At 46.6% G+C, this 57,301-nt stretch carries 56 protein-coding genes and 1 tRNA gene (1 of these 57 only partly in view); 30 read left to right on the top strand and 27 right to left on the bottom strand.

Features of this window, described 5'->3' with window-relative positions:
* Positions 1-22, top strand: the 3' portion of a protein-coding gene (gene hemL, locus QZ938_RS10160; RefSeq protein ID WP_293351208.1) for a glutamate-1-semialdehyde 2,1-aminomutase. Its footprint begins 1,277 nt before the window's first position; the window shows 22 of its 1,299 coding nt (coding positions 1,278-1,299); its start codon lies beyond the left edge, outside the window; it ends in the stop codon at positions 20-22.
* Between the two features lie 288 nt (positions 23-310).
* Here the strand turns inward: hemL and QZ938_RS10155 are convergent, their stop codons facing one another.
* The 7 genes from QZ938_RS10155 to QZ938_RS10125 form a co-directional block, all read right to left on the bottom strand.
* On the bottom strand, positions 311-1,366 hold the full coding sequence (locus QZ938_RS10155) for a tetratricopeptide repeat protein (protein ID WP_293150658.1): 1,056 nt from the start codon (positions 1,364-1,366) through the stop codon (positions 311-313).
* 562 nt (positions 1,367-1,928) lie between these two features.
* Positions 1,929-2,705: a BMC domain-containing protein gene (locus tag QZ938_RS10150; RefSeq protein ID WP_293150656.1), complete on the bottom strand. Its 777-nt coding sequence runs from the start codon at positions 2,703-2,705 to the stop codon at positions 1,929-1,931.
* A 342-nt stretch (positions 2,706-3,047) separates the two neighbouring features.
* Positions 3,048-3,719, bottom strand: a complete 672-nt coding sequence (locus QZ938_RS10145; RefSeq protein WP_293351206.1) for a carbon dioxide concentrating mechanism protein — start codon at positions 3,717-3,719, stop codon at positions 3,048-3,050.
* Between the two features lie 367 nt (positions 3,720-4,086).
* Positions 4,087-5,718 (bottom strand): ribulose bisphosphate carboxylase small subunit, encoded by a 1,632-nt coding sequence (locus QZ938_RS10140; RefSeq protein WP_293351204.1) that lies wholly within the window; start codon positions 5,716-5,718, stop codon positions 4,087-4,089.
* A 168-nt stretch (positions 5,719-5,886) separates the two neighbouring features.
* A complete protein-coding gene (locus QZ938_RS10135; RefSeq protein ID WP_293150650.1) occupies positions 5,887-6,192 on the bottom strand; it encodes a EutN/CcmL family microcompartment protein in 306 nt (101 codons plus the stop codon).
* A gap of 285 nt (positions 6,193-6,477) precedes the next feature.
* On the bottom strand, positions 6,478-6,819 hold the full coding sequence (locus QZ938_RS10130) for a carbon dioxide-concentrating mechanism protein CcmK (RefSeq protein WP_006635058.1): 342 nt from the start codon (positions 6,817-6,819) through the stop codon (positions 6,478-6,480).
* A gap of 108 nt (positions 6,820-6,927) precedes the next feature.
* Complete coding sequence (locus QZ938_RS10125; protein ID WP_006635059.1) at positions 6,928-7,239, bottom strand: carbon dioxide-concentrating mechanism protein CcmK; 312 nt, start codon at positions 7,237-7,239, stop codon at positions 6,928-6,930.
* Between the two features lie 1,065 nt (positions 7,240-8,304).
* On the opposite strand from QZ938_RS10125, the gene QZ938_RS10120 reads away from it, so the two are divergent.
* The 7 genes from QZ938_RS10120 (at position 8,305) to QZ938_RS10085 (ending at position 15,760) form a co-directional block, all read left to right on the top strand.
* Positions 8,305-10,179 (top strand): NAD(P)H-quinone oxidoreductase subunit F, encoded by a 1,875-nt coding sequence (locus QZ938_RS10120; protein WP_293150647.1) that lies wholly within the window; start codon positions 8,305-8,307, stop codon positions 10,177-10,179.
* Between the two features lie 447 nt (positions 10,180-10,626).
* A complete protein-coding gene (locus QZ938_RS10110) occupies positions 10,627-12,060 on the top strand; it encodes a transposase (RefSeq protein ID WP_293150645.1) in 1,434 nt (477 codons plus the stop codon).
* 59 nt (positions 12,061-12,119) lie between these two features.
* Positions 12,120-13,634 (top strand): NADH-quinone oxidoreductase subunit M, encoded by a 1,515-nt coding sequence (locus QZ938_RS10105; protein WP_293150643.1) that lies wholly within the window; start codon positions 12,120-12,122, stop codon positions 13,632-13,634.
* Positions 13,635-13,806: 172 nt separating this feature from the next.
* Entirely contained in the window at positions 13,807-14,973 is a 1,167-nt protein-coding gene (locus QZ938_RS10100) for a CO2 hydration protein (protein WP_293351202.1), read from the top strand.
* A 10-nt stretch (positions 14,974-14,983) separates the two neighbouring features.
* Entirely contained in the window at positions 14,984-15,112 is a 129-nt protein-coding gene (locus QZ938_RS10095) for a hypothetical protein (RefSeq protein WP_293365479.1), read from the top strand.
* A 56-nt stretch (positions 15,113-15,168) separates the two neighbouring features.
* Positions 15,169-15,393, top strand: a complete 225-nt coding sequence (locus QZ938_RS10090) for a hypothetical protein (RefSeq protein ID WP_293150638.1) — start codon at positions 15,169-15,171, stop codon at positions 15,391-15,393.
* Positions 15,386-15,760, top strand: a complete 375-nt coding sequence (locus tag QZ938_RS10085; protein ID WP_293351200.1) for a type II toxin-antitoxin system PemK/MazF family toxin — start codon at positions 15,386-15,388, stop codon at positions 15,758-15,760. The genes QZ938_RS10090 and QZ938_RS10085 overlap by 8 nt, the downstream gene beginning before the upstream one ends.
* A 393-nt stretch (positions 15,761-16,153) precedes the next feature.
* Here QZ938_RS10085 and QZ938_RS10080 read toward each other — a convergent pair whose 3' ends face one another.
* From QZ938_RS10080 to QZ938_RS10050, 7 genes are all read right to left on the bottom strand, one after another.
* A complete protein-coding gene (locus QZ938_RS10080; protein ID WP_293351198.1) occupies positions 16,154-16,873 on the bottom strand; it encodes a PHP domain-containing protein in 720 nt (239 codons plus the stop codon).
* Between the two features lie 226 nt (positions 16,874-17,099).
* Complete coding sequence (locus QZ938_RS10075) at positions 17,100-19,613, bottom strand: bifunctional serine/threonine-protein kinase/ABC transporter substrate-binding protein (protein ID WP_293351196.1); 2,514 nt, start codon at positions 19,611-19,613, stop codon at positions 17,100-17,102.
* A 541-nt stretch (positions 19,614-20,154) separates the two neighbouring features.
* Positions 20,155-20,325, bottom strand: a complete 171-nt coding sequence (locus QZ938_RS10070; RefSeq protein WP_293150623.1) for a hypothetical protein — start codon at positions 20,323-20,325, stop codon at positions 20,155-20,157.
* A gap of 13 nt (positions 20,326-20,338) precedes the next feature.
* A complete protein-coding gene (locus QZ938_RS10065) occupies positions 20,339-21,577 on the bottom strand; it encodes a HetZ-related protein (protein ID WP_293351194.1) in 1,239 nt (412 codons plus the stop codon).
* A 532-nt stretch (positions 21,578-22,109) separates the two neighbouring features.
* Positions 22,110-22,565, bottom strand: a complete 456-nt coding sequence (gene dtd, locus QZ938_RS10060; protein WP_293351192.1) for a D-aminoacyl-tRNA deacylase — start codon at positions 22,563-22,565, stop codon at positions 22,110-22,112.
* A gap of 176 nt (positions 22,566-22,741) precedes the next feature.
* Positions 22,742-23,887 (bottom strand): GTP-binding protein, encoded by a 1,146-nt coding sequence (locus QZ938_RS10055; RefSeq protein WP_293150614.1) that lies wholly within the window; start codon positions 23,885-23,887, stop codon positions 22,742-22,744.
* A 505-nt stretch (positions 23,888-24,392) separates the two neighbouring features.
* Complete coding sequence (locus QZ938_RS10050; RefSeq protein ID WP_293351190.1) at positions 24,393-24,794, bottom strand: fasciclin domain-containing protein; 402 nt, start codon at positions 24,792-24,794, stop codon at positions 24,393-24,395.
* Positions 24,795-25,202: 408 nt separating this feature from the next.
* Between QZ938_RS10050 and QZ938_RS10045 the strand changes: the two genes are divergently transcribed.
* Together QZ938_RS10045 and QZ938_RS10040 are read left to right on the top strand one after the other, a co-directional pair.
* The gene (locus QZ938_RS10045; RefSeq protein WP_293338416.1) at positions 25,203-26,108 is read left to right on the top strand and encodes a ferritin-like domain-containing protein; all 906 of its coding nucleotides are present in this window, start codon (positions 25,203-25,205) and stop codon (positions 26,106-26,108) included.
* Between the two features lie 197 nt (positions 26,109-26,305).
* The gene (locus tag QZ938_RS10040; RefSeq protein ID WP_293145206.1) at positions 26,306-26,809 is read left to right on the top strand and encodes a YbjN domain-containing protein; all 504 of its coding nucleotides are present in this window, start codon (positions 26,306-26,308) and stop codon (positions 26,807-26,809) included.
* 378 nt (positions 26,810-27,187) lie between these two features.
* On the opposite strand, the gene QZ938_RS10035 is transcribed toward QZ938_RS10040, so the two are convergent.
* A complete protein-coding gene (locus QZ938_RS10035; protein ID WP_293145209.1) occupies positions 27,188-27,646 on the bottom strand; it encodes a divergent PAP2 family protein in 459 nt (152 codons plus the stop codon).
* 14 nt (positions 27,647-27,660) lie between these two features.
* Positions 27,661-28,590: a geranylgeranyl diphosphate synthase CrtE gene (gene crtE / locus QZ938_RS10030; protein ID WP_293365476.1), complete on the bottom strand. Its 930-nt coding sequence runs from the start codon at positions 28,588-28,590 to the stop codon at positions 27,661-27,663.
* A gap of 185 nt (positions 28,591-28,775) precedes the next feature.
* Between crtE and QZ938_RS10025 the strand changes: the two genes are divergently transcribed.
* From QZ938_RS10025 to QZ938_RS10005, 5 genes are all read left to right on the top strand, one after another.
* Positions 28,776-30,194: a family 2B encapsulin nanocompartment shell protein gene (locus tag QZ938_RS10025; RefSeq protein ID WP_293351188.1), complete on the top strand. Its 1,419-nt coding sequence runs from the start codon at positions 28,776-28,778 to the stop codon at positions 30,192-30,194.
* A gap of 88 nt (positions 30,195-30,282) precedes the next feature.
* On the top strand, positions 30,283-31,152 hold the full coding sequence (locus tag QZ938_RS10020) for a geranyl diphosphate 2-C-methyltransferase (protein ID WP_293338410.1): 870 nt from the start codon (positions 30,283-30,285) through the stop codon (positions 31,150-31,152).
* Positions 31,153-31,456: 304 nt separating this feature from the next.
* Positions 31,457-32,473 carry an RRXRR domain-containing protein gene (locus tag QZ938_RS10015; RefSeq protein WP_293351186.1) on the top strand — a complete coding sequence of 339 codons (1,017 nt, stop codon included), beginning with the start codon at positions 31,457-31,459 and terminating at the stop codon, positions 32,471-32,473.
* A gap of 75 nt (positions 32,474-32,548) precedes the next feature.
* Complete coding sequence (locus QZ938_RS10010; protein ID WP_293351184.1) at positions 32,549-33,742, top strand: family 2 encapsulin nanocompartment cargo protein terpene cyclase; 1,194 nt, start codon at positions 32,549-32,551, stop codon at positions 33,740-33,742.
* Positions 33,743-33,823: 81 nt separating this feature from the next.
* Positions 33,824-35,227 carry a family 2B encapsulin nanocompartment shell protein gene (locus QZ938_RS10005; protein WP_293351182.1) on the top strand — a complete coding sequence of 468 codons (1,404 nt, stop codon included), beginning with the start codon at positions 33,824-33,826 and terminating at the stop codon, positions 35,225-35,227.
* A gap of 212 nt (positions 35,228-35,439) precedes the next feature.
* Here the strand turns inward: QZ938_RS10005 and QZ938_RS10000 are convergent, their stop codons facing one another.
* On the bottom strand, positions 35,440-36,327 hold the full coding sequence (locus tag QZ938_RS10000; RefSeq protein WP_293351180.1) for a LysR family transcriptional regulator: 888 nt from the start codon (positions 36,325-36,327) through the stop codon (positions 35,440-35,442).
* Between the two features lie 111 nt (positions 36,328-36,438).
* Here QZ938_RS10000 and QZ938_RS09995 point away from each other — a divergent pair, with 111 nt between their 5' ends.
* Entirely contained in the window at positions 36,439-36,927 is a 489-nt protein-coding gene (locus QZ938_RS09995) for a GNAT family N-acetyltransferase (RefSeq protein WP_293351178.1), read from the top strand.
* A 126-nt stretch (positions 36,928-37,053) separates the two neighbouring features.
* On the top strand, positions 37,054-37,890 hold the full coding sequence (locus tag QZ938_RS09990; RefSeq protein WP_293351176.1) for a methyltransferase domain-containing protein: 837 nt from the start codon (positions 37,054-37,056) through the stop codon (positions 37,888-37,890).
* A gap of 68 nt (positions 37,891-37,958) precedes the next feature.
* Here the strand turns inward: QZ938_RS09990 and folD are convergent, their stop codons facing one another.
* A complete protein-coding gene (gene folD / locus QZ938_RS09985) occupies positions 37,959-38,828 on the bottom strand; it encodes a bifunctional methylenetetrahydrofolate dehydrogenase/methenyltetrahydrofolate cyclohydrolase FolD (RefSeq protein WP_293351174.1) in 870 nt (289 codons plus the stop codon).
* 249 nt (positions 38,829-39,077) lie between these two features.
* Between folD and QZ938_RS09980 the strand changes: the two genes are divergently transcribed.
* Complete coding sequence (locus tag QZ938_RS09980; RefSeq protein WP_293351172.1) at positions 39,078-39,410, top strand: DNA-binding protein; 333 nt, start codon at positions 39,078-39,080, stop codon at positions 39,408-39,410.
* Between the two features lie 350 nt (positions 39,411-39,760).
* Complete coding sequence (locus QZ938_RS09975) at positions 39,761-40,183, top strand: NUDIX hydrolase (protein WP_293351170.1); 423 nt, start codon at positions 39,761-39,763, stop codon at positions 40,181-40,183.
* A 141-nt stretch (positions 40,184-40,324) separates the two neighbouring features.
* Here QZ938_RS09975 and QZ938_RS09970 read toward each other — a convergent pair whose 3' ends face one another.
* Entirely contained in the window at positions 40,325-40,873 is a 549-nt protein-coding gene (locus QZ938_RS09970) for a 3-isopropylmalate dehydratase (protein WP_293351168.1), read from the bottom strand.
* A gap of 180 nt (positions 40,874-41,053) precedes the next feature.
* On the opposite strand from QZ938_RS09970, the gene QZ938_RS09965 reads away from it, so the two are divergent.
* From QZ938_RS09965 to QZ938_RS09950, 4 genes are all read left to right on the top strand, one after another.
* Positions 41,054-41,923 (top strand): hypothetical protein, encoded by an 870-nt coding sequence (locus QZ938_RS09965; RefSeq protein WP_293351166.1) that lies wholly within the window; start codon positions 41,054-41,056, stop codon positions 41,921-41,923.
* Between the two features lie 512 nt (positions 41,924-42,435).
* Complete coding sequence (locus tag QZ938_RS09960; protein ID WP_293351164.1) at positions 42,436-43,329, top strand: RNA-guided endonuclease TnpB family protein; 894 nt, start codon at positions 42,436-42,438, stop codon at positions 43,327-43,329.
* Between the two features lie 10 nt (positions 43,330-43,339).
* Complete coding sequence (locus QZ938_RS09955; protein WP_363318810.1) at positions 43,340-43,522, top strand: zinc ribbon domain-containing protein; 183 nt, start codon at positions 43,340-43,342, stop codon at positions 43,520-43,522.
* Positions 43,523-43,826: 304 nt separating this feature from the next.
* Positions 43,827-46,040: a GAF domain-containing protein gene (locus QZ938_RS09950; RefSeq protein ID WP_293351163.1), complete on the top strand. Its 2,214-nt coding sequence runs from the start codon at positions 43,827-43,829 to the stop codon at positions 46,038-46,040.
* Between the two features lie 334 nt (positions 46,041-46,374).
* On the opposite strand, the gene QZ938_RS09945 is transcribed toward QZ938_RS09950, so the two are convergent.
* Complete coding sequence (locus QZ938_RS09945) at positions 46,375-46,503, bottom strand: hypothetical protein (RefSeq protein ID WP_293145259.1); 129 nt, start codon at positions 46,501-46,503, stop codon at positions 46,375-46,377.
* Positions 46,504-46,514: 11 nt separating this feature from the next.
* Here QZ938_RS09945 and QZ938_RS09940 point away from each other — a divergent pair, with 11 nt between their 5' ends.
* The 6 genes from QZ938_RS09940 (at position 46,515) to QZ938_RS09915 (ending at position 50,281) form a co-directional block, all read left to right on the top strand.
* A complete protein-coding gene (locus QZ938_RS09940; protein WP_293145262.1) occupies positions 46,515-46,742 on the top strand; it encodes a hypothetical protein in 228 nt (75 codons plus the stop codon).
* 165 nt (positions 46,743-46,907) lie between these two features.
* Positions 46,908-48,587, top strand: a complete 1,680-nt coding sequence (locus QZ938_RS09935; protein ID WP_293351161.1) for an AarF/ABC1/UbiB kinase family protein — start codon at positions 46,908-46,910, stop codon at positions 48,585-48,587.
* A 207-nt stretch (positions 48,588-48,794) separates the two neighbouring features.
* Entirely contained in the window at positions 48,795-49,154 is a 360-nt protein-coding gene (locus tag QZ938_RS09930) for a hypothetical protein (RefSeq protein ID WP_293351159.1), read from the top strand.
* On the top strand, positions 49,154-49,555 hold the full coding sequence (locus QZ938_RS09925) for an HNH endonuclease (RefSeq protein ID WP_293351157.1): 402 nt from the start codon (positions 49,154-49,156) through the stop codon (positions 49,553-49,555). The genes QZ938_RS09930 and QZ938_RS09925 overlap by 1 nt, the downstream gene beginning before the upstream one ends.
* Positions 49,556-49,724: 169 nt before the next feature.
* Complete coding sequence (locus QZ938_RS09920) at positions 49,725-49,943, top strand: hypothetical protein (RefSeq protein WP_293351155.1); 219 nt, start codon at positions 49,725-49,727, stop codon at positions 49,941-49,943.
* A gap of 2 nt (positions 49,944-49,945) precedes the next feature.
* Positions 49,946-50,281, top strand: a complete 336-nt coding sequence (locus QZ938_RS09915) for a type II toxin-antitoxin system PemK/MazF family toxin (protein WP_293351153.1) — start codon at positions 49,946-49,948, stop codon at positions 50,279-50,281.
* Positions 50,282-50,383: 102 nt separating this feature from the next.
* Here QZ938_RS09915 and QZ938_RS09910 read toward each other — a convergent pair whose 3' ends face one another.
* From QZ938_RS09910 to QZ938_RS09885, 6 genes are all read right to left on the bottom strand, one after another.
* Positions 50,384-50,596 carry a type II toxin-antitoxin system HicB family antitoxin gene (locus QZ938_RS09910; RefSeq protein WP_363318807.1) on the bottom strand — a complete coding sequence of 71 codons (213 nt, stop codon included), beginning with the start codon at positions 50,594-50,596 and terminating at the stop codon, positions 50,384-50,386.
* 284 nt (positions 50,597-50,880) lie between these two features.
* Entirely contained in the window at positions 50,881-52,215 is a 1,335-nt protein-coding gene (locus QZ938_RS09905) for a serine/threonine-protein kinase (protein WP_293351151.1), read from the bottom strand.
* 349 nt (positions 52,216-52,564) lie between these two features.
* A complete protein-coding gene (locus tag QZ938_RS09900) occupies positions 52,565-52,954 on the bottom strand; it encodes a hypothetical protein (protein WP_293351149.1) in 390 nt (129 codons plus the stop codon).
* Complete coding sequence (locus tag QZ938_RS09895) at positions 52,933-53,343, bottom strand: HEPN domain-containing protein (RefSeq protein ID WP_293351147.1); 411 nt, start codon at positions 53,341-53,343, stop codon at positions 52,933-52,935. The genes QZ938_RS09900 and QZ938_RS09895 overlap by 22 nt, the downstream gene beginning before the upstream one ends.
* A gap of 188 nt (positions 53,344-53,531) precedes the next feature.
* Positions 53,532-53,604: transfer RNA gene (locus QZ938_RS09890), tRNA-Glu, on the bottom strand.
* 91 nt (positions 53,605-53,695) lie between these two features.
* Positions 53,696-54,742 (bottom strand): M42 family peptidase, encoded by a 1,047-nt coding sequence (locus QZ938_RS09885; protein WP_293351145.1) that lies wholly within the window; start codon positions 54,740-54,742, stop codon positions 53,696-53,698.
* A gap of 165 nt (positions 54,743-54,907) precedes the next feature.
* Here QZ938_RS09885 and QZ938_RS09880 point away from each other — a divergent pair, with 165 nt between their 5' ends.
* Positions 54,908-55,654: an FkbM family methyltransferase gene (locus tag QZ938_RS09880; RefSeq protein WP_293145289.1), complete on the top strand. Its 747-nt coding sequence runs from the start codon at positions 54,908-54,910 to the stop codon at positions 55,652-55,654.
* A gap of 81 nt (positions 55,655-55,735) precedes the next feature.
* Here QZ938_RS09880 and QZ938_RS09875 read toward each other — a convergent pair whose 3' ends face one another.
* Complete coding sequence (locus QZ938_RS09875) at positions 55,736-56,770, bottom strand: histidine kinase (RefSeq protein ID WP_293351144.1); 1,035 nt, start codon at positions 56,768-56,770, stop codon at positions 55,736-55,738.
* Between the last annotated feature and the right edge of the window lie 531 nt (positions 56,771-57,301).

Here is a 57,301-nt window from a genome sequence, read left to right as displayed (position 1 = left end):
CGAAGTAATGGCAAGTATTTAAGGCTTTGCAGTCAAGAATGCAAGTTCTTAAAACTCAGAGATAAAAAATTAAAGTCCTGACTATTTTTTGCAGTCAGGACTTTGATTTTCAAAGGCTACCCAATCGGCGTTAAAAGCCTCTCGGGGCTGAAACAATAGGCGAGAAATCCGGTTTCTTCGTATATTTCTCGTGACTCGTCACAAAATCTCGTAGAAACCGGGTTTCTGAGGATTTTTTATTTTTTCGATAACCTATTTAATGACAACTGTCAACTGTCAACTGTCAACTGTCAACTGTCAACTGACTAATTTACTCATTAAGAAATTCACCTTCACAGATAATCGAGTCTCTGTTCTCCAAATCCTCTTGATTCCAAATCGCATTTAATGCTGCCGAACTTAAGGAACTTGAGATCGTATTTAATGTGGTGTTGTAGTATTCTACAGCATTATTAAGTTCCATCTGTGGGGCTTCTTTGAAATAGGAATTAATATCAGGCGTGCAGCGCTGGGCCTGATAGTACAAATAAGCTTCAGCATTAATACACATTACGTGGTAAAAATCCCTATTTGCTGTTGCAATATCTCCCAATTTGTACAGCGCTAAACCCCGATTGAGATAAGCTTTAACATAGTTGGGGTCGAGTTCCACTGCTTTGTTAAAGTCTTCAATCGCCATCTCCATTTGTTTTAATTTATAGCGAACGCATCCTCTGTTATAATAGGCATAAACATTGTTGTGGTCGATGCCGAGTGCTGTGTTATAATCGGCGATCGCCTGGGTGTTATCCCCTAATTGGTGATAACAGAGTCCGCGATTTATGTAAGCTTTGATATATCTGGGATTCAACCTTAGCGTTTCGTTAAAGTTCTCCGTTGCTGCTTGTTTTTCTCCCAAAAGGTAGTAAGCACGCCCTCGGTTGTAATAGGTTTTATAATTTTGCGAATTGATAGAGAGAGCTCGATCGTAGTCTTCTATTGCTTCTTCGTAATGTCCTAAATTAGCAAGTACGAGTCCCCGATTGTTGTAGATAGCGTGGCTGTCAGGCTTGTTTACTAAAGCACAGTTGAGATCGTCAATGGCTTTTTCGTTTTCTCCCAGATGGCGCCAAGCATTGCCGCGATTTAAATAGGCCTCGAACAAATGAGGATTGATATCTAGTGCTTGGCTGAGGTCTGCGATCGCCTTTTGGTAGTCTTTCATATAATAGTAAACCAAGCCCCGATTGTTGTAAGCTTTGGCATCGGCGGGATTGACTTGCAGTATCTGATCGAAGTCCTCAAGCGCCGCTTCGTAGTTGCCTTGCTTGGCGCTGTGCAACCCGCGCTTATAAAAATGGTTGAGGTTCGATTCTTTGATGTTCATAGGTCAACTTTCATTCCTTGCTGGATTCTGGATTGATTCCTTTGCACTCAGTGTTGAGTTCGACAGGGGTTAATCTGTTGAAAGAGCCTCCACACAGCACGCAGATTAACTTCTAACTGATTCCAGGAAATATACCCAAAACAGGATTTTAGGTTTATCTTAACACGGTGGTTTTTTGTTGATTACATACTACCAATGTCTACCGCTATCTTCAAGGAATTTACAAGAAATCGTTTACTATACGAAAGCAGCAATTAAATCCTGTTAAAAGAGCCTGTACCTCGGCTGCATTTACTTTGTAAGTTCGATTTTTTACCGGATAGACTTCAATCTAAAATCGAGTTTTCGTTGGCAATCTCTGTCTTTCGATGGCGGTGCAATAAGCCGATCGCAAAATTCAGCTTGACGCGGCTGCGATCTTACAGATCGCTGCACGTACTTCATCAAGAGTAAAATTTATATCTTGATTGTCAAACTTTGTCTCAGTATTTCCCGCACCCAGTCTCTACAAACTTTGGTTGGGTAATTACCAATTCTCGATTACCAATTACCAATTCTCGATTTAACGATTGATTTCCTCTTCCACATAAACTCTCAATTTCTCCAAATCTGGAAGTTCGACCAATTCTTTTTCCTTTTCCTGAACAGAGATAGGCACCCTGACAGGTGTGCGCTGTTCTATCCAACAACTCGCCAGCGGCAAAGTTTGTTCCAAATCTTCCAAAGGCCTGGGAATTACCATCACGGCGTTCAACTCGCCAATGCGCTCAGCTTCGTACATCCCGGCTTCTACGGCTACTGCGACATCTGCGACTGCACCGCGAATAATTGCCGTGCACAAACCGGCACCAATTTTCTCGTAGGCGGCCAAGTGTACGTCGGCGGATTTGAGCATAGCATCGCAAGCGCCGACCATTGCCGGAAATCCCCGCGTTTCTAGCAAACCGATCGCCTGATTGCTCAGTCGAGAAAAACTGCCGCTTTCCGACAGTTCAGTCAGGCGAAAGCCGATCGGCAAAACCACTTCCAAATTAGCCAAAGGCCTAGCAATCACCAGCTTAGAAACAAACTGTCCGAACTGTTCGGCTGTCTGAGCTCCTGCTTCCACAGCCAAACGCACGTCGGAAATTCTGCCCCGGACGATCGCCGTACAGTGACCGGAACCTATTTTCTCGTATCCTACTAAAATGACCCCTGCGGACTTCAGCATCATGTCAGCAGTCCCGACAATTGCCGGAAAACTCTTGGTAGATACCAAACCCAAAGCGGTGTCTTTGAAATATTCCTGGCGCTGCGATCGCTCGGAGTGACTGCTGTTACGATCTATTTGTCCGTCCATCTTTGATTACCCTTAGAAACTTCCAAACATAAAATTTTGTTGATAGTTTTAGTGTCTCAGAGGAGAAGACAAACTGCACGAGCTGCAAGATACATATTTATGCTGCAAAACGTTAAAAATTGCTGAGCTACCAATAATATGAGCTTACCTATTTATATTTTTTGATTCTGCTTTCAGCATAGCTGCATTTTGCACAAATGACCACGCCCCAAAATTAATAGCAGCCCGACGCCATTCGTGGAAAGCAAAAAAATTTAATACCTCTGTTCAACCTCCCAGATGCACGGCGCTGCAACTAAATCTAAAATTATTCAATTCTTCAATTCTTCAATCGACCGATCGCTATCCGGTACCGCCCGAGAGAGTTTGACCGTTTTCCTGCGATCGATTAAAAGCTTGTCGGTGCGGAAACAGCGTCCCCAGCAACTGATTGATGTGAGCTTGACCGTACAGAATAGTTGGAACTTCTCCTGGTTGGGGCGGCGGATTTGCCGCAGTTTCTGGTGATGGATCTGGGGCTGTCTCCGGCGGTGTTTGAGGCTGTGTTTGGGGGGGTTCTGGCGGGTCGATCGCGCGATCGACGGTTGGTTCAACTGGTGGCGTAGTGGCTGTGGTGGTTTCCGGTGCAGCAGTTTGGGCTTCTGCGGTTTCTGCGGCGACTTGGCGGCTGGTATCTCCGATCAGAGAACCTGCTGGCAAAATTTGCATTTGGTCGATCGCAGGATTAATCAGCGTTGTTCCCGCGCCTATACAGGCATTTGCGCCGATCGTCCCCGCACCTACCACCAACACTCCTGCACCCAGCATTGCGCCCGCCTCGATTTCGAGAGTACCTTCACGGGCGTGAAGAATGACTCCCATACCGATACAGGCACCGGCGGCGATCGAGATCCGGCTACCCGGATCTGCTTGGAGGATGACTCCTGGGGCGATCGCCACACCTTCATTCACAACTACATCGCCACTCATGAAAATCTGAGAGTTGCTACTTAATTGCAGTGGCGATAAATACATCGAACTTTACCTTGAAATGAGCTATTTTTTTAGATAAAACGACTTTAAGTTATCGCTTTTTAGAATGATTATTTTAACTCTATCAATCTAATCAACGATTATTTACTAATATTGAAAATCTCGATTTGGACTTGCAAATTACCAGAAAGAATTGGTTAAAAGCCGGAACCTTTTTAACGACCAATTAAAATCAGACAATTCATTACTCCAATCCCCTTCCTTCTTTTGTCAACTGTCAACTGGTTTCGGAGTCAACTGTCAACTGCCAACTGTCAACTGTCAACTGTCAACTGTCCACTGTTAACTGATTCTCCCGCTAGCCCAACGCGAGCACTTAACGGGAGAAAGCAGCTAATTACCTGACAAATTATGGGCGTTGGATAATTTCTTCGAGTACCCGGCGCTTGGCCTTGGAGTCGATACCGAGCAAGCGGACGTAATCGCCACTGTGTTCTGTCATACAGCTTTCGAGAGCCGAAATTACTTCGGATTCGCGGTTGGTGGCGATCGGCGCGCAACTGCTCCAAGAACCGGTGCGGAAACGGCGCGCGTCGGCGTGTTCCGTGCCAATTTTGTAGCCTTGGGAGAGCAGGTTGCGGATTTGGTCGATCGTCTTGCCGGTCAACTTTCCACTTCCAGCCGAACCAGTCGTCGTGGCTTTGAATCCTGATGTTGCACCCGGTTTAGCCGATTGAGCCACAGGGCCGTCGGGACGCTGAATCAGTTCTTCAACTACGCGGCGCTTAGCTTTCGGGTCAATCCCGATCAAGCGCACGTATTCGCCCGGATATTGGTTCATCACAGATTCTAAAGCGGCGATCGCCTCAGATTCGTTTCTGACTTGCAGCGAAGCCCCGCTTTGCCAAGAACTGGTACGGAAGCGGCGCGCGTCGGCGTGTTCTGTGCCCACCTTGAAGCCTTGAGCTAGCAAGCTGCGAACTTGAGCCACTGTTTCCGCGCTCAATTTGCCGTTGGATACAGAACCGCCATTTTGATAAGCAGTTTGTGCAACTTTACCGTTAGATTTGTGAGTTGTGGCGCCGTTACCGTTAGAGCCGTTTTCTCCCGGTCTTTGGACGATTTCTTCGAGTACGCGACGCTTAGCTTTGGTGTCAATCCCGATCAAGCGGACGTATTCTCCTTGGTGATCGGCCATACACGCCGACAAAGCTGCGATTACTTCAGAGTCGCGAGTTGAGGAAATTGGGCCGCAAGTGCGCCAAGAACCGGTACGGAACCGACGGGCGTCGGCGTATTCCGCTCCCACGCTGTATCCTTGGGCTAGCAAATTGCGGATGCTATCGGCTAGAGAGGAACTCAATTGGGTGCCGGCATAGGTAGAATAATTCATTTGAGTGATATTTGAGTTTTTAGCTTGCTCGTTGCGAATTGGTGCTAGACAAGCGATGTTGTCAGCGCAGCGATAACCCGTTCTCAGAGCGTCATTGATGCCGATGACGTGGGTCGCAAATTTAACATCTGAATCTTGAACGTCAGGCAGGCGATCGGCTTGCTGCTGATTAGTGATGATGGCTCCCGAAGGTATGTACTTACCGGGGGGAATCTCCACATCTTGAATTAATACGTGCATCATGACAATGCAGCCGTTGCCCACTCTGGCATTGAACACCGTAGAGCGAAAGCCGATAAAGCAATCGTCGCCCACGTATGCCGGGCCGTGAATTAAAGCCATGTGGGTGAGGGAAGTATTTTCCCCCACCCAAACGGAATAGGATTTGTCGTCATCTCCTGTGACTCGACCTTGTTCTAGGCCGTGAATCACTACTCCGTCTTGAATGTTGCTTCCCGATCCGATATTAAACGGAGTGCCTTCATCAGCGCGGATAGATGTCCCGGGGGCAATCATCACATTTGAACCGATATGTACATCCCCAATAATGTTAGAAAAGGAATGTACGTAGGCGGTGTCATGAATTTTGGGCTCAGCCAAGTTTTTCGACCAAGGCGTCGGGGGAGCCGCAACGCTGCGGACTGCCATAAATTAAGTTCTCCTAAACTGAAAAAATTTTTGTTAGTTGTTAGTTGTTAGTTGTTAGTTGTTAGTTGTTAGTTGTTAGTTGTTTACTGTCAACTGCTTTCCCTGTCAACTGTCAACTGTCAACTGTCAACTGCTTTTCGAGTCAACTGTCAACTGTCAACTGCCAAACTAGCGGTACGGGTCGTCTTTTTTACTGTAAATGAGGCGATTTTCTACATTGACAGTATCTATAATGCCTACTACTAGAGCATCGATCGGACGGTCTTCGCTCCCGGGCGCGATCCGGGCCCCGCTGCCGCGGGTGACTAAAACCCATTCATCTATACCAGCGCCCACACAGTCAGCCGCTACTTCATAGCCGGGAACTGGCGAACCTTCCTCATTGATGAATTGCAGCAGTAGAAATTTCGATCCTCTCAGCGTCGGCTCTTTTTGGGTACTGACAACTGTGCCGAGAACTTTGGCCATTTGCATTTTAGGTAATTGGTAATTGGTAATTGGTAATTGTCATTTTTTTTTCCGTCACTTGTCTTTTTTTAGTTAGCTTTATTCAGTCCCATGTCTTCATTTTAGATTTTTTCGTCTAGTAACTAATGACTAATGACTCGTGACTAATGACTCATGACTTATGACTAATAACCAATATCCCACGCTTACCTCAATTAAAAATTAAAAATGCTAAATCAAAAACATCGCGATTTTTAATTTTTGATTTTTAATTTTTAATTACCAAACGCCCCAAACAGCCTTGAGCCTATCTTAAGATCTGTTGAGAGGACGAATGCCGCTCACGCCTTCGCGGAACTGTTCTACAGCTTCGGTGTAGCGAATTGGTAGGACGTACTCCAAGTTTTCGTGAGGGCGGGCGATAATGTGGGTGGACATCACTTGTCCGCCGTTAACGCGCTTCACTGACTCTACTCCAGCGGCTACGGAAGCTTGCACTTCCGAGACATCTCCTCTTACAATGACAGTAACGCGAGCGCTACCGATTTTTTCGTATCCTACCAAGGTGACGCGGGCTGCTTTGACCATCGCGTCAGCGGCTTCTACTACTGCGGGGAAGCCTAAGGTTTCGATCATGCCAACTGCAATTGCCATTGGTTTTACTCCTAATTGAATATTTGGGGAACTAAACTGTTAATTTTTGACGATCGCGCTGCTTTTCGTCAAACGTTTCGTCTAACTAATTTTCAGCGCACTAAGAACTTAGTAGCCTCGGAACTGCTCTACTGCTTCTGTATAACGAATTGGTAGAACGTATTCTAGGTTTTCGTGGGGGCGAGCGATGATGTGGGTAGAGACGACTTCTCCGCCGTTCACCCGCTTGACGGATTCCACTCCTGCTGCAACTGAGGCTTGGACTTCCGACACGTTGCCGCGCACAATTACGGTGACGCGAGCGCTGCCGATTTTTTCATAGCCCACGAGGGTAACGCGAGCAGCTTTAACCATAGCGTCGGCAGCTTCCACAACAGCGGGAAAACCTTTTGTCTCAATCATTCCCACGGCAATTGACATTTTTGAATCTCCAAGTTGAGGATTAGCGGAATTACCGTAACAAATCTTTGAGAAATCTAAAAATTTGGACGGGGAGGCCCACATTATTTAGGAATGCAGTGTAAAGCTTCCTATCCTTATAGAATAGGGGAAGCTGTCCACCTTGACAATATAAACTAACATCATAATGTTTAATAACAAAAATTAAATTTTTTTATGTTACTTATAATTATTTAATATTTATTTAATAATCTTAATATAAACTGGAGCAGATGCGAAGGGCGAGCTAGCAGTGAAGTAAGTATAAATACCTGTAAACTAGAGTTCGGTGGGTAGGGGCTGGGGATCTCGGTGTCGGTCAACTTCGGGATTTCCCAGGGGGGATCGCGGGTAAACAGACAAAAAAGACAGTCTTGACCGAGATGCGGGCTTTTTTTTTTGAGTGCCGACCCCCAGCAGCCTGTAATTTGGTATTCAGAGAATACTAAGTTTTGATGCTTTAATGTATAGTTAATTTTGGGTGCAAATTATTTTGCTAAAGCTATACGATCGGGTTTAGTCAAAGTTTTACGTTGTGGCGCGATCGCCCGGAACTGCCTTTGTATAAAGGTAGCCGGTAATTTGAAGTTTAACGGATAAATTAAGTCAGTAACTCAGCCCTAAAGGGACTGAGCTTGTAAGAGAAATCGACCAAGCTGTGCTGACGGGCCTAAGATCTTAGAGGTCTACGTTATTGGAGTCACGACACCGGCGAATGCGACGCTAGTTTTGGGCTCTGTCATCTGCAATTAAACAGTATTAAAGTCACTGATACAGTGTTGCAGGTCTAAAAAGCTCTTATAACATTGACCGACAAGCGAACATTACCCCGAAAGGGAGGCTCTTACCGGAGCAAACATTATGCGTACAGGGTTGCGAGATTTGAGGTGGTAACTGTCCCGCCGAAAGTACATTACAAAAGTACACCAAGTCAAGCAACTCCAAGGCGGTAATGGAGAAAAAAAGATTCAGGGCGGTTGAAACCACCGGGGCGTTTCCCTCTCAGGTCTGAAAACACTGAGTTTCCCACTTACCGACTTTATTTTTATGACAGAATTTCTCCTCCAAACCTGTTGGTGGATACCTTTATATGGCTTAATAGGCGCGATTCTAACTTTGCCGTGGTCTACGGGAACCGTTCGCACAACAGGGCCAAGACCTGCGGCTTACTTCAATTTACTGATGAGCGTGCTGGCTTTCATCCACGGGTCAGTGATTTTTACAGCAACTTGGGATCGAGCGCCCCAACACTTGCTCCTCCACTGGGTGCAAGCAGCAGATTTAGATTTGTCTTTTGCCATAGAAATCTCCACGACCAGCGTCGGAGCAATGGAACTGGTGACAGTTCTGAGTTTGCTAGCACAAATTTACGCACTGGGCTACATGGAAAAAGACTGGGCGCTAGCTCGATTTTTTGGGCTGCTCGGTTTTTTTGAAGCGGCAATTAGCGGGATTGCGATTAGCGACTCGCTGCTGCTAACCTACGGTTTGCTGGAAGTGCTGACGCTCTCAACTTATTTGCTAGTCGGATTTTGGTACGCTCAACCGCTGGTAGTGACGGCGGCTAGAGATGCGTTTTTAACCAAGCGTGTAGGAGACGTACCGCTGCTGATGGGAGTAGTAACGCTTTCAACTTTAGCCGGAAGTTTAAATTTTTCCGATTTAGAAGAATGGGCGGAAACTGCAACTTTATCTCCTTTAGTAGCAACTCTTTTAGGCTTGGCTTTAATTGCCGCACCTACAGCTAAGTGCGCTCAATTTCCGTTTCACCTGTGGCTCGACGAGGCGATGGAAGGGCCCAACCCGGCTTCGATTATGCGGAATACGGTAGTTGTGGGTGGTGGGGCTTATGTTTTGATTAAACTTCAGCCTGTTTTAGCGCTATCGCCGATAACTGGTTTGGTGCTGGTGGTTTTGGGTGCGGTGACGGCGGTTGGGGCTTCCTTAGTGGCGATCGCCCAAATCGATATCAAAAGAGCACTATCGCATTCTACCAGTGCTTCTATGGGTTTAGTGTTTATCGCGGTGGGGCAGAATCACGTTGACATTGCATTGCTGCTGCTGTTCGCACACTCGATCGCCAAAGGACTATTATTCATGAGCATAGGCTCAGTAATTGTCACAACCAACACTCAAGATTTAACAGAAATGGGTGGGTTGTGGTCAAAGATGCCCGCCACAACAATGGCTTATTTAGTCGGCGCTGCGGGGATGGTAGCCCTATTACCGATGGGCAACTTCTGGGTAATGCGACGGTGGCTGAACGGTTTTTGGACAGTGCCATTGTGGTTGGTAGTTGTGCTGCTGTTAGTTAACGGTTTAACTGCGCTCAATTTAACTCGCGTATTCGCCTTAGTATTTGTCGGAAAACCGCAGCCCAAAACTCGCAGAGCTCCGGAAGTCGGTTGGCCGATGGCTTTGCCGATGGTAATTTTGACGGTGATTGGGCTGTTGGTGCCTTGGATGTTGCAGCAGTGGCAACTTTTAATTAGTTGGACTGGGCCTTGGGCAGAAACTGGGGATTTTGATACTTTAAATTTGCTGCTGAAGACTCTAGATATTCCGCTGTTGGTGTTATCTGGCTTGATTGGGGTTGGCGTTGGCGTGGCGATTTATTGGTACAACGTTTTACCTCGACCGGTACGACTGCCGGTGCCAGCGGTGCAGGATTTGTTTGCTTACGACTTTTATATCGATCGAGTTTACCGCTTGACTGTGGTTTGGGCCGTCGCTTCTATTGCGAAAATCAGCGCTTGGACTGATAAGTATGTAGTAGACGGGGTGGTGAATTTGTTTGGTTTTGCCACAATTTTCAGCGGTGAAGGTTTGAAGTACAGCGGCACGGGTCAATCGCAGTTTTATGTGTTGACTATTGCTGCGGGAGTTGCTGGGTTGCTGGCGCTGATTATTTGGCAATTCTAAACCGCAGATGTTGGTGGATAAACGCGGATCAACGCAGATAAATTGTTTTTGGTTTGTCTGCTTTGTCCCTAGTTTTATTCAAAGTCGATCGGCCACAATTCTCCAACCGGAACTTCCCAACCGGGTAAAAGTTCTGGTATTGAAATCGTGTCGCCGTCTGTCAATACAACTGGCTCGGCTTGGGGAGTGTAAATCGTTACTGTATGTTTGTCGGGGTCGATTAACTACCAGCCGGGAAGTCTAAGGGTATATTTAGAGGGGATTAATCTCAATTGCTGCGCGAAGTACCCCGAATAAATTACCGTAGGGATGTCCAGAAGCGTCGGGTGTCGCGGACGGAAACCGACAATTAGACATTTCGAGTACCTTTAACTTTGATGTACTTTTTCTTACATTAAATCCAAAGAAATGGTACATTAAGGCAGGTCGAAAAAAGGAAGTTTAAAAATGCAACTCACGTACAAATACCGCCTCAAACCTACAAAAGCCCAACTAACAACTATTGTGGCTCATTTAGAACTCTGCCGTCGGCAGTACAACTACCGACTCGGCGAAAGATTTAGGTGGTGGGAAGCCACGAGAACACCTATCAACGCCTGCCCATTGATTGTTTCGATAGTCCCGATTGAGGAAATTTATCAAAATATTCCCTTAACTAGGGTGCAAACTAGGAACGGCAGAAAAAAGGATGAGTCAGGCAATTCTTTGACCAATAAAGGTGATGTTTTCTCGAACATTGAAAGCGGATATGTACAGTGGCAAACGATACAACTTGCCGACCTGAAAAACACCAAAAAACTATTTCCTGACTACAAAGCGTTGGATTCTCAGGTTTTGCAAGATGTCGTCAACAGAGTTGAAACTTCCTTTTCAAATTTCACCACGCCAGATAAAAACGGCAATCGTAGAGGGAAGCCCAGATTCAAAGGGCTTAACTACTACAAATCCTTCACTTATCCTCAACTAGATAACTTAGATATTGTCAAGGACGAGCAAGATAGGATTTGTATTAGTCTCGTCAAAATAGGTCAAGTGCCTATGGTTTTCCACCGTCCAATACCAACAAAGTTCAAAGTTAAGACGGGTACAGTTATCAGAGAAGCGGATGGGTGGTATATTTCCCTAACGCTAGAAGATAAAACGGTTCCCGTAACGGTTGCAGAAATTCAACCGACGGTCGAAAATTCTGTTGGTATTGATTTGGGAATAACCAATTACGTTTACCTATCCAATGGGGAAAGGGTTGAGAATCCTAGGTTTTTAAGGAAGTCGGCTGAGAAATTAGCAAGACTTCAAGCGAAGTTAGCTAATAGAGTTAAGGGTTCTAAGCCTTGGAAAGTTATCAAGGACAAGATTTCCAAACTCCATCAGTTCGTAGCTAGAGCTAGATTAGATTTTCAATTCAAAACTGCACATGAGTTACTTAGCAAGTGTGAAGTTTTAGTTGTTGAAGACTTGAGTGTTAAAAATCTAACTAGACGCGCCCAGCCTAAAACTGACATTGAGAATGGCAATTTGGTTTATTTGCCGAACGGCCAGTCAGCAAAAAGTGGCTTGAACAAATCGATGCTTGATGCTGCTCACGGAAAATTCGCCAGCGTTCTCAAATATGTTGCTGGGAAGTTAGGTAAAACTGTTCTATTTGTTGACCCCAAAGGAACTTCTCAACATTGCTGGGATTGCCTCAACAAAGTTCCGAAAGAATTATCAGATCGGTGGCATTCTTGTCAGTGTGGAGAATCCTTGGATCGAGATGAAAATTCAGCCAAACTTATAAAGAAGATTGGATTGAGTTACGAAAGTGGCGGGGGAACTCCGTCACTCAAAAAAGCCTTTGAAAAAAAGGAAAAAGAAGCCTGCGGTCTAACTGTACTCAGTTGACCGTCAGGTTAGTTCACATATAGTTCTAAATATTGTGTAATAAGGGAAAGTTTTAATTAATGCTCAGTGCTTTAATCTGGATACCAATGTTGGTCGCCGCCCTGATTGGGTTTTGGCCCGGTGCGATCGCCTCTAAAATAGTTCGGAATGCCGCGATCGCCATTGCGGGTGTAACTTTTATTCTATCGGTGTTTGTGGCAGCTCAGTTTGATGCCAACAGCAGCCAATTACAGTTTTCGGAATTTATTCCTTGGATCGATGATTTGGGATTTAATTACAATCTCGGCGTTGATGGTTTGTCTCTGCCCTTGGTAATTTTAAATACCCTACTGACAGGAGTAGCGATTTACGCTACGGATGAGGCGATCCGCAGACCTCGACTTTATTATTCTTTGATGCTGTTAATTAGTGGTGGCGTCACGGGAGCTTTTTTATCTCAAAACTTGTTGCTATTTTTCCTGTTTTTCGAGGTAGAACTAATTCCGCTTTACCTGTTAATTGCAATTTGGGGAGGCGAGCGCCGAGGCTATGCAGCGACTAAGTTTTTAATCTATACGGCATTTTCGGGAATAGTATTGCTGGCTGCTTTCTTGGGTGTAGTTTGGCTGAGCGGTGCTTCTAGTTTTGATATGGTTGGTGCAGCCGGTGCATCGCATTTGGAAGGAGGCTCGCCCTTGCCTTTGGTCAGACAAATTGTATTGCTGGCTGGGATATTGCTGGCCTTTGGAATTAAGATTCCCTTGGTGCCTTTTCATACTTGGCTTCCGGATGCTCACGTAGAAGCTTCGACTCCGGTTTCAGTGCTGCTGGCGGGGGTGCTGTTGAAGCTGGGAACCTACGGGATGCTCCGCTTTGGTATGGGTTTGTTCCCGGATGCGTGGGCGGTGGCTGCACCTTGGTTGGCGAGTTGGGCGGTGGTGAGTGTGCTTTACGGGGCTAGTTGCGCGATCGCCCAAAAAGACATGAAAAAAATTGTAGCGTACAGTTCGATCGCGCACATGGGCTACATTTTGCTAGCTAGCGCCGCAGCTACTGAGATTAGTATGATAGGAACTGTGTTGCAAATGGTTAGCCACGGTTTAATTTCAGGGTTGCTATTTTTGAGTGTCGGGATTGTTTACAAAAAATCCGGCAGTCGCAACATAGATGTGCTCAAAGGTTTGTTCAATCCCGATCGCGGTTTGCCGGTAATTGGCAGTTTAATGATTGTCGGCGTGATGGCGAGTGCCGGCATTCCCGGGTTGTCGGGATTTATTGCTGAATTTTTGATATTTAGGGGCAGTTTACCAGTGTTTCCCATCCAAACTTTGCTCTGCATGATCGGGACTGGTTTGACTTCAGTTTACTTTTTAATTATGGTCAACCGTGCCTTTTTCGGGCGCCTTTCCGATTTGGTAGTAAATTTACCGCAAGTCCGCTGGGGCGATCGCATTCCTTCGCTAGTTTTAGCAGTAATCATCGCCATCATGGGAATACAGCCCGGAGTTTTAGTCGCTTTGAGTGAGAAAACTGCGATCGGCTTAGTATCGACAGTACCCGCACAAGTTAAACAAGTTGCTCAAAACTTAGAGTGATATCTTTCATAGGTATGTAGTTGCGCTTCAGCGCCGGCCGGCGCTAAAGCGCAACTACATACCTAAAACATAGTTATTCAATGTAGTTGTGCGTTGACTCGCTCTCATGAACCCTCAAGCGCAACTACGAACCAAAGCTAAAACATAGTTATTCAATTAAGGTTCAAATCAAATGACAAGTACAGTATTAAAACCATCTTCCCATCCTCTAGCAGCCTACATTGACATCTTGGAATCAGGCAAAGCTTTGCTTCCAGAATCTACCGAAAATGTAGTAGAAGTTGTCGGCGTACTCAAAAGTTACGGTGTAGTTCTAGATGCCTATTCCCGCAATTTAAACTACATCGCCGAAGAACAATTTTTAGTGCTTTTCCCATTTTTCAAATATTTCAACGGAGAAGTGACTGCGCCGAAATTAATGCGCTATTTGTGGCACGATCGCATAAATTTTGAGTATGCCGAATATTGCATGAGAACCATGATGTGGCACGGCGGCGGCGGTTTGGACAGTTATTTGGATACTCCAGAATTTAGCAATTTGGCCGAAAAGGCGATCGCAGCTAAACTCAAAGGCAACTTTTTGATGCAGGGACTGCACAAAGCATTCCCGGAGTTTTTGCCGGAACAAGTGCGGATGTTGGCTTATTACACGGGTTTGGGGCAGTTTTGGCGAGTAATGAGCGATTTGTTTATCGATTTGTCCGATCGCTACGAAGCCGGTACAATTAAGTCGATCGCAGAGATAGTAGATTTCGTCTTAGCCGGTTTAGTAAGCGCCGCAGCGTTACCAATCACCTACAGCGTCAAGATTCGCGGCGAAGTCTACGATATTCTGCCCCCATCTGCCAACTTGACCTTTTTAGCAGATGTAGCAGTACCTTATGTAGAAGCAGTTTTCTTTAGAGGAACAGCTTTTTTTGGCACAGTTTCCTACAACGCCCAAGCACATCAAATCCCAGAAGAACAAAAAGAATTTAGCTACGGGGCTTTGTTTGCAGATCCTCTGCCCATAGGAGGTGCAGGAATTCCGCCAACTCAATTGATGCAAGATATGCGGCATTTTCTGCCAGATTATTTGCACGAAATTTACCGCACTAGCTGTCGCGGCGAAGACGATTTGCGCGTGCAAATTTGCCAAAGTTTTCAGAAGTCGATGTTTTGCGTAACGACAGCCACTATTTTCGGTTTAGCGCCTCATCCCATGAACACCTCCGATCCTGAGGAAAAAAAGGCTAATCGGGCTTATTTAGAAGGTTGGATGGATCGATTTGGCACTTCTCGCTTGGATTGGGCAAATCAGCCAACTATCAGGGCTTGTCAGTTGTTCCCCGAAAGATGAAAGAGGCTGGGTGTCTGTTGTTACGATCGGGAGTGGAACCAATCTCGATCGCACTTCAGCACGCCACATCTATGAAAAGCTGGGCTTCGGGCTGTTAGCTCTTCTTGAACCTCTAGATTCACATTGCCAAAGGTTGTAGCATTGGTTAGTATGATAATACAGTCATACTCGTCAGTCGCATGAACTTAGTAAGTTATGAGCAAAAAAGTCAGTATTACTTTGGATGACCAAATTCTAGATTTTGTCGATCGGCTAGCAAGTAATCGTAGTAGTTTCATAAATGAAATTCTCTGGAAAGAAAAAAGGAGGATTATGATGGAAGAGCTGGAAAATGCTTATAAAGAGCAGGCTAACGATCCTGATTTTCAAGAAGAGATTTCTGTTTGGGATGTTGCGGTAGGCGATGGTTTAAATGCCTAACGGGACATTAACTTATCAACGAGGAGAAATATGGTGGATCGATCTAGAACCCACGACCGGTCATGAAACCGGTAAGCAGCGTCCTTGTCTAATTTTGCAGAATGATGTTGGCAATCAAAATGGGACAACTACAATAGTTGCCCCTTTATTGCCTGGGAAAAAAACTTTTCCATTCGTTGTGAATGTTGTTCCAACCCCGCAAAATGGACTAAACGGAGAACGGCACATAAACTTAAGTCAAATGAGAGCTGTAGATGCTCTGAGAATTAAAAACAAACAGGGAGTTTTAGAAGATTTTTATTGGGAAGAAATTGAGAAGGCTGTCGGTATTGAGCTGGGTTTTAGTTGGGTATTTAAAGAGGGATGATTGAGGTTTCGTTTTCTCGCTCGTTTAGGAATGAGAATTAAATAACTTACCATTTGATGATTATTGTGGGATGGGCGTCCCGCCCGTCCTCATCTGGACGGGCGGGACGCCCATCCCACTTTCAAAAGTATAAATTATTTAATTTGCGATTCTAAGTAGTCAAGTTATTAATTTTTTTTCCTAACCAAGGTTTGTAGTGCGGACTTCAGTCCGCTTTATGCTGCGGACTGAAGTCCGCAATACAAACGACTGCTTCTCCGCAGTGAGGGCAGTCATAAAATAGATACCAAACAAGTCGTTTGTCAAAGACAGACTGACCGAAAAACATCTGTATGTCTTTGCCGCAATTCCCGCACAGTCCGTATAAATCGCAATTTATAATTTCCAAATTACCTAGATTCGGACAAGAAGACTCAGGCCGTGAGAATCAGTTCCACAAGTTCCCAGCAAACCATGGGTTTCAGCTAAATCTTTGACTAAAGCAGTTTGTTTGGGACTCGGTTTCCAAGGATTAGGATTACCGTAAGCATAGTAAACTTCTACGCCGTCAATGCCAAGACGGGCGGCTTCTGGGATTAGTTGATCTGCGATCGATCGATACCGGCAAGGATGCGCTAAAACTGCTAAACCTCCTGCTTCGTGAATCGCTTCAATTACCTTGGCTGCGGAATAAGAAGCGTGGCCTTCAGTGCCTTTACCTCGCAAGTAAGGTGTGAGACTGGGATGTTCAGGATCGAAGGCGTAAGCGAGAATGTGTACGTCGTTTTTGAGCAATTCAGCGTTAATTTCAGCGCCCGTCCAAAGAGTCGGCGCTGCGGTACTCCTGTCGGGATGCTTTAATTTCCAGTTATCCAGCCAAATTTGAGCTTGAACGTAGCCTTTGGTGCTGTGGTGATCGGTGATAGCGAAGCCTTTGAGGCCGCCTGCTATGGCTAGTTCCATCAACTTCTCTGGCTGCAATCGACCGTCGGAGTAGACTGTGTGCATATGGAAGTTATAGGAACCCGGACAGCTACCGGCATCAATTGTCTGCCAGACTTGTTTGAGTGCCGAGATATTCTGGGATTCTGGTTTGAGGCTAGAACTTGTTGAGGGAGCGAGATTGACCGTCATAAGCATTATTATAAAAAAAACTAGCTTTGTTAACTATATCTAATTTTTTCTTTAAATGTTGGGGGCGAATCCCCGCAGGTACTTTCAACAGTTGACAGTTGAGAGTTGACCTGTGACAGTTTGAGAGAAACCTCTACCCTTAAGTCTGAGGATTGAAGTAATGAACAGTCTGAGTTTAATTTTTCCCGGGCGGGCGGGCTTTCAACCAATTCTTTCTGGTAAAGCATTAGTCGCACTTTAAACCTGCGGCGGCGGCTGTCGGAAATTCGATCGGCACAAACGTCACACCAAATTGTTCTCTAGCACACGGAACAATGTGTGCTAAAGCTTTAGGAGGGTTTTTCCGATTTCCAGTTGTCAAGTCAAACTCAATTATACCCGTGGCACCATCAGCTTTAAAGTCTGGAGATGCTAGGGTTTTTTGCATTCCTTCACGGCTGGGTTCTGGCTGTAATTCTAGGGATTTAATCAGCGTTTTAGCTGCATCGTAGGTTAAAGCCGATCGAGTATTGACTGGGCCTCCCCACAATTTTTCAGCATTAACTGGAAACTTTTTATCAAAACTGATTAACGGATGCCAAAACACGGATACGGCGAGTTTTTTTACAGACTTTAGCTGTTTTGCTGCTTCTAAAGTTCGCGGATCGTACAGAGTCCAAGGGCCAACAATCCACTTGAGATCGTCGTTGATTTTGATCGTATCGAGGGCGTGTTCGAGAGAATTAGTGACTTGACCGTCGGGAAAGAGAGCTATGGCTGTTATTTTGGCTTTTTCAACTTCTTTGATTGCTGCTTCGGCGTTAAAATCATTTTTAGATAAATCGAAATTACTGGATCTAAAAGTCGAACCTCCTTCGGCTTCAAATTGCTTTTTAAATTCTTCCCACAAGGAAGCGCTAAACGGACTATTGGGATTGTAAAAAACCGCAACTCTTTTTTGACCGACTTTAATCAGTTGATTTGCTAAGCCTTCAGCTTCTTTGCTAGTTGTTGGGGCTGTCCGAAAGAAAAATTTCCGAGGTTTGCGCGTTAGTTCTTCTGTTGTGCTTCCCGGAGAAATGGCGACCAGTTTATTTCGATCGTAAATATCTACTGTTTCTACCGTCATGTCACTGGTGTAGTGTCCGATGACTGCTAGAATATTTGGTTGAGTGACTAGGTAATTTGCCCTTTGAACTGCGTAGGATTTGATATTGGCGTCATCAGCAATGATTACTTTGAGACCTTTTCCTTTAATCGATTTTGGTTCGAGAAATCCTTGACCGGGAAAATCTCGCTCGCTGTTATTTCCAGACAGGAGACCTAAATTAACTTCGGTTTGAGCTTGACCAATACCGCGCAGCAGTTCTTCGGCTAAACTTGCATTGACTATAGTTCCCGTCCCGTCCCGATCTCGGCGAATGGGAACAACAATTGCGATCGTATAATACTCTGCACCTATCGCCTCCAGCAGAGCATTGTTGGTGTAAATTAAAGTTTCTGGATCTCTGCGGTCTTCCCGCCAGGACTGTTTGAACAATTTTAAAGCTTCAGGATAATTTCCGCTGGCAAATTCATTTATTGCCCTTTGTTTTGACCAAAGGGCGGAGGTTTCTACTAGGAGTCTTTCGCCGGAACTTACACGTGGGGAGGGTGTAGGTGAGGATGTAGGTAGGGTTGGTTGCGGCGAATTTGTCTGGATTATGGGAAATTTTTTGATGTTTGAAATTACGATCGCCCCTGCCGCCATTACCGCAACACCCAACAGCAGCCAGCGAAAGCGCGATCGCCCCTGCGGCGGAGTTTTGCCTGACTCGGGTTTTTGGCTGGGTGGTAAATTCGGGTTTGGCGAAACTTCAGTAGCATCAGACGAGATCGAATTCGGCTGAGGTTCGGGTAATAGAGGCGATCGCATATCGTCTAAGTCTTGCAAAACCTCCGTTACAGATTGATATCGATTTATATAGTGGAAGCGAACCATGCGATCGAGAATATTTTTAAAATTATCGCTCACTGGTAGCGGAGTGCGATCGCACGTCGAGTCATGCCAGATTATTTCACCAGCACCATCGTAGTTTTTGAACTCTGTGGGATGCTTTCCGGTGAGAGCTTGAATCACGATCATCCCTACAGAGTAAATATCATTACAAGCATGGGCAGTACGTCCATTTGATTGTTCGGGAGACATATAACCGCTGGTGCCGATCGCCTGCGATGTGAATATTTTACCTGTAGAGTCAGCAGTAAAAGTGCTGATTTCTTTGACAGCCCCAAAATCAATTAAAACAATTTTGTTATCTGTTGTGCGCCGAATTAAGTTAGAAGGTGTAATATCGCGATGAATAATATTTTGTTTATGAACGAACTTTAAAATTTCCAGAATTTCCAGCAACAAGGCGATCGCCCGATCCTCTTCCCAGTGTGTATCTGGAGTGAGTTCTTCCTTGAGCTGATGTCCTTCAATGTATTCTTGAACCAAGTAAAAATGGTCATTTTCTTCAAAGTAAGCGAATAATTTGGGAATGCACGGGTGATTGCCGAGACAACCCAAAGCACTAGCTTCCTTGTTAAATTGCGTCCTTGCCTTCTCCAAGACGTGCAGAGCGTTCGATGAAGGAAAAGAAATTTCCTTAACAACGCACTCGGGATTTCCGGGTTTGGCTAGATCCTTAGCCTTGTAAGTAATCCCAAACCCTCCCAGTCCCAATTGCTGGATAATTTGGTACCTTTCGTGAAGGATATACCCTGGCTCTAGACACATATATTTTTCAGCACCTGTTGACTGGCTCCGGTCTTTGATGTTGATTATACGCTTTTTTGTTCCTAGATACACTGTGGCAACATACCAAGTTCGTCTCTGCCCATATCAAAAACATGATAACTTTCAGCAATTTATCATTTCCAGTTGTCACTGACCAATCAATAATGATGATTGATAACTAATGACTAATAACTAATGACTAATAAGGATCTATTCGATACAACTTCATAGAAAAATGGTATCAGTCATACCTCATCTTTTGGAGAAAAGCTATATATCAAATCCAGTATCTATAGCCTTTCTCAAAAAGATGAGGTACGTCAGAGAGCTGGTATAACCGCTTAGACGTATAGGGCTCGCATCCCAACAACATACCTCATCTTTCTGATAACCGCTATATATTCTCTCTGTGTCCTCTGTGCTCTCTGCGGTTAAATTATTTTCATATGGCCGCAAACTATATTACCTGTTCGATGGTATAAATATGATAATAATTAATCGCAAAAACAAATTCCCAGGCATGACCTGGGAAGGTAAAAATTTAATAAAAATAATGTTGTTTTAATAAATTGAATTTGCCAGAAAGCGGCGATAATTTGGGTAATAATTGAGCAGCGCTGGTAGATTTGAGAGCGGACTGCGGGGCGGGCATTCCGGTTCCGGTGCCGCACCCGATCGCATTTTCCAATCTCAATAAAACACTTGCGTTCATGTTTGATCACCCGTTATGCTTGGCTGCTGTTGCGAGTCTGGCTTGCCAGATCCAACAGTTGTGCCCAACGTTTTTGGACTTGTTTGGGGGTACAGTTGAGTGCAGTGGCGATCGCCTTGTCGCATTCTTGATTCCGTTTCATTGCTAGCAGTTCTTGTTGTTCGGGCGACAGTTGAGCGCGAAATGTTTCCCATTTGTCGGAAGTCATGCCCAGTTTTTGATCGACATCAGCACCCAGCCATTCGTGAACGAGTTTCCAGTTTTGAGTGCGGGCGAATTTTTCGACGTGGTACTTAAACCGTTGTTGCAAGTAGTCGCGCTGGCGGGAGGACAAACCGAGAACGCGATCGATTTCCGAAGCCGAAAGATCTTGCAATTTCAAAGTCAAGTAGCTCACACATTCGGGCTGATTTTGGGATTCCAGATAGGCGATCAATTCGGTGACTACTCGATCGCGCAACACAGCATCAGCCGGATCGACAGTTTCCGAAACCATTTGTTCGCGCACTTGTTGCAGCGCCGGAGAGCGGCTGTACATTTCTGCATCTTCTCCCTTGCCGGATTCTACAGCCATTTCAATGTCGATCGCAGTTTCGGGAGGTTGGCCCTTAGCAAATCCTTGAGCGCGAAGCACGATCAGGCGTTGGCGGTTGCGGCCCGGCAAACCGATTTGGCGCTTGGCGTATTGTTCGGTAAAAGCCATGTACTCAGCCAATTCAATCTGAGTGCGGGGCTGGTAGGTGGCGTCGAGTTGGTGTTCGCGGCGGAAGGCGCGCAGAGATTCGATGTAAAAGCCTTGCAAAAAGTCTTCAATCATGTTGTAGCGAGCTTGGAAGTTCAAGTTCGATCGGAAAGAAGCAACATGACGGTAAATCATTGATGCGAGGTGAGAGTGCAGTTGAACGCGGCCTTGTTTGGAACCGAGGCGATAGAATTCGAGAGTTTTTTGCAACCGGTGTTCGGCCAAGGTGATTTGCCAAGCTTCAACTTCGCCGGAAACTTGGATGCGATCGCTTTTTTGGCAAATCCGTTCGACTTCCTTAGCAATTCGCATCGCCACTGCTTGAGCGCTGCGGCTGGCAGTTTTCATTTCTGCTTCCAACTCTTTGAGGGCGAATTCAGCCAAAGCCAGGACATCGATGCTGGAAACTGTATTGATTTCGGCGGTTTGTTCGGTGGAGGTAGCCGGAATGAAGTTGAGGTTAGAAACAGTGTTGCAGTTGACGGGGTTGGTGGCAGTTGTGACAGTCATGGCGTTTATCGGGTGGTAGCGCACAGCGTGCGAGGACATTTTTCAGGGAGCGAGGCGGCAGTTGCTGGCGGTTTCGCTTGGCACGGCTGATTCAACTCTCTATGTATTGAATATAGGGAAATACAGATAGGCACAGTGATGTCAGTGTTCCACTCTCTCATGCAACATTTTTTGGCTGCCGAATCTGATTTTAAGCGGTGGCTGTTGAGGATAGATTTTATTGCCTTCAAAGCCTGACTGTACAAGCATTCTGAGCTGTTATGCGGGTGTGGCGATCGCGACAAAGATTGACGGTGTTCCGGGGCCGCTGAGTGGACAATTTAGCAACTGGCCTTTTGAGGGGGTTTTCGGCGTCGGAGATTGCGGAATTGAGACTCGGCAGAATGTAGCGAACTGCACTATCTTCAGAACCTACGCTACAGCAGTTGGGAAACCCGGTCAATTTAGAAATTTTCTTTTAAAAGGGGCAACGGCTTTTTTTGAACGAACCGCGAAGACGCAAAGGACGCAAAGGAAGACAAGAGAAGAGTATTCACCCTGCTTCTCTCTCCAACACCAAAGTCACCGGGCCGTCATTATCTATAGATACTTGCATCATGGCTCCAAACAAGCCTGTTTCGACTTTTAACCCGCTCTGGCGCAACTTTTCGACAAATTTTGCATAAAGTTTTTCGGCGGTTTCTGGGGTCGCAGAGCGATCGAACGAAGGGCGCCGACCTTTGCGACAGTCGCCGTAGAGCGTAAACTGACTGACAACGAGCAACTCGCCGCCGATGTCTTGTACGGATTTGTCCCAGCGGCCGCCGTCCCTGGCTGAGTCGGGAAACAAACGCAATTCTAGGCATTTTCGGGCCATCCAGTCGAGTTCTGCTTCGGTGTCGGTGTCTGCAATACCTACAAGCAAGTTGAGTCCGCAGCCGATTTTGCCGATAATTCGATCGTTCACTTGGACTTGAGACGATTTGACTCGCTGGATTATGACTCGCATGGGAAATTTAAAACAGTCCTGGACATATATAAGAATGAATTCTTAGGTACGTAGTTGCGCTTAAGCGCTCTTTCCGATATCCCGGAAAGAGCGCTTAAGCGCAACTACATACCTGATTTCAAAAGCGAAGACAGCGCAACTACGTACCTGGATTTAATGTGACAGTTGCGTCCAGGTTAGTTTTTCCCGAATCCTTTGCCGCGATTGGGTGCAGGCGTGCAGAGACAATTTTCGATTTGCGATCGCAAAGTCTCGATATCCAAACCCTGACCGATGAGAACAAGCTGATTTTTTGGCTCACCTTTCCACTCGTCGTCATCTATTGAAAATCGCTTGCCACTCAAGTGGAAAATATGCCGTTTCGGACTTTCTTCAAACCACATAATCCCTTTCGCACGAAACACGTTTGTTGGCATTTGGTGGTCTAAGAAATATTGAAATTTCCTCAGAGAAAACGGCTTGTCACTCTGGAAAGAAATTGAGGTAAATCCGTCATTGTCTAAATGGCCGGAGTGATCGTGATGATCGTGTTCGCTATGATCGTGATGACCGTGATCGTGATGATCGTGATGACCGTGATCGTGATGACCGTGATCGTGATGACCGTGATCGTGATGGTCGTGATCGTGATGATCGTGACTGCTAGCAGTTTCCTCAGATTGGAAATATTTGTCAGATTCAAACAATCCGACGCTAAGGACTAGGGGTAGGGGAACTTGCGATTTTACTGTTCGCAAAATTCGAGCACCTTCTTTGACATCGCGAATCTTAACTTCCAGCAAATCTAAATCTGCTTCTTCAACCAAATCTGTTTTGTTGAGAATAATAATATCGCCGTAAGCTATTTGACTGTAGGCTGCTTCTGAGTTGAACAAATCTAAGCTGTAGTTGGCTGCGTCTACTACTGTAACTATTGAATCTAGACGGGTCATGTCGCGCAGTTCTGTGCCTAAAAAAGTCATCGCTACTGGCAGCGGGTCGGCGAGTCCGGTGGTCTCGACTACTAGATAGTCGAGCTTTTCTTGACGTTCTAAAACTTTGTAAACTGCATTAACCAAATCTTCGTTAATTGTGCAGCAGATGCAGCCGTTGTTCAGCTCGACCATGTTGTCGTCTGTAGTAACAATCAGTTCGTTGTCGATGCCGATTTCACCAAATTCATTGACTAAAACTGCTGTTTTCAAACCTTGCTGGTTGGTCAGGATGTGGTTGAGCAGGGTTGTTTTGCCACTGCCGAGAAATCCTGTAATGATTGTAACGGGCAATCCGTGTTTGGGAGCTTCCATCGCCGTTTCTGTCTCGGACTGAGTTGTAGATTGCATAGCTTGACTGTCAAATAATGTCGATCGCACTTTCCTTGTGGTTCTTATTGTATCTTATTTAAGCTCAGCCCCCATCAACCCGGTTTCTGGGAGAAATTTTGGGTTTGGCGGCATGGCATCTACGCATCAACCGCAAATAAGCTTCAGAGTACGAATGCTATTGGCTTACAGCCTGTTTTTCCGGTAAATCCAGCGGCGACAAATTTGGGGCAGACAATCGCTTCGTGCGATCGACCAATTCCCCCTGCTCTATGATGGTTTTTGCGATCGCGCTACTTAATTCAGTTGACAGTTGACAGTTGACAGTTGACAGCGACCTCTACCTAAAAAGAAGAGGATTGGAGCAATGAATAGTCTGATTTTAATTTCTCCCTACAAGGGTTCAGGCTTTCAACCAATTCTTTATAGTAAAATATTTAGTTTTTAACTATCAATTAAAATCGGGCGGTGGCTAACAACAGCCACCGCCCTCAAGATAGTATTATTGCACTATCTAAATCTGTGCTTAGGCAGGAAGCAAGACTGTATCGATGATGTGGATGACGCCATTATCAGCAGCAACATCGGCTGTGGTAACGGTAGAATCATTGATTTTGACGCCATTGGAAGCATCAATTTTCACTTCTGAACCTTCAACTGTCTTGGCAGATTTCAGCTTGACTACATCAGCAGCCATAACTTTGCCAGCAACGACATGATAAGTCAAGATTTTTTTGAGCTTAGGAATGTCCTTAAGCAATGCGTCTACAGTACCTGCGGGAAGCTTAGCAAAAGCTTCGTCTGTGGGTGCGAACACTGTGAAGGGCCCGGTGCCTTTGAGAGTATCGACTAAACCAGCAGCTTTGACGGCAGCAACTAGGGTTGTAAAAGAGCCTGCCGAAACGGCGGTATCAACGATGTCAGCCAAGTGAGTCACCTAGGTTTTGTATTCTCTAAATCAATATAACGCTAAAAAGTTAATTTGGCTACCTAAATTTTCCTTTTCTTTAGTCAGTTATTTTGATATAAAAAACCAATATTTCTTATATCAAAATACCTGTCTAAAGGTAGATAAAAATCTCGATATTTTATTGTATTTTAAGGCAAAGCAACCTGTTCCTAAATATATTGGCAAGCCGATCGCGAATTGTGCGCTCGCCCAGGCGCAGTATGAAATGTAAACGCAGAGCGATCGACATGAATGGCTGAGTTGGCAACACCTTCAAGATCGATCTTTGCCAAAAGCGCACAACAACTTTCTGCGTGCTGAGGGCATTGGTTGTCATAAAAATTGCGTTACACTTATATAGGTATCTTTACAAAACAACATACAAACATGACAGTTGCCTATCCCCGCAAGCTTCGCAACGGCATGGGAGCGCGCGAGATTTTAAGTCAAGTGGTGCGCGATCGCGAAATCCACTTGATTACCCTCAACCGCTACCGCTACAGCGAACAGCGCAGTTGCAAAGACCTCACCGACTTGATCGAGCAGCTAGACGGCGAACCGGCCGAACTGGTGCGGGATCTTTCCCGGCATATCTCGGACGAAGCGCGACACGCCATGTGGCTTACGGACTTGCTTGTAGACATCGGTGAGAAGGTGGGAACGCCGCCAGGAGTTTCCTACATTGACGAATTTGAAAGGTTGCTCGACAGCGACCAAAAAGACCCTACCAAAGACCGCGAAGATTTTGTAATTTCTTCCCTAGCGGCGATTAACGTCACCGAGAAGCGGGGATGCGAGTATTTCTCAGCGCACATCCACGCCCTGAAAAATGCTCCTCAAACCGACGAAAACGTCAAAATCCGCGAAACCATCGAAAAGATTTTTCCCGAAGAAGCTGGTCACGTCCGCTGGGGCAACCGCTGGCTGGGTAAAATTGCTGCGAAGAGTCCGGGACACCGCGAGAAGGTGGAACAGGCGAAACGCAAGTATGCGGCGATCGAACAAGCAGCATTTGCATCGGGAATGGATATCATGCTGGGAGCAGAACTGCGTCGCGTCACCCGTCTGGTGGACATTGCCAACACGATGCCGATGTGGGAACGCCCGCAATATCTGATGGAACGCTTGCCGGCCACCCTGCTCGCCCCCGATTTGCAAATGACCAGAGTCGATGTGGCTCAACGGGCCTGGAACCGAGATCCGCAAGCATTTGTGGAGAAATTTGTGCCGATGTTCCTCAATGGATTAAAACCGATTGAGAAGAAGTCGGCAGCCGCTAAGCCCAAGGCTTAGATACAGGCGAGGGAGAGCCTCAGGATATGGGTTCTCAGGCACAGCCTGGGAACCAGTGATTATTTAAGTCATAGCCAATTCTTTAATCTAAAATCCAAAATCTAAAATCCAATCAGTCGTATTTTGGTAAGTCCTAAATACGAAGTAAACTGTATTGGTAAAGATTATTGGAACACTTTTCCGTTTAAATATTAATCATGACTAACAGCGAGCCAAACCCACAAACAGCTTCGGCAGAAAGCCTATCTAGCGAAAGCGCGATCGCCTCCGAGCAGGTCGAACAAGCCACAGCAGTGAGCTATGCCGAAGAAATTGAAACTGTGATTGCCAGCATGGCCGTAGACCAAAAAGTGATGGTCGGTCAAAATGAAGCTGGCGGACATCTTTGGAAATTCAAGTACGGCAGCGTTGAAGTGTTCGTGCAACTCACGGGCGAAACCGAAAATGATACTTTGACTGTTTGGGCCTTTGTGCTTCAGTTGCCGGCAAAGAATGAAGCTAAATTAATGCGGAAACTGCTAGAAATGAATTGGCTGGCTACTTTAGAATCTCATTTTGCGATCGTTGACAACCAAGTTGCCGTAATATCAACTCGGACGATCGCCGAAATCTCTGCTGGGGAAATGTCACGCGCTATTACTATTGTAGCCACCATCGCCGATGACAACGATGACTTGCTGCAAGCAGAATTTGGTAATTAGGGCTTGCTGAATAAAAGTAGAAAGCTTACCAGACAAGGGGTTTAAGCTTTTTTTGCTTGAATGAGTGCAAGTTATAGGATTATAGAGGCTCAAAACCCTTGCAATGAAAGTTGTTAATTTCTGGCGAAATTTGGGAATGCCAGCAATAAACCTACTATTTTTTAAGCTGTGTAGTCTCGTTTTTCCACTACGTACACTTTTTCAGCAAGCCCTAATTAGTCATTAGTCATTAGTCATTAGTCATTAGCGCGAGCGTCCCCGCTCGCGAACGTTATCAGTCATTAGTCATTAGTCATCACTGCGAGCGTCCCTGCTCGCGAACGTTATTAGTCATTGGTAATTTGAACCAACTGTCAACTGTCAACTGTCAACTGTCAACTAATATGCAGGCCCTGCGATCCAAGAAATCGCGATTCCCAGCCCCAAACCGACGAACACTTGAAAAGGAGTGTGTCCCAGCAACTCTTTCAGGCGAGCCTCATTAAAGTTGTGGTCTTCCTCAAAAAACTCGTCGATAATTTGGTTGAGGATTTGAGCTTGTTTCCCTGCTGCTTGGCGGACTCCAGCAGCGTCGTACATGACAATAATTGCAAAGATGGCTGCGATCGCAAATTCTGGACTTTCCCATCCCATCGTTTGTCCGACTCCCGCAGCCAAAGCGCCCACAAAAGATGAGTGAGAGCTGGGCATTCCGCCCGTTGTTACCAAATACCGCAGATTAAACTTGCGATTTTTGATTAATTCGATCGGCAATTTAATGACTTGAGCCGACAGACAAGCGATCAAAGCAACTATCAGTACATGATTGTTTAAGATGCCGCTGCAAATTTCCTGCATATTCTTTAGTATTTCTAGTTACTGCGGCTGGTTATAAAATCGGCGATCGCCAATAGCGGTTGGGCTTTACTTCCAAACACTGCCAATTGAGCCTTAGCATCAGCAACAAGCTCTTTGGCTTGGCGCCGAGACTCCTCAATTCCGCACAAACTCGGATAAGTTACCTTTCCGGCTTGAACATCTTTGCCAGCGGTTTTGCCCAATTCTTCTTGAGTAGCAGTAATATCCAGAATGTCATCAATTATCTGGAAAGCCAGCCCAATATTCTTGGCAAAACGAGACAAACGTTGCAAATCCGCAGCAGCAACCCCACCCAGAATTGCCCCACAAACCACACACGCTTCTAACACTGCGCCAGTTTTGTGAGCATGAATGTAATTCAAAGTTTCTAGAGAAACATTTTTTAATCCTTCTGATTCTAAGTCAACCACCTGACCGCCTACAATTCCACAAGCGCCCGATGCCCGGGCTAAATGACCTATTGTCTGCAACACTTGCTGGGGTGGTACATTCTCAGTTTTAGTGGCAATAAATTCAAAGGCATAGCTCAACAAACCATCGCCAGCCAAAATTGCGATATCTTCGCCGTAGACTTTGTGGTTAGTCAGTTTACCGCGCCGATAGTCGTCATTGTCCATTGCTGGCAAATCATCGTGAATCAGCGACATGGTGTGAATCATTTCCACAGCGCAAGCCGTGGGCATTGCCATTTCGGCAGTACCACCAGCCAATTCGCAACTAGCCAAACAGAGGATGGGGCGCAGCCTCTTGCCACCTGCTAGCAGCGAGTAGCGCATCGCTTCGTAAATTTTCTCTGGGTAGATGACGGGTAGGGCATTATCGAGAGCTACCTCGATCGCCTTTTTTTGTTTGATTAGGTAAGTAGATAAGTCGAAAGTGGATTCTGGTTGGGACGAATCCATTTCTGTTGCTGCAAATATCATCCCTTGCTCTCTTATACTTGGTATTACTTGGGATACTTTGATTTATTCGGGTCGATCAAACCAACTTGGACAGTAGCGATCGCCAGAAATCTAAATTTAATTTAATCATTGTCTGGGTGCGATCGCACAGAAACTTATAATATTGGATTATTTGTTGCATAACTAACAAAGTGGAGGACTAACTCGTGACCTATTCTAGTGATTCCAGAGAAGATGTGAATTCTAATGGGCAGACACTAGCGGAACAGTCGAGCCTGAGTACTCGGGCAGCGAAGCAGTTGGCCACAACCGCCAAGACCGCTCCGCAGATGCAGGGCATCACCTCACGCTGGATCAGCAACCTGCTGCCTTGGGTGCAGCTGCGCGGCGGCTCTTATCGCGTCAACCGCCGCTTGACCTATGCGCTGGGTGATGGTCGCGTCACCTTTACGAACGTCGGGTCAACGATTCGGGTAATTCCCCAGGAGCTGCGCGAGCTGGCCTTTCTGCGCGACTTTGAAGACGAAACCGTCTTGAACGCGTTGGCCGACCGCTTTGTGCAGCAGGAGTTTCAACCCGGTGATGTGCTGGTAGAGAAGGGAACCCCCGCCGACCAGATTGTGCTGATTGCTCACGGCAAAGTGAGCAAGATCGGTACGGGCAAGTATGGCGATGAGGTGGAATTGGGTGTGTTGATCGATGGCGACCACTTTACCTATCAGGCCATTCTCGAATCCGAAGACGTATGGAACTTCACCATCAAGGCGATCACGCGCTGTACGGTCTTGGCGCTGAGACAAAGCTCTTTTGAAGAACTGGTCAACTCCTCAGCATCACTTCAGGCGCACATCGAGGCGTTTGAAGCCCAACCCCCCAAGCCTCACGATCGGCACGGTCAGGCCGCCATCGAGCTGGCCGCTGGCCACAGCGGCGAACCCGTGCTGCCCACGACCTTTGTCGATTACGAAACCTCTCCGCGTGAATATGAGTTGAGCCTGGTACAGACGGTGCTGCGTGTTCACACCCGCGTTGCCGATCTCTACAACGATCCGATGAACCAGATTGCGGAACAACTCAAGCTAACGGTGCACGAGTTGCGCGAGCGCCAGGAGTACGAGTTGGTCAACAACCAAGAGTTCGGTCTGTTGCACAACGCCGACCTGGGCCAGCGCTTCCCCACCCGCAATGGCCCGCCCACGCCAGATGATTTTGATGAGCTGATCACCCGCCGCCGCAATGCGCAGTACATTTTTGCCCACCCGCGTGCCATTGCCGCCTTTGGCCGCGAGTGCAGCAAGCTGGGTCTCTACCCCGACAGCCATGATATGGGGGGCGAACGAGTCATGGCGTGGCGCAACATCCCGATTTTGCCCTGCAACAAGATTCCCATCAGCAACACCCAGACCAGTTCCGTGATCGTTGTCCGTACCGGTGAGGACAATCAGGGCGTGGTGGGTCTTCGACCCGCAGAGTTGCCCGATCAGCACGAGCCGGGGTTGAACGTGCGCTTTATGGGCATCAACGAGAAAGCCATCATCTCCTACCTCGTCAGCAACTACTTCTCTGCTGCCATCCTCGTACCCGATGCCGTCGGCGTACTCGAAGATGTCGAGCTAGGACGCTAGTAAATTCCGGCGGAGATACCTGAACAGTCAACTGTCAGCATCTTCAGCATACACTCATTGAAACACCTATTGACGAGTAACGCATTCTATGACCATGCCTCAAACTATCACTGCCGACAATGTTTTGCGCAGTGAATATCAGAAGTCAGTTGCCAACTATTGGAACCAAGAAAAGAATCCCGTTAATCTGCTGCTCGGCCACGTTGACGGCTATTACCACCACCACTACGGGATCGGCGATGTCGATTGGTCGGTGTTGGAAGCCCCCGAAGGTGAGCGCGACGATCGGATTATTCGCGAGTTGCACCGGCTCGAGCACGCCCAGGGGGCGTTCCTGCTCGACCATCTGGGCGACATCAAGCCTGATGACCGCGTGATGGATGGCGGTTCCGGTCGCGGCGGCACCAGCTTCATGGTCAATGAACGCTTTGGTTGTCAGGTCGACGGAGTGTCAATCTCAGAATCTCAGGTCGAGTTTGCCAACGACCAGGCTGCGCAGCGCGGCGTGGCCGACAAGGTCAAGTTCCACTTTCGCAACATGCTCGATACTGGCTTCGAGACGGGAGCCATGCGCAGCATTTGGACGAATGAGACCACCATGTATGTAGATCTGTTCAAGCTGTTCGCCGAGTTTGCACGCCTATTGCAGGATGGTGGTCGCTACGCATGCATCACGGGTTGCTACAACGACGTTACGGGGGGGCGCTCGCGGGCGGTCAGCCAGATCGATGCGCATTACATCTGTAACATCCATCCGCGCAGTCAATATTTCAAGGCACTGGCGGCGAACAACCTCGTCCCGATTACCGTCACCGACCTGACTCCCCTAACGATTCCCTACTGGGAACTGCGAGCCAAGTCTTCGCTCGTCACCGGGGTCGAGGATTACTTCCTTACGGCATACAAAGAGGGCAGCTTCCACTACCTGCTCATCGTCGCCGATCGTATCATTCGGTAAGGCTTATCCAAAACACAAACCGCACCATGGTGTGGTGCGTAGCGCGCATACCGCACACGCACCACACACCACCACTCTGATACAGGGATAAGACTGTCACGTACCCCCGGCTAAAGCACGGGGGCTTGAATAAGCTCAAGCCATAGGGCGAACTTCAAGACTAAACACGAGACTAGCTAGGTTCTTCGGAACAACTGAAGGTTAAGAGCGCGTGGCAGCGCACCCGACGTTAGAGACACCTCCCTAATCCCTAACCTCTCGGAACCTCAGTAGCGAAGGGAAGTACACATTCAGGCTTACCGCCATGCAATCCGTCCCAGTCATCGATAACAATCAACATCCTTTGATGCCGACCACTGCGGCACGTGCCAAGCGCTGGATTCATTCTGGGAAGGCTACCCCATTCTGGAAGCGCGGTGTCTTCTGCGTTCGCTTGAACGTAGAACCATCATCGCGATTCACTCAACCCATTGCGGTTGGGATCCATCCGGGTTCCAAGCGTGAAGCATTCACGGTCAAGTCTGGGACTTGCACTTATCTCAATATGCAAACTCATGCCGTTGATTGGGTGAAAGATGCAGAAGAAACAAGTACCAATATGCGACGGGCAAGACGATTCCGTAAGACTCCATGTCGCAAACCTCGTCTCAATCGCCAACGAGGCGGACTCCCTCCTAGCACGAAAGCGCGGTGGCAGTGGAAGTTGCGCGTCTGCTCCTGGTTGTCGAAGCTGTTTCCCATCACCGCTTTTGTGGTGGAAGACATCAAAGCGAGAACCTTTAAGAACGGACGCAAGTGGAACGTCATGTTTTCCCCGCTCGAAGTAGGCAAGAAATGGTTCTACTCTGAGCTAGAACGAATTGCTCCCGTTCACCTCCAACAAGGATTTGAGACAAAAGAACTTCGAGATCGACACGGACTGAAGAAATCAAAGCAGAAGCTATCAGACAAATTTGAGGCCCATTGCGTTGATTCTTGGGTGCTAGCGAATTGGTTCACTGAGGGACACGACAAACCGGATAGCACTCGGTTGATTGTGGTCATTCCACTTCGGTTCCATCGCCGTCAGTTGCACCGATTTCAACCGAGTAAGGGCGGGATTCGCTCTCCTTACGGTGGAACGATGTCCGAAGGGTTCAAGCGCGGCGGCATTGCCAAACATCCAAAGTACGGCGTTGTCTATATCGGCGGTGCGTCGAAGGGAAAGGTGAGCCTTCATTCTGTGGCAACAGGCAAGCGGTTAACGCAACACGCGAAGCCTTCAGATCTCAAATTTTTATCCTTTAACTCATGGAGAACTGTAAATGCTGCAAATCGGTAGGCCGATAAATCCGCTCGCGTCGCTTTTCCTCCCAGGTCTGAAGACGCTGGGTTTCCAAGCTCCCGGAGGTTCCACATGAAAGATACCAACCTGGATGATACGAGTACCGCATTTTTATTCGGTCCGACTGGCCTCGGTACATCCGCCGCTCGCTTTGTGAGCGAGCTGGCAAAGGCTGCTCGTGCCGCTAACCTGGAGCCACGGCTGCTCCAGGCAGACCTCGCCCCGGCGGGGGACCTCGATCCGGCCTATGCAGAGAGAGCCTGGGGCGATGGGACTGCCTCGCCGCTCTACTGCCCCATTACCGAGCGATTCAACGAGCCGCTGGCGGACGAGGTCGACGATCGGCTGGCGGCCTGGGCACGGTCGTGCGGGTTCGATGAGGACGAGGTGGAGAAGATTCGCAAGGTACGGTTCGGACGGCTGGTTATGCTGGCCCACCCGGACTGCGACGACCCAGATCGGCTGTTGATCGGTGCCAAGCTGAACATGGCCTGGTGGGCCGCAGACGACTACTACGCTGACGACAGCGAGCTCGGTGCGGATCCAATGTTGCTCCCCCCACGTCTCCTCTTGGCGATGACCGCCATGGACCCGCCACCCCCGGCGGGGGAATTTACCCCACCGCTGGAGGAAGCGATAGCCGAAGAGCGCGTGCTGGTGGCCCTCGGTAGGGGCATCGACTATTTGGGTCAGTACGCCACGCCGGAGCAAGTCCAGCGTACCTGTTACGCCACCTTCTCCATGTTCGTCTCTTGGGGGGCCTACGCGGCGTGGCGCTACACTGGCGAGTACCCGCCAGCTTGGAAGTATCTGGCCGCACGCCAGCACGACAGCTTCTACACCTCCATGACGCTAATCGACCCCATCGGAGGGTACGTCCTCCCAGCGGATCTTTTCTTCGAGCCGCGCGTCCGTCACGCAGCGTTCCTAGCCGGGACGGCTGTCGTCCTTGTCAACGATCTTCTTTCGGTCGCCAAAGATCTGGCAGATAAGCAGCCACCAGTCAACATGGTGCTACAGATTGTGGCGGATCGGGGCTGCTCTATCGAAGAGGCGACGGAGATCACCGTCAAGTTTCACAACGACCTGGTTCATGACTTTCGGGAACGCCACCAGAAGCTCCAGGCAGTGCCCAACGTGGAGCTTCAGCGGTTCCTGCGCGGATTGCGGGGGTGGATGGGCGGCGCGTTCGAATGGCACAACAGCAACCCGCGCTACAAGAACAGCAACAGTACCCCGCAGCTAGATTCACAATCATCAACCTAACCATAGAAGCATAAATGGTTCAACGGGATTTCATATGGTTGAATAAACCAGATCGTGTGTACATAGAAATCGAGGTGAAAGATGACCGAAGACTTTAACCCCAATGGGCAGATGCTAGCAGAGCAGTCGAGCTTGAGTACAGATGCGGCGCGCAAGTTAGCCACAACCGCCAAGACTGCTCCGCAGATGCAGGGCATCAGCTCGCGCTGGATCAGCCGCCTGTTGCCCTGGGTGGATCTGCGCGGCGGCTCCTACCGGGTCAACCAGCGTTTGACCTATGCGCTGGGCGATGGCCGAGTGACATTTACCAATGTGGGGTCCACCATACGAGCGATCCCGCAAGAGTTGCGCGAAATGGCCCTGTTGCGCGAGTTTGACGAGGAAATGGTGTTGAACACGTTGGCAGATCGCTTTGTGCAGCAGGAGTTTCAACCCGGTGATGTGCTGGTGGAAAAGGGAACCCCCGCCGACCAGATTGTGCTGATTGCCCACGGCAAGGTCAGCAAGATCGGTACGGGCAAGTATGGCGATGAGGTGGAGCTTGCGGTGTTGGCCGATGGCGACCACTTCACCTACCAGGCTATCATGGAATCCGGCGATCTCTGGGACTTCACCATGAAGGCGGTTACGCGCTGCACGGTGTTGGTGCTGACGCAGCGGGCGTTTGAAGAGGTGGTGGCTTCCTCTGAATCGCTGCAAGCCCACATCGAAGAATTCAAAGCCCGCCCGCCAAAAGCCCAAGATGCACACGGTCAGGCCGCCATTGCGTTAGCTGCCGGTCATACAGGCGAACCCGTGCTGCCCACGACCTTTGTCGATTACGAGACCTCTCCGCGCGAATACGAGTTGAGCCTGGTGCAGACGGTGCTGCGTGTCCATACCCGCGTTGCCGATCTCTACAACGAGCCAATGAACCAGATCGAACAACAGCTCAAATTGACTGTGCATGAGTTGCGCGAGCGCCAGGAGTACGAATTGGTCAATAATCAAGAGTTCGGCCTGCTGCACAACGCCGACCTCAGCCAACGCTTCCCCACCCGCAACGGCCCGCCTCACCCGGATGACATAGACGAGCTGATCGCCCGGCGGCGCAATTCACAGTACATTTTTGCCCACCCGCGTGCCATCGCCGCCTTTGCGCGTCAGTGCAACAGAATGGGTCTCTACCTGGAAAGTATCGATGTCGGTGGAAACCGCATTCCGGCCTGGCGCGGCATCCCCATCTATCCCTGTGGCAAAATCCCCATCGACAGAACGACCCAGACCACGTCGATCATCGTCATGCGTACCGGTGAGGACAATCAGGGCGTGGTGGGTCTTCAGCCTGCGGAGTTGCCCGATCAATATGAGCCAGGGTTGAACGTGCGCTTTATGGGCATCAACGAAAAGGCCATCATCTCCTATCTGGTCAGCAACTACTTCTCCGCCGCTATCCTTGTCCCCGACGCTGTCGGCATTCTCGAGGATGTCGAGATCGGGCGGTAGGAGGTCGGTAGGACAGAACGATAGAGAAGCAGTAATGACGGCTAAAAAATTAGTTGGCATTGCTTAATCAGGGTATGAAAATGGATAACTTGAAAATTCAGAAGATTGACTGACTGGCTTGTTTCATTTTTTCACGTTGAGTCGTTCATACCGTAAATCAGCAACGCCAGAAATATTATACTATGGCTAAAGTGATGAAACAGCGCTAATCCCTAATATTGAAGACTTGACAAGTCTCTGGCTGTCTGCAAAAACCGCTGCACCGCTGGCGTGGGAGTGTTGCGCCAAATTAGGGCGATCGCCACTATGCAGGTTGATTCTGGCAAAGATTTGTAAACAACCCCAGTGCGCTGGAAGTTTTGCATTGATGCGGGGACGATCGCCACCCCCATCTCGGCGGCTACCAAGCTGATAATTGTCTGCATTTGAATCGCTTCTTGACCGGCGATCGGGCTAAAACCGGCTTGCTGACACAGACTGACGATCGGATCGTACAATCCTGGAGCTAGGGAACGGGGAAATAGTATGAAAGGTTCGGCAGAAAGTTCGTGCAATTCTACAACAGCGCGATCGGCTAAATAATGCGTTTCTGGCAGCGCCACGATCAAAGGTTCTCGAAAAACGATTTCGGAATTTATGCCATCTTCCTCGATCGGAGGGCGCACGAAGCCGATATCAATGCGCCCTTCCCGCAGTCGCTGCAATTGTTCGTTAGTTGTAAGTTCGTGCAGTTCGAGCTTGACGGCGGGACACCGAGTGCGAAACGCCTGCAAGATGGCTGGAACTACATTGTGCGCGGCGGAGCTCACAAAGCCTACAGTGAGTTGGCCGAGTTCGCCCCGACTTGTCTGTTTGCCGAGTTGAATTGCGCGATCGACTTGTAGCAGAATTTTCTGTGATTCCTCAAAAAAAACCTGTCCCGCTTCCGTTAGCATAACAGTCCGCTTGGTGCGACGAAAAAGTTGAAAGCCCAACTCTGCCTCCAAATGCTGAATTTGTTGGCTTAGCGGAGGTTGAGCCATGTGCAGTCTTTCCGCTGCGCGAGTGAAATTCAGTTCCTCCGCAACGGCAATAAAGTAACGCAAATGTCGCAGTTCCATAGCTTCTCAATCATTAATATTTTAAAAGTATAAGTTGTCATTCAAAAAGATATTGGACATTAATGATGGCATTTAATACAGTGATTAATAGTCGAAGTTGAGATTTAAACAATGGCTAATTTGGATATAAAAATTAGAGAAGCCGAACTTGCAGACTTGGAACTAATTCTGACTTTTATCGCGCAAAAAAGCGAATTCGATGGATCGAAAACTTTTTTTGCAGCAACCACCGATCGATTGCAGCAAGCTTTATTTAGTCAACCTCCGCTAGTGCGGGTAGTATTTGCTGAAGTTGCAGGCACTGCGGTAGGATTTGCGATGTTTTATGCTACCTATTCAAGTTTGTTGACTCAGCCTTGTCTGTGGCTTGATGATTTATTTGTGCAAGCTCCCATGCGCGGTATGGGAGTGGGTACAGCTTTGTTGAAACATTTGGCACAAGTTGCTGAATCGAATAATTGCGGGCGAATTGAATGGACTGTTAATGCGAAGAATGCAGCGGGAGTTGCTTTTTATGAAAAGCAGGGAGCGCGGATTTTGGAAAATATTAGGGTTTGCAGGATTGATGAAAATGCGATCGCGGAACTCGCTAGCAAATAATTCGCTCGCTTTTGGGAAGGAAGATTTTTTTTACCGCAGAGAACACAGAGAACACAGAGAGAGAAGAAAGGTTTGGAGTAGTTATGATACAAGATTCTTGGAATACGGCTCTCTACGAACAGCTCTGTGAAGGAGGTTTTTTTTACCGCAGAGAACACAGAGAACACAGAGAGAGAAGAAAGGTTTGGAGTAGTTATGATGACACAAGATTCTTGGAATACGGATCTATACGAACAGCAACACGCTTTTGTTTGGCAGTACGGCGAATCGCTTTTGGAGTTACTCGCTCCGCAGGCGGGAGAAAGAATTCTGGATTTGGGCTGCGGGACGGGACAGTTAACTGCAAAGATTGCTGAAAGTGGTGCTTTTGTGCGAGGTATTGATTCTTCTTTGGCGATGATTTCTACGGCTCAATCTAATTATCCTCACATTGATTTTGCGGCTGCGGATGCGAGAAATTTTCAAGTGGAAGAGCCGTTAGATGCTGTGTTTTCTAATGCGGTTTTGCACTGGATTAAGCAGCCGGATGCTGCGATCGCTTGTGTGGAAAAAGCGCTGAAGCCGGGAGGGCGTTTTGTGGCTGAGTTTGGCGGTAAGGGGAATGTGGGGACGATCGCCCGCGCGCTTTTGAATGTTTTGTCGGAAATTGGCTGCGAGGAGCCTGAATCGCTTAATCCTTGGTATTTTCCGAGTATCGGCGAGTATGCTCTGCTTCTGGAAAACCACGGTTTTGATGTCAGTTATGCGGTTTTGTTCGATCGCCCGACTCCCCTAGAATGTGGCACCGCTGGTATGGTAAATTGGATTGAGATGTTTGCTGGCGGGTTTTTGTCGGGTTTGTCGCCGGAAGTGCGATCGCACGTAATTCGTACAGTTGAAGAACATTTGCTGCCTGTCCTTTACCGCGATGGTAATTGGAGTGCAGATTATCGCCGAATTCGCGTTGTTGCTGTCAAGAAATAGCCGTAGGGTGCGTCGCGATCGACAATCTTCAACTACGATATAAAATCTCACGGCGACGCACCCTACTTCTACTTGATGCTATAACTAGAAACCGTATTTTCCAACAACATAGCAACAGTCATCGGCCCGATTCCTCCGGGTACTGGTGTTATAAATTCGGCTACTGTTTTAACCGCATCAAAATCTACATCTCCAGCCAAACGGCTAGTACCGTCTGGATTGACGACGCGGTTAATACCAACATCAATTACTACTGCTCCCGGTTTAACCATATTAGCTGCAATCATTTCGGTGCGGCCGACAGCAGCAATTAAAATATCGGCTTGGCTGGTAATTGATTCTAGGTTTTGCGATCGCGAATGAGCTACAGTAACAGTGCAATCGGCTTCTAACAGCATCAGCGCCATCGGTTTACCCACCAAAATACTGCGTCCCAAAACAACAGCATTTTTTCCTTTCAAATCAATCTGGTATTCTTGCAACAGTCGCATCACTCCTGCGGGAGTACAACTGCGTAAACCTTGCTCGCCCCGCACCAAGCGGCCTAAATTTACAGGATGAAGTCCGTCAGCATCTTTGTCGGGGGCAATTTGGTACAGCAGCGAAATTGCATCTAGGTTTTCTGGTAGCGGAAGTTGTACTAAAATGCCGTCTACTCGATCGTCCTCGTTGAGCGCATGAATTGCAAGTTCGAGTTCCGCTTGAGTCGCGTTTGCTGGATAATGCTGGCCAAAGGAAGCTATGCCAACTTTAGCGCAGGCTCGCTCTTTGTTGCGGACGTAAGCCGCGCTGGCTGGGTTGTCTCCCACCATTAGCACCGCAAGTCCCGGAGGACGCCCAATCTGGGGCTGTAGGGCGCGGACTCGATCGCTCAGCTCGCTTTGAATCTTTGTTGCTAAAGCTTTGCCATCTAGTATTTGAGCAGTTTTGGCATCCATTGTAGACTAAGGGTTAGGGGCTGACGAGTTTAAATTTTAGCTTAACTGCCGTCAAGGACTACACTAGAGAAATTTCTGACTTGCGATCGATTCTAAGGATTCTGTTAGAGTAAGTCGTATCACAATCTCAAATCTCTAATCATTTGACAAATGACTACTATAATTCAGCAAGTTTGGATTCAAAGATACTCCATAGGTTCTTTATTGCTAATACTGACTAGCGGTTTGCTCAGTTGTGGCAATGTACCTATGTCTCAACTCCATCTCGGTTTGAATGTTGCTAGCATTGGCGACATTCAACAAAAGCGGCAAGTTGATGGTGAAGTTTATCTCCGAGGAAAGGTGGAAAATCGCGCTCCGTTTGTGGGGAATGCGGCTTATCAAATTCAAGACGGTACTGGTAAGATTTGGATTTTAACTAAGCAAGCTTTGCCTAAGCTTGGCGATGAAGTGTTGCTCAAGGGAGAAGTCCGCTTTAAGAGTATCACCGTGAAGGAATTGGCAGGCAAGGATTTAGGTGAAGTTTATATTGAGGAAATGGAACAATTAAATCGCACTCCAGCGGCTGATAAAGCAAAATAACTACACGCTAATTTTTTTTCAATAATTAAGTACCTGTATTTCATGAAAATCCAAGGTTTGTAGTTGCGCTTGAGCGCTTTTGCTTTGGTTATTTGTGCTGAAACGCGATCGAGTTTATGAGCTTTTTCCTTTATTTTACAGTTTAGGATGAAACAAAGTTTCGACCGGGGCGAGTTTAGAAGCTTCTTCGTTTTTATTATTATAGATTTGGGTGAACCTCTCTCTAGTCAAACTTCTTCCCTTGACTAATGAGTGATGCTGTGCGCGAGTTCTTAAGCTCGCAAAACATGACTTCTTCCCTCTTCCCTCTTCCCTCTTCCCTCTTCCCTCTTCCCTCTTCCTTCTTCCTTATGACTCAAATTCACGTGGCGATCGCAATTTTACACAAAGACGGCAAGTTTCTCTGCCAGTTACGGGACGATATTCCGAATATCAGGTATCCCGGACATTGGGCTTTGTTTGGCGGACACTTGGAACCGGGAGAAACTGCCCAAGTGGCTCTGCTGCGGGAATTAGTAGAGGAAATTGGCTATGCTCCTGCAACTGTTTCTTTTTTCTGTCGCGATGTCGAAGGAGATATTGTGCGCCACGTATTTCACTCACAACTTACTGCGGATGTCAACGATTTAGTTTTGCAAGAGGGTTGGGATATGCAGTTGTTGACAGTGGACGATATTCGGGCTGGTAAATGCTATTCTGAAAAGTCTGGAGATGTGCGACCTTTTGGCATTCCTCACCAACGGATTTTATTGAATTTTATCGAGTCGATTTGAGACTCTACTTATAAGTTGTCCCTGATTTTTGAAATTCTTGTGGGGCGGGCTAGAAGCTCACCCCAAAGGTAAAAACTAAATGCACAATAGCTTAGTCGTAAGGGGCGCAGTACGCACCCTAGATTTCAGGTTTTTTAACAGCTAAGAACGAGCCGCAATCATTCCCGTCTGCCGTGCGTAGGCAAATAGCCCTCCGGCATCAATTACCGGCCCGACATCTCCTAAAGGCTTGAGGGAGTAAGTCAGGTTTTGAGTGTGGTTGATAATTCGATCGCCCTCAAAGTCGATCGTCACTTCTTGCCCTGTTACAAATGAGTCGCAAAGTCGATCGACCGATTCGATCGGATACAATTCGCCAGTCGCCGAGCAATTGCGAAAGAAAATCCGCGCGTAAGACAAGGCTACCACTGCTGTGACGCCCGCAGCCCCCAGAGCGATCGGAGCGTGCTCCCGCGAAGAACCGCAACCAAAATTTTCGCCCGCAATGATAATCGGATACCGGGTTTTGGTTTCGCCGGCTTCCATAAACTTGCCGTAGCGATCGGGCAACCCAATCATCGCATAACTGCCTAGTTTCTCGTACTCGTCCGGCTTCGAGGGAACCAAGGTCAGGTATTCGGCTGGGATAATTTGATCTGTATCGATGTTGTCATCTAAAACAAAAATTTGACCGCTAATTACTTTACCCATAGTTTATTTCCTGTTGTCTCGCTCAATTCTGTGGCGATCGTGTTAAGTGGGATCCGGTATGCAAGATTTGCATCTGTTAATTTTAACCTGGCACTGTCAGTGATAACGTGTATAGGTAAAAATTAGATCCGAGACTTTGGATTAACAATTAACAGATTGCGAAGCGTCAATTATAGTGTTATGGCGAATCAAATAGATGACATTGCTCGGCAAGCTCGCGAGGGCTCCGTTGCATCGATTATTCAAATCCTTAACGACCAACTGGCACACGTAGGTGTCAGAGCTAGAGCCGTGTTTGCTTCTGGCATACTGCAACTGCTGTGCGAAGCTGCAACACCCCAACTGCTCGAACAGTCTAGTTTGGTCGATCGCATCCGAGAAATTTTGGAGAATCTCTCGCCCCGCAATATTCGCCGAGTCAACATCAACAGCCGGCTGGTGCGAGAACACCAACTGCTGTGGCTCGAAGAAATTAGCCGCGATCCAGAAAATCAATTGCTGTGGTCTCAAGAAATTAAACTCAGAAAGCCGAACTTGTTCAAGCGTTTGGCCGCCGCCCATCACGAACGCCAAGCTGAAGAGCGGGCTTTGCCGAGAATCGCTGCTCCTCGATCGATGCAGCAACCGCGACAATTTAAGCGCGGTATCGTCGGCGGCGTCAGCTTGAGCGTGTTGTTGCTGGTTGCGGTGGCCGCCATCTACAAAGGACTCAATTCCCCAGTGCCAAACAGCACAGCCGCCACCACCCAAGCAGTTGCCAGTCCCAGTTCCTCAGAAGCAACACCTGCTGTCAAAACTTCTAAGGAAAATGCTAATTCTGCTGCTGACTCTTTTTCCCAAGCAGTGCGGGTGGCAGAGCAAGCAGCCACCCAGGGCAAAACCGCTCAATCTCGCGAAAATTGGTTAGTAGTGGCTGCTAAGTGGCAGCAAGCTTCGGATTTGATGGCCGCCGTACCTTCAAATCATCCCCGCTATGCAACGGCTGTTAACCGGACGGTACTTTATCGCCAAAATAGCGATCGAGCCCAACAGGAAGCACAAAATAAGTAAGCAGGGAAGTCCCATAAATTTAACAATAGAACTAGCCCAGCGTTTCTAGAACTTGCGATCGATGAGTAGTCGAGCAAAAACTTCGTAACTCTCAGATCGATCCTGAGGGAGGATTTTTTAATTTTTCATTTTTGCGATCGGCGTCACTCGATCGCATGATTTATATCACAATAAAATTTTATCAGGATCACAAACTTAAATAAGAAACATCAGAGAGTTAGGAGAGAGGTGTCACGAAGCGGTCTCAAGAAAAGCTTCATAACTCAGAACAGTCAAAATTAGTGGAAATGGAATTTATCCTCATCTGCTCAAGGGTGCTAAAGTTCATCCCGCACAGATCCAAGGGCTAGAAACTGTAACTAGATTGTTAGACAAAGCTGCCCATATGCGCCCGATCGTGGGTAGCTTTTGTCTTCTGTTAGGTTTTCCATACTTGCTGCGGTGTCTGATATTGGTCACAATAAGACAGTGCAAGCAAGAAATATATGCCGTGCTCCAAATAAAGGAATGCCATGCTACTCGGATTTAAAACCGAATTAAAACTCAATGCCCGACAGCGAATACTGCTAGCCAAACATTGCGGGGTAGCGCGTCACGCTTGGAATTGGGGACTGTGGTTGACTAAAAACATTCTCGACCACAATCAAGCAAACCCCAAGGAAAAACTCAAATTTCCCACAGCTATTGACCTGCACAAACTGTTAGTAGCTATGGTTAAATCAGAGAATGCTTGGTATTACGGGTGCAGCAAATCTACACCGCAGAGCGCATTAATAGCATTGCGAGAAGCATGGAAGCGGTGTTTTAAAAAGACTGCTGGGGTACCGAAGTTTAAGAGAAAAGGACGGCGAGATTCTTTCACGTTGGAAGGGACAGTTAAAATAAGCGGGAGTAACAAAATCCAAGTTCCTGTAATTGGCGTCCTCAAGACTTATGAAAGGCTACCACAAGTATCAACCAAGTCTTGCGCGATATCCCGTATTGCCGACAGGTGGTTTATCAGTTTCAGATTTGATGTAGAACAGGAAGAGTCATGCCAAACAGATATTGTAGGAGTTGACCTCGGTATTAAAGCATTGGCTACTCTATCGACAGGTGAAGTAGTTATCGGTGCTAAATCCTACAAAAAATATGCAGCAAAACTCTCAAGGATGCAATGGTTGAGTCGTCATAAAGTCATCGGTTCGAGCAATGGTCAAAAAGCACAAGTCAAGATAGCTAGACTGCATAGAAAGATAGCTAACATCCGTAAAGATACGTTGCACAAACTAACGACATTACTTGCCAAAAACCACGGTGTAATAGTCATAGAGGATTTGAATGTATCTGGGATGATGGCTAATCATAAACTAGCTGCATCGGTTGCTGATATGGGTTTCTTTGAGTTCCGCCGCCAGTTAACCTAGAGCGTGCAAGTTGTACGGTTCAAAGTTGGTAATAGTTGACCGTTGGTTCCCAAGCTCAAAAACCTGTTCTAATTGTGGAACCAAAAAAGACACACTTTTTCTTTCGGAACGGGTGTTTGAGTGCAGCCATTGCGGCAAAGTCATTGACCGTGACTTGAACGCAGCAATTAATTTGTCAAAAACCGTCAGTTAGGCGGAGTTAGCCTGCGGACTGGACCAGTGCCGACACTACCAGGATGAAACAGGAAGTAAGCTTTAAAGTCCAGCTTTGTATAAAGTTGGGTAGCTTTGGGTAAGTCTTATGTAGCGGTAGAAAACAGCAAAATAGAACTCGGTCGGATCTGAGTAAGTCTTTTACAGATTTAGTTACCCGCCGACGGGCTGCGCCAACGCAGAAAGCAGGCTCATAACAGTCCAACCGACTGTTATATATAGGTTCTATATATGCAGCACGAATCTGCTTAAACATCATTAAAAAAAAGAAAGACTTCGTTGCCATGATCGATTACCAGGGAAATCAAGACTTTACTCCGATCGACCAATCGCCTTCAGAGTCTCGCACTTTGCATCTACCACAAATGGCAGAACCAGTATCAGTCCAAAAATTTCTGGATCGTCTTATGCAGTACCAGGTCGATCCTGCCCTTGTCGGGCGGCAAATTTACCAAATTCTCGCGACCAAAATCGATCGAGAAATCCTGCTGCTACAAATAGCAAAAACTTTGGGGGTTGCTTGTGGGGTAGATTTCTGTTTGGTTGCTGCTGTAGCTGACCAGAAAGTAGTAATTCCGAATGCTTGCTGGCTTCAGAAGAGCGATCTGCCAAACGCTGCGGATGCAAGTAAGATACCCGAAGACTCCCAAAGCACAAAATTAGAATCGCCTAGCATATCGCTCGAACATCCTGTTTTCGCAAACCTGCTAGCAGACGGCGAGATAGTAGGGATCTCCGACTATCTTGATACTCCTTTGACAGCTTCATCGCCCAATTCCCCTGTGACACCGCTGCCTTGTCGGGCAATTTTGGCAGCGCCTGCGCGATTTGGAGGGGCTGTAAATGGGACGATCGTTCTTGGTAAGTTGCAACCTCACGAGTGGTCAGCAACGGATCGCCAGCGCTTAGAAGCAGCATCAGAGGCGATCGGTATCGCGATTGCTCACCTTCAAAAAACTCAAGAAATTGCCAGTTTAAACGAACAGTTACAGCAACAAGCTAAATACAAAAATCTACTCAGGTCAGTTGCTATTGCGATCGACACCTGTTCAGAAGTCGATCGAATTTTGCAGCAAGTTATTGAAAATACCGTCAATACCTTGCAAGTAGATAGAGGTCAAATACTGCTGTTCAAAGATACAGACTCCCCCGCAACAAAAGCCTCCGTCAATCAAACTCCCAAAGCCAAAATAGTATTAATTGGTGAATCTGCACCGACCAAAAATGAAAGTAAACCAGCAATAGAACCAAAAGATTCTGGGAAACAAAGCTCGAAAGCCAAATCCAAAACCCAGGCAAAAAGTGCTAATTCCAAATCCAAAAGTTCTAACTCCAAACAAAATAACTCTCCCACTTTTTGGCTGTCGGAATCTAATTTGTGCGATCGAGCATTCCAGAGCGCACCCCAACCTCTCGCCCTTGCTGACGCCAGCGAATTAATCGACAAGGAACAAGAGGGAGCCGCAGAAATCTTGAAACTCCAAGGTATTCGGGGGTTGCTGGTAATTCCCATCATGCACGCAAGCAGACAGGAAATTGTCTTAGGGTTCTTGGTTTTGCAGCACTCCGAGCCGCGCCCTTGGAACCCTGAAGAATTAGAAATTCTGGAATCAGTCTGCGCTCAAGCGAGCAGGGCGATTATTCAAACTCAGATATTCAAGGAAGTGCAAACCCAAGTCCAAAAAAGAGATGCTGAGTTGGAAGAAAGTATCAACGTGCAGGAGAAACTGCACGAACAATCTGCCAATCAACTAGAGCAACTACGCAAATTGAAGCTGATTAAAGACGAGTTTATCGACAATGTTAGTCACGAGTTGCGTACCCCTTTAACAATCATGAATCTGGCAATTCTGATGCTCAAACAGGCCGAACAGCCATCAGCAAGTCGGGCTAATTATCTCGACATTCTAGAGCAGCATTGTGCTAAGGAAGCCGCCCTGGTTCAGGATTTGCTAACCTTCAAGCAATTTGAGCGTCAGCCACTTCCTCTTTATCCAGTCAACATCGATCTCAACCTTTTAATTAAAGATTTAGTTGTGGATTTTGAGAAAAAGTGGGCGGATAAGGGATTGACTCTGAAGGTGGATGTGCCGAAGTTTACCCCTTCCTTGGAAAGCGACCCGGACAGTCTTAAGCGGGTGCTACTGGAACTGCTGACGAATGCTGGAAAATACTCGGCTTCTGAAACAACGGTAGTTTTTCAGGCGTCTGAGGTAGCCAGCGATATTGTCCTAAGTGTGTCTAATTTCGGGCGTGGCATTCCTGATGCTGATTTGCCCCACATCTTTGAAAAATTCCGTCGCGGTACTGGCATTACCAACAAAGCGATCGCCGGTACGGGTTTGGGTCTAGCCCTGGTAAAGTCTTTAGTGCAGCACTTGAATGGTACTATTGATGTGTCTAGTTGTCCGGCAGAAAGTTCTGAATCTGACGAGTTGTGCCGCACATCTTTTACTGTGACTTTGCCAAAAATTCCAGCGGAACTATTGAATCTATAATAGTTGGGTTGAGAAGCAGTCCTGAATTGCCAGCAGGTTTGTAGTGCGGACTTCAGTCCGCATAATGCTACAAACAGGTTTGTAGTGCGGACTTCAGTCCGCATAATGCTACAAACAGGTTTGTAGTGCGGACTTCAGTCCGCATAATGCTACAAACTTTTATTGTTATGGTAATTAGTCGGACATCATATTAGTAGTTGTGCTGGCAGAAACTGATAAAATTATAGTTGTAATAATTATCATTTTTTGATTGGATACTTCGTAAAAAATTAAGATATTTTAAATCCAATAGATTTGCAAAAAGGTAATATAAAATAGGTTGAAATTAGTGTATTTACGCGATGATAAAGGGGTAAATTAGGGGTGTTTTGAGGGCGAAGTCTGATAAGTTGAACAGCAAATTTAAAGTAATTAGTTGGTGGGAACCCACCAACAAAATCAGTTCGGCTCGATCGCTCAACATTTGATAAATTTATGACCAACATGAAAAACATCTGCCAAAAACTTGCCGTCGCAGCAGCCAGCGGTGCGATCGGTTTTGCAGCCCTTGAAGCGCTCCCTGCCAAAGCAGCTTCGTTCGCACTGGGAAATTCCACTACCCCACTATTGATTGAATTTTCTGGTAATGTAACGCTCGATGCGGTAAATCAAGCGTCCATGGGACTTGACGCGCTTGATTCATTCCAAGCCAAATTCTGCTAAAGAGGGCAGGCACGGGGGCACTGCCCCTACAACTGTCAACTGTTGAAGGTGTTTGGCTGCAAGTAAATTCCGTTATTTGTCGGGTATTTCTATCTGAGCCGATCGCTTGCTGCAATTTCCAGTTAAAATCGTTGCGGTGCACTTCAATAGATCGCGACGAATATTATGCTCACAAAAGCAGCACCTAAACTCCTGCGTTGGCAACGTTCTAAATATTCGCCGCTGGCACGACAAATAGACGTTTTTGCTGCGACGGTAAAGTTTATGTTTTTTTTGTGGTGGGATGGACTGCTGCAAGATAAGTCTGCTCATACTAGAAGAATTCGCGCCCATTGGTTGGTCAATACTTTGCTGGATTTGGGCCCGACTTTTATTAAAATCGGGCAGTCTCTCTCGACTCGCGCGGATTTGCTGCCGCTGGAGTATGTCAAGGAGTTGGAACAGTTGCAGGATCGGGTTCCTGAGTTTAGTTCCGAAGAGGCGATCGCCCTTGTAGAATCTGAGTTAGGCAAAGATATTTACGCTTTGTACCGCGATTTTGACCCGTTGCCCATTGCCGCAGCGAGTCTGGGACAGGTGCACAAGGCGAGGCTGCACACCGGGGAAGATGTGATTGTGAAGGTGCAGCGCCCGGGTTTGGAAAGATTATTCGATTTGGATGTGAAGGCGGTGCGCCAAGTAATGCGTTTGTGCGATCGCTATTTGCCTGGGACGCGCAAGTACGACCTAGAATCTCTTTATCATGAGTTTTTTAAGATTTTATATCAAGAGATTGACTACGTGCAAGAAGGTAAAAATTCCGATCGCTTCAGCCATAATTTTCAAGAATATCCTCAGATTATTGTCCCGAAAGTCTACTGGCAGTACACGACTAAAAAAGTGCTGACTTTAGAATACGCGCCAGGGATTAAGGTAGATGATAGGATTAGTTTAGAGGCGATTGGAGTAGATATTACGAAGCTCAATCAACTCGGAATTTCCTGTTACTTAAAGCAGTTGTTAATTGACGGTTTTTTCCAAGCTGACCCGCATCCGGGAAATTTGGCGGTGACAGAAGATGGTAGCTTAATATTTTACGATTTTGGGATGATGGCAGAGGTGAAGTCTCTGGCTAAGGACGAAATGGTCAAGACTTTTTTTGCTGTGCTGAGAAAGGATACCGATCGGGTACTCGATACTTTAATTGCGATCGGCTTAGTGGAGCAGATGCCGGATATGATGCCGGTACGCAGGCTGATTGCTTTTCTGCTGGATAAGTTTATTGATAAGCCGATCGACTTTCAAGCATTCAATGAAATCAAGAACGAACTGTACATCATGTTCGAGCAACAACCCTTTCGCTTACCAGCAGAAATGATGTTTATTGTCAAGTCGTTGACGACTCTCGACGGGATTGCCAGAACTCTCGACCCTCACTACAATTTCCTATTATGCGCTCAGCCTTTTGTCAAGAGTATTGCGGTGAGTAAAGGACGGAAAAATGCGATCGCAGAATTGGCTGTCCAAGCACGAAATTTTATTACATATAAATTGCAGCAACCTAGTAAGGCGGAAGTTTTTCTGAAGCGTTTGGAGAGTCGAATCGAAGATGGGGAGTTGCAAATTCGAGTCCGCAATATCGAGAGCGATCGCGCCCTGAAACGCATTAACCTAGCGCTAAAAACTCTGATTTTTGCCTGTATGGCGGGTTTTGGGGCGCTGACGGGTGCAGTGCTGCTGGTGGGCGGATATCAAACGGGGGCGATCGTAGCTTTTGGTGTGTCGGGAGGCGTTGGGTTGTTGGTGCTGCGTGCTTTGCTAGACTTGCTGGTGAGGGAAAAGGTCGATCGAATGGTCGAAAAATAAATATAGCGGTTCTCACAAAGATCGGGTACGTTGTTGGGCTTCAGCCCTCTTAGCCTAAGTGGTTATATAAGCTGTCAGTCATACCTCATCTTTTTGATTGAGAAAAGCCGTACTTGGTAATTGCGTTCATCGAGCTACGAGCGATAGACTTAGCTATAATTATAGGCAATCAGTTATACTAAATTAGTAACTAACTTGCGATCGGATATGACTGCGGTAACTATCCTGCCTGTAATTAATACCAACGGTGAGAAATCCTATCGCGCTATTGCGGGCGATCGGCAATCTGTCGGTCAAACTGCGGGTCAAGCTTTAGATGCTTTGACTTCTTTGTTAGGCGAAACAGACTTCAGCGCATTAATAGTCATTCAAAGGTTTAATCCTGACGAATTATTTACTATACAGCAACAAAAACAATTATCAGAGTTAATGAATTTGTGGCGTACAGCGCGCGATCGAGGACAAAATCTTTCTCCCCAACAACAAGCGGAATTAGAAAGTCTTGTCGAAGCTGAACTGAAAGCTGCTACTATTCGGACAGAAGTTCTCGTACAACAATCGAGCTGATGAATCCTAACTACAATTTAGTAGCAGATCGTGCTGCTCATCGTTGCGAATATTGCCGCGCACCTGAAATCGTATTTAACTTTCCTTTCGAGATTGAACATATTATTCCACTTTATCGAGGCGGTAATAATGAGATTTCAAACTTAGCATTAGCTTGTCGCTCTTGCAATCTGCGGAAAGGAACTAATACAAGCGGAATTGATTCTACATCTAATACAGAAGTTTCGCTGTTTCACCCAAGAGAAAATAGGTGGGAAGAGAATTTTCAAGTGCAAGCTGAGTCAGGTGCGATCGCAGGAATGACACCAGTAGGTAGAGTAACAGTTACAGCTTTGGGAATGAATTCTCAATCACAGTTAATAGCGCGACAACTATGGATTCGTTTAGGTTTATTTCCGTAACTTTGCGGAGCGCGGGTAATCAAACTGCCAATATCAGTTAAAGTTGGCATAGGTAAATCTGTGGTTAAAAATTAGAATTTGAGTATAGCATAAATTTATTAATTTTTGAGCTATAATCAAATCAACCTGCCCTAAGTGTTCCAGAAGATAAGAAGCAGGAGTATTTGGTATGTCAACTACTGTTCGAGAAGTTTACGATCGCGTTCTGTCTACCCTTTCACCAAAGGATAGACTGCGCTTGGCAACTCTTATTCTCAACGATTTGGTGCAGCAAAATCTATCGGTTGTCGATGAAAGCGAGACTTGGACTGAAGAAGATAAACTCGATATAACGGCGTTTTCTTTGCAGTACGCAGCCACCATTTTTCCTGAAAATGAGGTGATGTAATAGTGTCTTTTAATCCTGGTGATGTGGTAACAGTAGATTTTCCAGGTGTCACTGGCATTAAACGTCGTCCGGCTGTAATTCTATCATCAGTTACCTATAACACAACCCGCCGCGATGTAATAGCTGGACTCCTGACTACACAGACAACTGCTTTAGCCGTAACTGATTATATACTCCAAGATTGGGCAACAGCAGGTTTACGAGTCGCTTCGGTTTTTCGCAGTTTTATTGTCACTCTACCGCCATCTTCCAACTTAGTTCTAATCGGTCATCTTTCGGAACGTGACTGGAAGGAGGTTCGTGCTTGTTTGAAAGTCGCTCTTGCGGATTTGGAATGATATAGTTGTTACTGTTGGACGAAGAAGTGTTCGACAATATCCTCTTTAGAGTAGATTATAATTGAATTTTGCCGACTTTAATTTATAAAATATTTTGCCCTACTACCGTGCTTCTACATACTCACAGAGAGTAGTTGGTTCGGGAATGGGTAAACCCTCCTCTCGCAATCCTTCTAAGTGAAATTCGATCGCTTCTTTAATTTGCTGCTGTACTTCCGCAAGACTAGCGCCTGTGGCTGCACATCCGGGTAAATCGGGTGCATAAGCTGAATAGTTATTGGGTGTTTTTTCAATGACAATGGCATAACGCATCATTTAGTCTCGACTTTAGAGTTGATTAGGACTTACGCACTCACCAAAGAAACCGGGTTTTTACCGAATTTGCTGGCTACAATCAAATATTTCGTAAAAAACCCGGTTTCTGAGCCCCAAACAGTTTGTGTTGGCCAATTGCTACGATCCGAATTTCGCGAGTCTGTTGTTTGAAGAGTGATATCAAGGCGTAGCAGGTAATGAAATGACCAAAAGCCGATAACTTCGTAGAAAAAGGTTCTCACAAAAAGACTTGACAAGGGGCTGAAATCGCTATAGATTACAGCTTACAGCTCTCGATGCGAGAGAAGAACGCACCCCCAACCCCAAACTACCTTTTCTGCACCATCTAACAATATTACCGTAGGCCCCATTACAATATTATCATTCGTCCAACAAAACGGGAGGTGGCCTACTGGTGCTTGTTTATTAAAGGTTAGGTCTCTTTTATTCAACCAACTTCCTCCTTTTCTCCAACCGACACGATCGCCCAGCTTGCATTCACTCTCATAATCAACTTTACCGCCTACTTCCAACCAGATTTTTTTCTGGACGCTAAAGCCAAAACGACCCTGACTGTATTTTACCCACAATTGGTCGATCGTTCGCAAATCATCGCAAGGAAAATTCTCGATGGATTCCTTTGTAAAATAGCCTTCCTTCTCCCGTCTAGCAGCTTTCAACATCACCTTGAGTGTTTCCTCATCCGCCTCTTGCCACTTCCCCGCAGCCAATAAATCCCCCAGACGAGTATAGTCAACACCCATCGCTGATTTAAGCTGTACCGAAACACCGGCAACCGTTGACGGAATTGGTTCCCGCAGATAACTCAACCAATCTTGCATCGACTGCGGCCGCTTTTGCGCTTCGGATGCCATCCCTTTTTCTATTGCTAAACTCACCCAATCTTGCACCCCAAAATTTTTCGCAGGTGGCAATGCTTCATTTCTAAAATGCCGATTGAGGGAAGCTGTTGGCGCTTTTCCCGTTACCGCATAATACAACGATGCAGCTAAAGCATAAATATCAACCGTTGGTTTACCACTGCCTTCAATATGCTGTTCCCAAGGAGCAAAAGCAGGGTTATGAGGATGTCTGCTACTAATAACAGTCGGCATTAATTCATTTGCCAGCCCAAAATCAATTAACACTGCTTGCCCGTTGGGACGCAACATAATATTACCTGGATGGGCATCTCGATGGACAATTCCTGCTTGGTGAACCTCGCTTAATGCTTCTCCAATTTGGCGGATAATTGCCACTGCTTCTGTATCCGGGAGTCTGCCTTGTTGCCGTACAGTATTATATAAACTTTCCCCGACGATTAAATCCATTACCAAACAGTGAAGGCCTCTTTCCTCAAACAAATCGCTAATGCGGACAATTCCAGGATGGGCGTTTTGGCAAAATTTGGCTAAGATTTGCCCTTCGCGGATAAATCTGCGGACAAAGTTGGGATATTCCGGGTCATTTTGCAAACTCAGATTCGGCGTTTTGAGAACAACTTGATAGTTAAGTTGCAAGTGTGTGGCTTTGTAAGTCATGCCAAATCCCCCCATTCCGAGGATGGTGTCAATGCGGAAAGGGCGAGTTTTGAGGATTTGTCCGGGCGTCCACAGCATGGCAGGTTGTTTAAATTCTCTCTAATTGCTAATTATGATAAGCTGTCTCGCCTTTAAAAAGCAATGAACAGGAAGCAATAACAGGATTTACCGACTCCGACAAAGAAACCGGGTTTTTACCGAATTTGTCGATTTTCATCCTGGATTTTCGACAAAAACCCGGTTTCTGGCCGCCCGCAAACCAAAGAAACCGGGTTTTTTACCGAATTTGCGAGTTTCAACGCGTCTTCTCAGCCAAAACCCGGTTTCTGGGCTCATGCGTAAAGCTTTTAAGTTAAATTACAAAGTTTCTACATACTCGCACAGAATTATCTCGATCGCTCTTGTAGCTATCCCTCCTTAGCTATTTTTACTTGATTTGATAAATGTAAGCATCATCAATGTACCTATGATTGATGCTTTGATTCGTTATCCGTCTTCCTGAGAAACTTGATTTGAAACGTTGTTGTAACTCACGCAATCCCTGAATTAATTTATCTTTGACGCTGACTGCGACAAGGGCTGTCCAATCAATTTTTAACTCAGGTTCTACCTCACGAAAGACTGATAGTATTGCGTGGTAAGTTTTAAGTGGGCCTTTCTTATCGTATAAAGGTGAGGTGAGCATCAATCGCCAGCTTTCCGGTTCTGGTGCGTAGATCCAGAGCGCAGAATCAACTGATAAACCTGCTGCATTAAGAGCGTCTATTAGTCTTTGACCTTCTTCTATTTCTTGACTTACCAATGTTGCTGTACCCATTGTAAAATTCCGTGATTGGGGTCGGTAATTGCTGAGTAAATATCCAGGGCTTTTTGTCGGTCATGTTTTTTGTAACGGCTTTCTTCTGACCAATCTTTAACAACTACCCATGCAGTTAAAAAGTCTACATCTCTTAGCAGAGTTTTTAATTCTGCATCAAGTTTAGCAACTTTAACAAGTTTTTCTAAATCGTGGGTGTAACTGTCGAAAACAGTTTTTTTGTCAGGAAAGTCGAATTTCCTGGTTTGTTTTGCAATGCAAGCTTTTAAAGCGCATTCTATGACATAACCGCTGAGATAATAAGCACCAGAGTATTGACGATTTTGGAGCAGCACTTCTACTTCTTTAAGTCGAGTGAGTGCGATGTTTTGTAAATCTCGCCTATTCAAAAATTTAGCTTACCTCCATGAAATCAGCAAGAAGACCGGGCGGTTGAAACCGCGTCTGGATTTACAATTATCCAATACGAGAGGAAGTTCAACCCACCAAATGCAAAAATGATACCTAGCGTGTGGGTTGGGCTTGTTGCCTTTACCAGTTGCTAGATATCATTTTGATATCACAGTTAAATTTTCAATACCCCCAGGGGAATTCGAATCCCCGTCGCATCCGTGAAAGGGATGTGTCCTAGGCCTCTAGACGATGGGGGCGCGTTTTGCGTTGCGTTTGCTTGTGTTCCGCACCTTTATTACCTTAACTAATCTTTCTGAATTTGTCAACTACTTTGCGAAAGTTTTTTTTCTAGTCGTCCGAAAGTTGCTCGCAGTAGGCTTTGAGGATGGCGGCGCAATTGCCGATCGCCCCCAAGTGAGCAATTTCAAACCCGTGCGTATTCTGCGTGGGGAAACTCAAACAAGCGGCGCGGGCCACATGACCGAATTTCATGGCGATCGAAGCATCGCTACCAAAACCGCTAATCCCCGCCAACTGCACCTCGACGCCCGCTGTGGAGGCTGCTGCGCGCAATTGGCCATTCAATCCTTCATCGTAGACTCCGTAGCCGTCCTGAACCAGCAACACCGGGTTTTCGCCATCTGCGATCGGGTATTCCGGCGCGATCGGGCAAATTTCCAAAGCAATCAGCGCGTCCAACGGCTGGCGCTGCGTGAAATACAAAGCCCCGATCGCCCCAACTTCCTCCTTCGCCGACGCCACCAAATAAACATCCACCGCAGGCTCTTTCAAACATTCCGCCAGAGCCAGCAAAATCGCCACTGAAGCCTTGTTGTCCAGGGTATAGCTCGCGATCCAATCTTTTAACCGGAGCGGCTGTTTGCGATGCTTTCCCACCACCATCCGCGTGCCCGGCCGAATCCCAGCCTCGGCTAATTCCTCGGTAGTACACTTGGTTTCGATCCAGGCATTTTCCCACTTGACAGCAGCATCTTCCTGCTGAGCTTTTTGAGGAGATTCGTGAGAAACGTGGCGACTTCCAAAGCTGAGAATGCCACTAATTGTTTGCTTGTCGCCCAATAAATCGACGACGCCTTCGCCGTAAACCCAAGGAAAGGCGCCGCCCAACCTGCGGACTTCGACGCGGCCCCGATCGCCTATTGTTTTAACTAGGGCGCCAATTTCGTCTTTGTGGGCGGTAATGGCGATCGACTTTTCTCGATTGCGCCCGGGAATTAGGGCGATCGCATTATCCGCGCGATCGATCCAAGCATTCACTCCCAGGGCTGCGAATTTTTCCATCAACCGCTGGTTAATTTCTGACTCCATACCGCTGGGGGAGTGCAGCATGACTAATTCTTCGATTGTTTGAAATAGGCGATCGAACTCTAACATTTTTGATTCCCGGATTTGGGAGCGTATTTTGACATATATTAAAGCAGATTTTTTCTGGGTAGGAATCGTATTTTCTGAAGTGAATCTAATTTTTTTTGAACCGCAGAGGGCGCAGAGGGCGCAGAGAGCGTTATTATAAAAATGATTTTTTTTTAATATTCTTCTATGCTTGTCAATAAAATACTGCAACTTTTGCAACGTAAAATCCGCGCCCAAAAGTTAGGTATAGAATTCAAGAGGGTTGCTAGCTTTAATTTGCCCGGTAATTTAATTGTGCAAGGAAATCGCCAACAAGTAAACTTGCCGGAGGAGAAAGGCATGGATGGAGAATTTATTGAAGTGCTTTTAGATGACTGTTACGGAGTGGAACAATTATCTGAATCGCTGATGAAAGTTCTCGATATCGGGGCGAATGTCGGGTTGTTTCCGATCGCCGCCCGGAATCGATTTCCTCAAGCTGTAATTCACGCCTACGAAGCTAATCCAAACTTAGAAATTTACCTCAAACATCAATCTGAAATTGCCAATTTTACCTATTTTATGGAGGCTGTGGGAGCCGAAGATGGTAGAGTAGTTCTGGATATTCGGGAAGTATCGGGAAAAACGCGATCGCGCGTCAGCGAAAACGGCGATGTACCGATGGTATCGTTGAAAAGGGCGATCGATCGCATTGGCGGCAGCGTCGATTTAGCCAAAGTAGACTGCGAAGGTGCAGAATGGCTGTTATTTGAAGACCGAGATTCTTGGCAACTCGTGCAAAACCTGTCTTTAGAATATCACTTGTGGTCTGGTCACACTCACGTCGAAACCCGACAAGTTATTGAAAATTTAGGATTTCGGGTTACAAAGCAAACGCCAATAGATAAATGGTACGGCTCGATCTTAGCATCCCGAACCCCCAACCCTAAATAACGTTCGTAGTGAGGACTTCAGTCCTCAGACTTTTATGAGGACTGAAGTCCTCACTACGAACCAATTTTAACATAGCTTGGATTAAATCTGTTCTTCACCTTGATTAAAACTGTGCATTCCTTGATTTTCCTCGACACGCACAATAGCATCTCCGGGAGTATTGATGATGCCTTTGAATGATTCTTGACTTGCTTGCAAAGCTTGTTCCTTGTTTTTGCGATCGGCAAGTTCGCGCTGCAACTTATCAATTATCCGTTCAAAACGAGCTGCTTGCCTGAGCATTTCCTGTTCCGAAAAATCCAGCAATTGAATCAAACTAGCAACTTGATGTTCCAATAATTGATTTTCGTAAGCATTGTGAGATTGCACAATATTTGCCGATGTTTTTGAATTATTAAAAACATCTTTTTCGTCAGATAAAGACAGAGCCGTTTTGACACTAAGTGCAAAATGTTTAAACAATTGAGCTGTGCTAGGGGGAATTTTTACTTTAAGGAAAATCACTACAGTAAACAAACTTCCCGATCGCAACAGTCCCCCAAATGCCAAGACAGACTTGACTTTGTACGGGATAATTAAGGAATCTTGTTCGGGAATAAAGGGGCTACCTTTTGCCTCGGATACGTGAAAAATATTTAATACTGCTGGTTCTAATTGCAGAAACCTTTCTCCCTCGATGCCGAGGACTGTAGGAATATCTAAACCGAACTGTCTGATGGTTTCCGAAATCGCCGGTATTTTGGCTACTACTTCGGTGCTAACTAAGGGAATAGCTGTATTTTCTACTGCTGTGTGCCGAGAATTCCACTGCGGTTCTATGCCTGCGGTTGCTAGTAGAGTCCAGCATTTTATGTCGGCGGCAGGGGATTTGCCATTCATTAAGCGGCGGGCGGATTGTTGCAATGAGTCTTCTAATTCCCCGTAGGGATGAGTTTTGAACAAACGCACCAAAACACAGCTATTTTCTCCTGTTTGCGAATCGCAAAAATGTTGGTAAATATACTTGACAATTTTCTGGCTGCTGGCTTCCATACTAGCAGAATTTCTACCGAACTGGCGCAGGACTAAACTGCATTTCGCGATATCTTGTGGGGTAAATAGGGTAATATCGTACATTAGAAAACGCTCTCCCAGACTCAAACACTCTTTTTCATTTATCCTTAAGTCTGTTACTCCATCCGGAATCCTACTGAGAGTTTTTCCAAGTCTTAGTTAAAATATGTACAAAGTTTGCCAGCCAAATGTAGCGCTTGTTTGGCAGGATACAGAAATTAAGACGAATCAAGAGTAATACAAAAAATCTATTCCGCAGCGCGCACCGCGCACAGAGAGGCTGATGTATGATTTATGGCGTTTGCAAGGATTTGTGGCGGTGACTCGGGCAGAGAAATTAAAGTAGCGAGACTTTTCTACCAGAGTCAGGATGATAATCTAACAGGTTTGTAGTGAGGACTTCAGTCCTCAGAAAAAGAAGGACTGAAGTCCTCACTACGAACCTTTTTTGGATTTCAGTTTTCAGGAAAAGAAGGACTGAAGTCCTCACTACGAACCTTTTTTGGATTTCAGTTTTCAGGAAAAGAAGGACTGAAGTCCTCACTACGAACCTTTTTTGGATTTCAGTTTTCAGGAAAAGAAGGACTGAAGTCC

The organism is Microcoleus sp. CAWBG27 (assembly GCF_020883145.1).
In the GTDB taxonomy this organism is placed as follows: Bacteria; Cyanobacteriota; Cyanobacteriia; order Cyanobacteriales; family Microcoleaceae; genus Microcoleus.
This window is presented reverse-complemented; position numbering and strand designations above follow the sequence as displayed.

Bases quoted from the DNA above. Each gene is read 5' to 3' on its own strand.
- QZ938_RS09905 (WP_293351151.1), bottom strand. From the start codon at position 52,215: ATGCTGTGGACGCCCGGACAAATCCTCAAAACTCGCCCTTTCCGCATT.
- folD (WP_293351174.1), bottom strand. From the start codon at position 38,828: ATGGATGCCAAAACTGCTCAAATACTAGATGGCAAAGCTTTAGCAACA.
- QZ938_RS09975 (WP_293351170.1), top strand. From the start codon at position 39,761: ATGACTCAAATTCACGTGGCGATCGCAATTTTACACAAAGACGGCAAG.
- QZ938_RS10090 (WP_293150638.1), top strand. From the start codon at position 15,169: ATGAGCAAAAAAGTCAGTATTACTTTGGATGACCAAATTCTAGATTTT.
- QZ938_RS09920 (WP_293351155.1), top strand. From the start codon at position 49,725: ATGTCAACTACTGTTCGAGAAGTTTACGATCGCGTTCTGTCTACCCTT.
- QZ938_RS10080 (WP_293351198.1), bottom strand. From the start codon at position 16,873: ATGACGGTCAATCTCGCTCCCTCAACAAGTTCTAGCCTCAAACCAGAA.
- QZ938_RS09965 (WP_293351166.1), top strand. From the start codon at position 41,054: ATGGCGAATCAAATAGATGACATTGCTCGGCAAGCTCGCGAGGGCTCC.
- QZ938_RS10075 (WP_293351196.1), bottom strand. From the start codon at position 19,613: ATGTGTCTAGAGCCAGGGTATATCCTTCACGAAAGGTACCAAATTATC.
- QZ938_RS10105 (WP_293150643.1), top strand. From the start codon at position 12,120: ATGCTCAGTGCTTTAATCTGGATACCAATGTTGGTCGCCGCCCTGATT.
- QZ938_RS09980 (WP_293351172.1), top strand. From the start codon at position 39,078: ATGTCTCAACTCCATCTCGGTTTGAATGTTGCTAGCATTGGCGACATT.
- QZ938_RS09910 (WP_363318807.1), bottom strand. From the start codon at position 50,596: ATGATGCGTTATGCCATTGTCATTGAAAAAACACCCAATAACTATTCA.
- QZ938_RS09900 (WP_293351149.1), bottom strand. From the start codon at position 52,954: ATGGGTACAGCAACATTGGTAAGTCAAGAAATAGAAGAAGGTCAAAGA.
- QZ938_RS10150 (WP_293150656.1), bottom strand. From the start codon at position 2,705: ATGGACGGACAAATAGATCGTAACAGCAGTCACTCCGAGCGATCGCAG.
- QZ938_RS09875 (WP_293351144.1), bottom strand. From the start codon at position 56,770: ATGTACGATATTACCCTATTTACCCCACAAGATATCGCGAAATGCAGT.
- QZ938_RS09970 (WP_293351168.1), bottom strand. From the start codon at position 40,873: ATGGGTAAAGTAATTAGCGGTCAAATTTTTGTTTTAGATGACAACATC.
- QZ938_RS10155 (WP_293150658.1), bottom strand. From the start codon at position 1,366: ATGAACATCAAAGAATCGAACCTCAACCATTTTTATAAGCGCGGGTTG.
- QZ938_RS09945 (WP_293145259.1), bottom strand. From the start codon at position 46,503: ATGTTGAGCGATCGAGCCGAACTGATTTTGTTGGTGGGTTCCCACCAA.
- QZ938_RS10125 (WP_006635059.1), bottom strand. From the start codon at position 7,239: ATGTCAATTGCCGTGGGAATGATTGAGACAAAAGGTTTTCCCGCTGTT.
- QZ938_RS10140 (WP_293351204.1), bottom strand. From the start codon at position 5,718: ATGGCAGTCCGCAGCGTTGCGGCTCCCCCGACGCCTTGGTCGAAAAAC.
- QZ938_RS10005 (WP_293351182.1), top strand. From the start codon at position 33,824: ATGACCGAAGACTTTAACCCCAATGGGCAGATGCTAGCAGAGCAGTCG.
- QZ938_RS09930 (WP_293351159.1), top strand. From the start codon at position 48,795: ATGACTGCGGTAACTATCCTGCCTGTAATTAATACCAACGGTGAGAAA.
- QZ938_RS09880 (WP_293145289.1), top strand. From the start codon at position 54,908: ATGCTTGTCAATAAAATACTGCAACTTTTGCAACGTAAAATCCGCGCC.
- QZ938_RS10120 (WP_293150647.1), top strand. From the start codon at position 8,305: ATGACAGAATTTCTCCTCCAAACCTGTTGGTGGATACCTTTATATGGC.
- dtd (WP_293351192.1), bottom strand. From the start codon at position 22,565: ATGCGAGTCATAATCCAGCGAGTCAAATCGTCTCAAGTCCAAGTGAAC.
- QZ938_RS10045 (WP_293338416.1), top strand. From the start codon at position 25,203: ATGACAGTTGCCTATCCCCGCAAGCTTCGCAACGGCATGGGAGCGCGC.
- QZ938_RS10085 (WP_293351200.1), top strand. From the start codon at position 15,386: ATGCCTAACGGGACATTAACTTATCAACGAGGAGAAATATGGTGGATC.
- QZ938_RS09925 (WP_293351157.1), top strand. From the start codon at position 49,154: ATGAATCCTAACTACAATTTAGTAGCAGATCGTGCTGCTCATCGTTGC.
- QZ938_RS10135 (WP_293150650.1), bottom strand. From the start codon at position 6,192: ATGCAAATGGCCAAAGTTCTCGGCACAGTTGTCAGTACCCAAAAAGAG.
- crtE (WP_293365476.1), bottom strand. From the start codon at position 28,590: ATGATATTTGCAGCAACAGAAATGGATTCGTCCCAACCAGAATCCACT.
- QZ938_RS09950 (WP_293351163.1), top strand. From the start codon at position 43,827: ATGATCGATTACCAGGGAAATCAAGACTTTACTCCGATCGACCAATCG.
- QZ938_RS09885 (WP_293351145.1), bottom strand. From the start codon at position 54,742: ATGTTAGAGTTCGATCGCCTATTTCAAACAATCGAAGAATTAGTCATG.
- QZ938_RS10040 (WP_293145206.1), top strand. From the start codon at position 26,306: ATGACTAACAGCGAGCCAAACCCACAAACAGCTTCGGCAGAAAGCCTA.
- QZ938_RS09935 (WP_293351161.1), top strand. From the start codon at position 46,908: ATGCTCACAAAAGCAGCACCTAAACTCCTGCGTTGGCAACGTTCTAAA.
- QZ938_RS09960 (WP_293351164.1), top strand. From the start codon at position 42,436: ATGCTACTCGGATTTAAAACCGAATTAAAACTCAATGCCCGACAGCGA.
- QZ938_RS10010 (WP_293351184.1), top strand. From the start codon at position 32,549: ATGAAAGATACCAACCTGGATGATACGAGTACCGCATTTTTATTCGGT.
- QZ938_RS10100 (WP_293351202.1), top strand. From the start codon at position 13,807: ATGACAAGTACAGTATTAAAACCATCTTCCCATCCTCTAGCAGCCTAC.
- QZ938_RS10020 (WP_293338410.1), top strand. From the start codon at position 30,283: ATGACCATGCCTCAAACTATCACTGCCGACAATGTTTTGCGCAGTGAA.
- QZ938_RS10070 (WP_293150623.1), bottom strand. From the start codon at position 20,325: ATGAACGCAAGTGTTTTATTGAGATTGGAAAATGCGATCGGGTGCGGC.
- QZ938_RS10145 (WP_293351206.1), bottom strand. From the start codon at position 3,719: ATGTATTTATCGCCACTGCAATTAAGTAGCAACTCTCAGATTTTCATG.
- QZ938_RS10015 (WP_293351186.1), top strand. From the start codon at position 31,457: ATGCAATCCGTCCCAGTCATCGATAACAATCAACATCCTTTGATGCCG.
- QZ938_RS10065 (WP_293351194.1), bottom strand. From the start codon at position 21,577: ATGACTGTCACAACTGCCACCAACCCCGTCAACTGCAACACTGTTTCT.
- QZ938_RS10110 (WP_293150645.1), top strand. From the start codon at position 10,627: ATGCAACTCACGTACAAATACCGCCTCAAACCTACAAAAGCCCAACTA.
- QZ938_RS09940 (WP_293145262.1), top strand. From the start codon at position 46,515: ATGACCAACATGAAAAACATCTGCCAAAAACTTGCCGTCGCAGCAGCC.
- QZ938_RS10000 (WP_293351180.1), bottom strand. From the start codon at position 36,327: ATGGAACTGCGACATTTGCGTTACTTTATTGCCGTTGCGGAGGAACTG.
- QZ938_RS10035 (WP_293145209.1), bottom strand. From the start codon at position 27,646: ATGCAGGAAATTTGCAGCGGCATCTTAAACAATCATGTACTGATAGTT.
- QZ938_RS10130 (WP_006635058.1), bottom strand. From the start codon at position 6,819: ATGGCAATTGCAGTTGGCATGATCGAAACCTTAGGCTTCCCCGCAGTA.
- QZ938_RS10055 (WP_293150614.1), bottom strand. From the start codon at position 23,887: ATGCAATCTACAACTCAGTCCGAGACAGAAACGGCGATGGAAGCTCCC.
- QZ938_RS09995 (WP_293351178.1), top strand. From the start codon at position 36,439: ATGGCTAATTTGGATATAAAAATTAGAGAAGCCGAACTTGCAGACTTG.